The organism is Mesorhizobium sp. WSM4809, from assembly GCF_055811655.1.
Genome location: NZ_JBVVQW010000003.1, coordinates 1 through 54494 on the forward strand (window position 1 = coordinate 1; position 54494 = coordinate 54494).

Annotated in this window: 62 protein-coding genes; 49 read left to right on the forward strand and 13 right to left on the reverse strand. The window is 61.9% G+C overall.

Going from position 1 to position 54494, the window contains the following annotated elements; translation table 11 throughout:
• From AC0L24_RS07965 to rplQ, 28 genes are all read left to right on the forward strand, one after another.
• Positions 1-84: EF-Tu C-terminal domain-related protein (locus AC0L24_RS07965; protein WP_455749504.1), on the forward strand; the 84-nt coding region annotated here is incomplete at its 5' end.
• Positions 85-153: 69 nt separating this feature from the next.
• The gene (rpsJ, locus tag AC0L24_RS07970; RefSeq protein WP_010909272.1) at positions 154-462 is read left to right on the forward strand and encodes a 30S ribosomal protein S10; all 309 of its coding nucleotides are present in this window, start codon (positions 154-156) and stop codon (positions 460-462) included.
• A 61-nt stretch (positions 463-523) separates the two neighbouring features.
• The gene (rplC, locus tag AC0L24_RS07975; RefSeq protein ID WP_013531422.1) at positions 524-1252 is read left to right on the forward strand and encodes a 50S ribosomal protein L3; all 729 of its coding nucleotides are present in this window, start codon (positions 524-526) and stop codon (positions 1250-1252) included.
• Positions 1252-1872, forward strand: a complete 621-nt coding sequence (gene rplD / locus AC0L24_RS07980; protein WP_013531423.1) for a 50S ribosomal protein L4 — start codon at positions 1252-1254, stop codon at positions 1870-1872. The genes rplC and rplD overlap by 1 nt, the downstream gene beginning before the upstream one ends.
• Entirely contained in the window at positions 1869-2162 is a 294-nt protein-coding gene (locus AC0L24_RS07985) for a 50S ribosomal protein L23 (protein WP_013531424.1), read from the forward strand. The genes rplD and AC0L24_RS07985 overlap by 4 nt, the downstream gene beginning before the upstream one ends.
• Positions 2163-2184: 22 nt before the next feature.
• Entirely contained in the window at positions 2185-3018 is an 834-nt protein-coding gene (gene rplB, locus AC0L24_RS07990; protein WP_024505067.1) for a 50S ribosomal protein L2, read from the forward strand.
• A gap of 16 nt (positions 3019-3034) precedes the next feature.
• Positions 3035-3313: a 30S ribosomal protein S19 gene (gene rpsS, locus AC0L24_RS07995; protein ID WP_006205463.1), complete on the forward strand. Its 279-nt coding sequence runs from the start codon at positions 3035-3037 to the stop codon at positions 3311-3313.
• Between the two features lie 2 nt (positions 3314-3315).
• Entirely contained in the window at positions 3316-3705 is a 390-nt protein-coding gene (gene rplV / locus AC0L24_RS08000) for a 50S ribosomal protein L22 (RefSeq protein ID WP_006205462.1), read from the forward strand.
• A complete protein-coding gene (gene rpsC / locus AC0L24_RS08005; RefSeq protein ID WP_013531426.1) occupies positions 3705-4430 on the forward strand; it encodes a 30S ribosomal protein S3 in 726 nt (241 codons plus the stop codon). The genes rplV and rpsC overlap by 1 nt, the downstream gene beginning before the upstream one ends.
• 27 nt (positions 4431-4457) lie before the next feature.
• Entirely contained in the window at positions 4458-4871 is a 414-nt protein-coding gene (gene rplP / locus AC0L24_RS08010; protein WP_013531427.1) for a 50S ribosomal protein L16, read from the forward strand.
• 13 nt (positions 4872-4884) lie between these two features.
• Complete coding sequence (rpmC, locus tag AC0L24_RS08015; RefSeq protein WP_006205459.1) at positions 4885-5085, forward strand: 50S ribosomal protein L29; 201 nt, start codon at positions 4885-4887, stop codon at positions 5083-5085.
• A gap of 11 nt (positions 5086-5096) precedes the next feature.
• The gene (gene rpsQ / locus AC0L24_RS08020; protein ID WP_010909280.1) at positions 5097-5336 is read left to right on the forward strand and encodes a 30S ribosomal protein S17; all 240 of its coding nucleotides are present in this window, start codon (positions 5097-5099) and stop codon (positions 5334-5336) included.
• Between the two features lie 83 nt (positions 5337-5419).
• Entirely contained in the window at positions 5420-5788 is a 369-nt protein-coding gene (rplN, locus tag AC0L24_RS08025; RefSeq protein ID WP_006205457.1) for a 50S ribosomal protein L14, read from the forward strand.
• A gap of 12 nt (positions 5789-5800) precedes the next feature.
• Positions 5801-6115, forward strand: a complete 315-nt coding sequence (rplX, locus tag AC0L24_RS08030) for a 50S ribosomal protein L24 (RefSeq protein ID WP_013531428.1) — start codon at positions 5801-5803, stop codon at positions 6113-6115.
• Positions 6108-6686, forward strand: a complete 579-nt coding sequence (rplE, locus tag AC0L24_RS08035) for a 50S ribosomal protein L5 (RefSeq protein ID WP_127270613.1) — start codon at positions 6108-6110, stop codon at positions 6684-6686. Before rplX ends, rplE begins: the two co-directional genes overlap by 8 nt.
• A gap of 27 nt (positions 6687-6713) precedes the next feature.
• The gene (gene rpsN, locus AC0L24_RS08040) at positions 6714-7019 is read left to right on the forward strand and encodes a 30S ribosomal protein S14 (protein WP_013895695.1); all 306 of its coding nucleotides are present in this window, start codon (positions 6714-6716) and stop codon (positions 7017-7019) included.
• A 12-nt stretch (positions 7020-7031) separates the two neighbouring features.
• Positions 7032-7430: a 30S ribosomal protein S8 gene (rpsH, locus tag AC0L24_RS08045; RefSeq protein ID WP_013531431.1), complete on the forward strand. Its 399-nt coding sequence runs from the start codon at positions 7032-7034 to the stop codon at positions 7428-7430.
• 89 nt (positions 7431-7519) lie between these two features.
• On the forward strand, positions 7520-8053 hold the full coding sequence (gene rplF, locus AC0L24_RS08050; protein ID WP_127810386.1) for a 50S ribosomal protein L6: 534 nt from the start codon (positions 7520-7522) through the stop codon (positions 8051-8053).
• Positions 8054-8177: 124 nt separating this feature from the next.
• Positions 8178-8537 (forward strand): 50S ribosomal protein L18, encoded by a 360-nt coding sequence (gene rplR / locus AC0L24_RS08055; RefSeq protein WP_027038735.1) that lies wholly within the window; start codon positions 8178-8180, stop codon positions 8535-8537.
• Positions 8538-8685: 148 nt separating this feature from the next.
• Positions 8686-9249, forward strand: a complete 564-nt coding sequence (gene rpsE, locus AC0L24_RS08060; protein ID WP_127810387.1) for a 30S ribosomal protein S5 — start codon at positions 8686-8688, stop codon at positions 9247-9249.
• Between the two features lie 24 nt (positions 9250-9273).
• A complete protein-coding gene (gene rpmD, locus AC0L24_RS08065) occupies positions 9274-9471 on the forward strand; it encodes a 50S ribosomal protein L30 (protein ID WP_006205449.1) in 198 nt (65 codons plus the stop codon).
• A gap of 22 nt (positions 9472-9493) precedes the next feature.
• The gene (gene rplO, locus AC0L24_RS08070) at positions 9494-9970 is read left to right on the forward strand and encodes a 50S ribosomal protein L15 (RefSeq protein WP_013531434.1); all 477 of its coding nucleotides are present in this window, start codon (positions 9494-9496) and stop codon (positions 9968-9970) included.
• Between the two features lie 192 nt (positions 9971-10162).
• Positions 10163-11503 carry a preprotein translocase subunit SecY gene (gene secY / locus AC0L24_RS08075; RefSeq protein ID WP_027038734.1) on the forward strand — a complete coding sequence of 447 codons (1341 nt, stop codon included), beginning with the start codon at positions 10163-10165 and terminating at the stop codon, positions 11501-11503.
• A complete protein-coding gene (locus AC0L24_RS08080; protein WP_013531436.1) occupies positions 11500-12096 on the forward strand; it encodes an adenylate kinase in 597 nt (198 codons plus the stop codon). Before secY ends, AC0L24_RS08080 begins: the two co-directional genes overlap by 4 nt.
• 210 nt (positions 12097-12306) lie before the next feature.
• Positions 12307-12675 carry a 30S ribosomal protein S13 gene (gene rpsM / locus AC0L24_RS08085; RefSeq protein ID WP_013531437.1) on the forward strand — a complete coding sequence of 123 codons (369 nt, stop codon included), beginning with the start codon at positions 12307-12309 and terminating at the stop codon, positions 12673-12675.
• Positions 12676-12836: 161 nt separating this feature from the next.
• On the forward strand, positions 12837-13226 hold the full coding sequence (rpsK, locus tag AC0L24_RS08090; protein ID WP_006205444.1) for a 30S ribosomal protein S11: 390 nt from the start codon (positions 12837-12839) through the stop codon (positions 13224-13226).
• A gap of 102 nt (positions 13227-13328) precedes the next feature.
• Positions 13329-14339, forward strand: coding sequence for a DNA-directed RNA polymerase subunit alpha (locus tag AC0L24_RS08095; RefSeq protein WP_023812081.1), 1011 nt, complete (start codon positions 13329-13331; stop codon positions 14337-14339).
• A gap of 104 nt (positions 14340-14443) precedes the next feature.
• A complete protein-coding gene (gene rplQ, locus AC0L24_RS08100) occupies positions 14444-14875 on the forward strand; it encodes a 50S ribosomal protein L17 (RefSeq protein ID WP_013531439.1) in 432 nt (143 codons plus the stop codon).
• Between the two features lie 22 nt (positions 14876-14897).
• Here the strand turns inward: rplQ and AC0L24_RS08105 are convergent, their stop codons facing one another.
• Positions 14898-15602: a hypothetical protein gene (locus AC0L24_RS08105; RefSeq protein ID WP_127396165.1), complete on the reverse strand. Its 705-nt coding sequence runs from the start codon at positions 15600-15602 to the stop codon at positions 14898-14900.
• An 84-nt stretch (positions 15603-15686) separates the two neighbouring features.
• On the opposite strand from AC0L24_RS08105, the gene AC0L24_RS08110 reads away from it, so the two are divergent.
• The 8 genes from AC0L24_RS08110 to AC0L24_RS08145 all read left to right on the forward strand — a co-directional run bounded on the left by AC0L24_RS08110 (position 15687) and on the right by AC0L24_RS08145 (position 24819).
• Entirely contained in the window at positions 15687-17174 is a 1488-nt protein-coding gene (locus AC0L24_RS08110; RefSeq protein ID WP_473563633.1) for a DegQ family serine endoprotease, read from the forward strand.
• A 48-nt stretch (positions 17175-17222) separates the two neighbouring features.
• Positions 17223-18530, forward strand: coding sequence for a replication-associated recombination protein A (locus AC0L24_RS08115; RefSeq protein WP_127810389.1), 1308 nt, complete (start codon positions 17223-17225; stop codon positions 18528-18530).
• Between the two features lie 171 nt (positions 18531-18701).
• On the forward strand, positions 18702-19532 hold the full coding sequence (locus tag AC0L24_RS08120) for an aspartyl/asparaginyl beta-hydroxylase domain-containing protein (protein ID WP_127396447.1): 831 nt from the start codon (positions 18702-18704) through the stop codon (positions 19530-19532).
• A gap of 66 nt (positions 19533-19598) precedes the next feature.
• On the forward strand, positions 19599-19973 hold the full coding sequence (crcB, locus tag AC0L24_RS08125; RefSeq protein ID WP_127810390.1) for a fluoride efflux transporter CrcB: 375 nt from the start codon (positions 19599-19601) through the stop codon (positions 19971-19973).
• A gap of 62 nt (positions 19974-20035) precedes the next feature.
• Positions 20036-21016, forward strand: a complete 981-nt coding sequence (locus AC0L24_RS08130; RefSeq protein ID WP_127271590.1) for an RluA family pseudouridine synthase — start codon at positions 20036-20038, stop codon at positions 21014-21016.
• Between the two features lie 47 nt (positions 21017-21063).
• Positions 21064-21936: a DMT family transporter gene (locus AC0L24_RS08135; protein WP_164873986.1), complete on the forward strand. Its 873-nt coding sequence runs from the start codon at positions 21064-21066 to the stop codon at positions 21934-21936.
• A gap of 12 nt (positions 21937-21948) precedes the next feature.
• Positions 21949-22737 (forward strand): ATP12 family chaperone protein, encoded by a 789-nt coding sequence (locus tag AC0L24_RS08140; RefSeq protein ID WP_292135537.1) that lies wholly within the window; start codon positions 21949-21951, stop codon positions 22735-22737.
• A 192-nt stretch (positions 22738-22929) separates the two neighbouring features.
• Complete coding sequence (locus AC0L24_RS08145) at positions 22930-24819, forward strand: MFS transporter (protein ID WP_127396443.1); 1890 nt, start codon at positions 22930-22932, stop codon at positions 24817-24819.
• A gap of 96 nt (positions 24820-24915) precedes the next feature.
• Here AC0L24_RS08145 and AC0L24_RS08150 read toward each other — a convergent pair whose 3' ends face one another.
• Positions 24916-25113, reverse strand: coding sequence for a DUF2735 domain-containing protein (locus AC0L24_RS08150; protein ID WP_127396442.1), 198 nt, complete (start codon positions 25111-25113; stop codon positions 24916-24918).
• Between the two features lie 316 nt (positions 25114-25429).
• Here AC0L24_RS08150 and AC0L24_RS08155 point away from each other — a divergent pair, with 316 nt between their 5' ends.
• Positions 25430-26470 (forward strand): glutamine synthetase beta-grasp domain-containing protein, encoded by a 1041-nt coding sequence (locus AC0L24_RS08155; protein WP_127260164.1) that lies wholly within the window; start codon positions 25430-25432, stop codon positions 26468-26470.
• 703 nt (positions 26471-27173) lie between these two features.
• Here the strand turns inward: AC0L24_RS08155 and glnA are convergent.
• The gene (gene glnA, locus AC0L24_RS08160; protein WP_027038720.1) at positions 27174-28583 is read right to left on the reverse strand and encodes a type I glutamate--ammonia ligase; all 1410 of its coding nucleotides are present in this window, start codon (positions 28581-28583) and stop codon (positions 27174-27176) included.
• A gap of 65 nt (positions 28584-28648) precedes the next feature.
• Positions 28649-28987 carry a P-II family nitrogen regulator gene (locus AC0L24_RS08165; RefSeq protein WP_006205430.1) on the reverse strand — a complete coding sequence of 113 codons (339 nt, stop codon included), beginning with the start codon at positions 28985-28987 and terminating at the stop codon, positions 28649-28651.
• 358 nt (positions 28988-29345) lie between these two features.
• Here AC0L24_RS08165 and AC0L24_RS08170 point away from each other — a divergent pair, with 358 nt between their 5' ends.
• Positions 29346-30890, forward strand: coding sequence for an NAD(P)H-hydrate dehydratase (locus AC0L24_RS08170; protein WP_473563634.1), 1545 nt, complete (start codon positions 29346-29348; stop codon positions 30888-30890).
• Positions 30887-32890, forward strand: a complete 2004-nt coding sequence (locus tag AC0L24_RS08175; RefSeq protein WP_128364717.1) for a hypothetical protein — start codon at positions 30887-30889, stop codon at positions 32888-32890. Before AC0L24_RS08170 ends, AC0L24_RS08175 begins: the two co-directional genes overlap by 4 nt.
• 32 nt (positions 32891-32922) lie before the next feature.
• Here AC0L24_RS08175 and AC0L24_RS08180 read toward each other — a convergent pair whose 3' ends face one another.
• Complete coding sequence (locus AC0L24_RS08180; RefSeq protein ID WP_127810395.1) at positions 32923-33993, reverse strand: M48 family metallopeptidase; 1071 nt, start codon at positions 33991-33993, stop codon at positions 32923-32925.
• Between the two features lie 7 nt (positions 33994-34000).
• Positions 34001-35533, reverse strand: a complete 1533-nt coding sequence (locus tag AC0L24_RS08185) for an acyl-CoA carboxylase subunit beta (protein ID WP_128363678.1) — start codon at positions 35531-35533, stop codon at positions 34001-34003.
• A 408-nt stretch (positions 35534-35941) separates the two neighbouring features.
• On the opposite strand from AC0L24_RS08185, the gene AC0L24_RS08190 reads away from it, so the two are divergent.
• Positions 35942-37363, forward strand: coding sequence for a DEAD/DEAH box helicase (locus tag AC0L24_RS08190; protein ID WP_127810397.1), 1422 nt, complete (start codon positions 35942-35944; stop codon positions 37361-37363).
• A gap of 100 nt (positions 37364-37463) precedes the next feature.
• Here AC0L24_RS08190 and AC0L24_RS08195 read toward each other — a convergent pair whose 3' ends face one another.
• The gene (locus AC0L24_RS08195) at positions 37464-38438 is read right to left on the reverse strand and encodes an alpha/beta hydrolase (protein ID WP_127810398.1); all 975 of its coding nucleotides are present in this window, start codon (positions 38436-38438) and stop codon (positions 37464-37466) included.
• A gap of 78 nt (positions 38439-38516) precedes the next feature.
• Complete coding sequence (locus tag AC0L24_RS08200; protein ID WP_023812065.1) at positions 38517-39338, reverse strand: SDR family oxidoreductase; 822 nt, start codon at positions 39336-39338, stop codon at positions 38517-38519.
• Between the two features lie 328 nt (positions 39339-39666).
• On the opposite strand from AC0L24_RS08200, the gene AC0L24_RS08205 reads away from it, so the two are divergent.
• From AC0L24_RS08205 to AC0L24_RS08230, 6 genes are all read left to right on the forward strand, one after another.
• Positions 39667-40701, forward strand: a complete 1035-nt coding sequence (locus tag AC0L24_RS08205; RefSeq protein ID WP_127810399.1) for a cysteine synthase A — start codon at positions 39667-39669, stop codon at positions 40699-40701.
• Positions 40701-41444: an alanyl-tRNA editing protein gene (locus AC0L24_RS08210; RefSeq protein WP_128363679.1), complete on the forward strand. Its 744-nt coding sequence runs from the start codon at positions 40701-40703 to the stop codon at positions 41442-41444. The genes AC0L24_RS08205 and AC0L24_RS08210 overlap by 1 nt, the downstream gene beginning before the upstream one ends.
• A gap of 39 nt (positions 41445-41483) precedes the next feature.
• Positions 41484-42350, forward strand: coding sequence for a 3-mercaptopyruvate sulfurtransferase (gene sseA / locus AC0L24_RS08215; RefSeq protein WP_127810401.1), 867 nt, complete (start codon positions 41484-41486; stop codon positions 42348-42350).
• A gap of 5 nt (positions 42351-42355) precedes the next feature.
• Positions 42356-42919: a GNAT family N-acetyltransferase gene (locus AC0L24_RS08220; RefSeq protein WP_127272758.1), complete on the forward strand. Its 564-nt coding sequence runs from the start codon at positions 42356-42358 to the stop codon at positions 42917-42919.
• A gap of 111 nt (positions 42920-43030) precedes the next feature.
• Entirely contained in the window at positions 43031-43588 is a 558-nt protein-coding gene (locus AC0L24_RS08225) for an OmpA family protein (RefSeq protein ID WP_127810402.1), read from the forward strand.
• A gap of 155 nt (positions 43589-43743) precedes the next feature.
• Complete coding sequence (locus AC0L24_RS08230; protein ID WP_127273685.1) at positions 43744-44211, forward strand: DUF1203 domain-containing protein; 468 nt, start codon at positions 43744-43746, stop codon at positions 44209-44211.
• A gap of 234 nt (positions 44212-44445) precedes the next feature.
• Here the strand turns inward: AC0L24_RS08230 and AC0L24_RS08235 are convergent, their stop codons facing one another.
• A complete protein-coding gene (locus tag AC0L24_RS08235) occupies positions 44446-45753 on the reverse strand; it encodes an outer membrane protein (RefSeq protein WP_473563635.1) in 1308 nt (435 codons plus the stop codon).
• Positions 45754-45959: 206 nt separating this feature from the next.
• Positions 45960-47075 (reverse strand): alanine dehydrogenase, encoded by a 1116-nt coding sequence (ald, locus tag AC0L24_RS08240; RefSeq protein WP_473563636.1) that lies wholly within the window; start codon positions 47073-47075, stop codon positions 45960-45962.
• Between the two features lie 155 nt (positions 47076-47230).
• Here ald and AC0L24_RS08245 point away from each other — a divergent pair, with 155 nt between their 5' ends.
• Positions 47231-47704, forward strand: coding sequence for an Lrp/AsnC family transcriptional regulator (locus tag AC0L24_RS08245; protein WP_127269076.1), 474 nt, complete (start codon positions 47231-47233; stop codon positions 47702-47704).
• 145 nt (positions 47705-47849) lie between these two features.
• On the opposite strand, the gene AC0L24_RS08250 is transcribed toward AC0L24_RS08245, so the two are convergent.
• Entirely contained in the window at positions 47850-48503 is a 654-nt protein-coding gene (locus AC0L24_RS08250; protein ID WP_127810404.1) for a 5-formyltetrahydrofolate cyclo-ligase, read from the reverse strand.
• A 163-nt stretch (positions 48504-48666) separates the two neighbouring features.
• Between AC0L24_RS08250 and AC0L24_RS08255 the strand changes: the two genes are divergently transcribed.
• Positions 48667-49932, forward strand: a complete 1266-nt coding sequence (locus AC0L24_RS08255) for an NAD(P)/FAD-dependent oxidoreductase (RefSeq protein WP_127810405.1) — start codon at positions 48667-48669, stop codon at positions 49930-49932.
• A gap of 146 nt (positions 49933-50078) precedes the next feature.
• Positions 50079-52055 (forward strand): bifunctional 2',3'-cyclic-nucleotide 2'-phosphodiesterase/3'-nucleotidase, encoded by a 1977-nt coding sequence (locus AC0L24_RS08260; protein WP_127810406.1) that lies wholly within the window; start codon positions 50079-50081, stop codon positions 52053-52055.
• A gap of 33 nt (positions 52056-52088) precedes the next feature.
• Here the strand turns inward: AC0L24_RS08260 and AC0L24_RS08265 are convergent, their stop codons facing one another.
• Both AC0L24_RS08265 and AC0L24_RS08270 read right to left on the reverse strand, forming a co-directional pair.
• On the reverse strand, positions 52089-53087 hold the full coding sequence (locus tag AC0L24_RS08265; protein ID WP_473563637.1) for a glycerophosphodiester phosphodiesterase family protein: 999 nt from the start codon (positions 53085-53087) through the stop codon (positions 52089-52091).
• Positions 53088-53208: 121 nt separating this feature from the next.
• Positions 53209-54465, reverse strand: coding sequence for an SAM-dependent methyltransferase (locus AC0L24_RS08270; protein WP_127811396.1), 1257 nt, complete (start codon positions 54463-54465; stop codon positions 53209-53211).
• Positions 54466-54494: the final 29 nt, after the last annotated feature.

Below are 54494 nucleotides of genomic sequence, written 5' to 3' on the forward strand. Positions count from 1 at the left end.
GCCATGGAAGAGAAGCTGCGCTTCGCTATCCGTGAAGGCGGCCGCACCGTCGGTGCCGGCATCGTCGTCACCATCAAAGAGTAATTTGGACTTAAACCGATCTGTCGCGGGCGCGGGAGTTGCCCGCGCCGCGCCAGAACAAGGAAGTGACGCATGAACGGACAGAATATCCGCATCCGCCTTAAGGCGTTTGACCACCGCGTGCTCGACGCCTCGACGAAGGAAATCGTGTCGACGGCCAAGCGTACCGGCGCAAACGTCCGCGGCCCCATTCCGCTGCCGACGCGGATCGAAAAGTTCACGGTCAACCGGTCGCCTCACGTCGACAAGAAGAGCCGCGAGCAGTTCGAGATGCGCACGCACAAGCGTCTGCTCGACATCGTCGATCCGACCCCGCAGACGGTCGATGCTTTGATGAAGCTCGATCTGGCCGCCGGCGTCGACGTCGAGATCAAGCTCTAAGGGAATGAGAGCGCGGTAAGGGGCGGTGCCCCTGGCCCGGAACTCTAAAGGAATTGAACCGATGCGTTCAGGTGTGATTGCAAAGAAGGTGGGAATGACCCGCATCTACAACGATGCCGGGGAACATGTTCCCGTCACCGTTCTCCTGATGGAGAACTGCCAGGTCGTGGCCCAGCGCACGCAAGAGAAGAATGGCTACACCGCCGTTCAGCTCGGCGTTGGCCTTGCCAAGGTGAAGAACACGTCGAAGGCGATGCGCGGCCATTTCGCGACCGCTTCCGTCGAGCCGAAGGCGAAGGTCGCCGAGTTCCGCGTCTCCGCCGACAACATGATCGATGTCGGCGCCGAGATCACCGTCGAGCACTTCGTCGCCGGCCAGAAGGTCGATGTGACGGGCACGACGATCGGCAAGGGCTTTCAGGGCGTCATCAAGCGCCACCACATGGGCGGTGGCCGTGCAACGCACGGTAACTCGGTTTCGCACCGTACGCACGGTTCGACCGGCCAGCGTCAGGACCCGGGCAAGGTGTTCAAGGGCAAGCATATGGCTGGCCACATGGGCGACACCCGCGTCACCACGCAGAATGTCGAGATCGTATCGACCGACGCCGACCGCGGCCTGATCCTGATCCGCGGTGCGGTTCCCGGATCGAAGGGCGCCTGGATCCTGGTCCGCGATGCGGCCAAGGTGGCACTGCCGGCCAATGCGCCGAAGCCTGCCGCGATCCGCGCCGTTGCTGCCGAAAGTGGCGCCAAGAACGAGGCTCCGGCCACAGAGGGAGCGGAATAATGGATCTCAAGATCACAACGCTGGGCGGCAAGGACGCCGGCAAGGTGGAACTCTCCGACGAGATTTTCGGCCTTGATCCGCGCGAAGACATCCTGCAGCGCGTCGTGCGCTGGCAGCTTGCCAAGAAGCAGCAGGGCACGCACAAGACCAAGGGTCGCGCCGAGATCGCGCGCACCGGCGCCAAGATGTACAAGCAGAAGGGTACGGGCCGCGCCCGTCACCATTCGGCACGCGCTCCGCAGTTCCGCGGCGGCGGCAAGGCCCACGGCCCGGTCGTTCGCAGCCACGAGCACGAACTGCCGAAGAAGGTTCGTGCTCTCGGCCTCAAGCATGCTCTCTCGGCCAAGGCCAAGAGCGCGTCGATCATCATCATCGACGAGCTGAAGCTGACCGAGGCCAAGACGAAGGCGCTGATCGCGAATTTCGCGACGCTGGGCCTGACCAACGCTTTGCTGATCGGCGGCGCCGAGCTTGACAAGAACTTCAAGCTGGCGGCGACGAACATCCCCAACATCGACGTGCTGCCCATCCAGGGCATCAACGTCTACGACATTCTGCGCCGCGGCACGCTGGTCCTTTCGAAGGCCGCCGTCGAGGCTCTCGAGGAGCGTTTTAAATGACCGACCTTCGTCATTACGACGTGATCGTCTCGCCGGCGATCACCGAAAAGTCGACCATGGCCTCCGAGCAGAACAAGGTCGTCTTCAACGTCGCCAAGAAGGCGTCGAAGCCGGAAATCAAGGCCGCCGTCGAAGCGCTGTTCGGCGTCAAGGTGATGGCCGTGAACACGCTTGTCCGCAAGGGCAAGATCAAGCGCTTCCGTGGCACGGTTGGCCGCCAGAGCGACGTCAAGAAGGCGGTTGTGACGCTGGCCGATGGTCAGTCGATCGACGTCGCGACGGGTCTCTGAGCAAGGCCGCGAGGACAGAACAATGGCACTGAAAAAATTCAACCCGGTAACGCCCAGCACCCGTCAGCTGGTCATCGTCGACCGCTCGGGTCTTTACAAGGGCAAGCCCGTCAAGGGTCTGACCGAAGGCCTGACCAAGTCGGGCGGCCGCAACAATCACGGTCGCATCACCGCCCGCTTCATCGGCGGTGGTCACAAGCGTTCGTACCGCATCATCGACTTCAAGCGCCGCAAGTTCGACGTCGTCGGCACGGTCGAGCGCATTGAATACGATCCGAACCGCACCGCCTTCATCGCGCTGATCAAGTATGACGATGGCGAGCTGTCCTACATCATCGCTCCGCAGCGTCTGGCTCCCGGCGACAAGATCGTCTCCGGTGAATCGGTAGATGTGAAGCCGGGCAATGCGATGCCGCTGGCTTCGATGCCGGTCGGCACCATCGTCCACAACATCGAGCTGAAGCCGGGCAAGGGCGCTCAGGTCGCCCGTTCGGCAGGTGGTTACGGTCAGCTGGTCGGTCGTGACCAGGGCATGGCGATCCTGCGCCTCAATTCGGGCGAGCAGCGTGTCGTTCACGGCTCCTGCATGGCCACTGTCGGCGCCGTGTCCAATCCGGACCACGGCAACATCAATGACGGCAAGGCCGGTCGCACGGTTTGGCGTGGCAAGCGCCCGCACAATCGCGGCGTGACCATGAACCCGGTCGACCATCCGCACGGCGGCGGCGAAGGCCGCACTTCGGGTGGCCGCCATCCGGTTTCGCCCTGGGGCAAGCCGACCAAGGGCAAGAAGACGCGGTCCAACAAGGCGACCGACAAGTTCATCCTGCGCTCGCGCCATCAGCGCAAGAGCTAAGAAGAGGTAACGCCAAGTGACTCGTTCGATTTGGAAAGGCCCCTTCATTGACGGCTACCTTCTCAAGAAGGTGGACAAGGTTCGTGAAGGTGGTCGCAATGAGGTGATCAAGATGTGGAGCCGTCGCTCCACCATCCTGCCGCAGTTCGTCGGCTTCACCTTCGGTGTCTACAACGGCCAGAAGCATGTTCCCGTCTCGGTGAACGAGGACATGGTCGGTCACAAGTTCGGTGAATTCGCTCCGACCCGGACCTATTACGGTCACGGCGCGGATAAGAAGGCGAAGAGGAAATAATCATGGGCAAGGCCAAAGCTCCGCGCAGGCTTGCTGATAACGAAGCGCGCGCCGTATTGCGCACGATCCGTATCAGCCCGCAGAAGCTGAACCTCGTTGCCGCGCTGATCCGCGGCAAGAAGGTCGCGACAGCGCTTTCCGATCTCGAATTCTCGGCCAAGCGGATTTCCGGCACGGTCAAGAAGACGCTGGAATCGGCAATCGCCAACGCGGAAAACAACCACGACCTGGATGTCGATGCGCTGATCGTGGCGGAAGCCTATGTCGGCAAGTCGATCGTCATGAAGCGGTTCCATGCCCGTGGCCGCGGTCGCGCCAGCCGTATCGAGAAGCCGTTCTCGCACCTCACGATCGTCGTTCGTGAAGTCGAAGAAAAAGGGGAGGCCGCATAATGGGCCAGAAAGTCAATCCGATCGGTCTTCGCCTCGGCATCAACCGCACCTGGGATTCGCGCTGGTTCGCGAACACCGGCGAGTACGGCAAGCTGCTGCATGAGGACATCAAGATCCGCAAGTATCTCGAGAAGGAGCTCAAGCAGGCTGCCATCTCGAAGGTCGTGATCGAGCGTCCGCACAAGAAGTGCCGCGTCACCATCCACGCCGCGCGCCCGGGTCTGATCATCGGCAAGAAGGGCGCCGACATCGAGAAGCTTCGCAAGAAGCTGATGGAGATGACGAAGTCCGAGACGCACCTCAACATCGTTGAAGTGCGCAAGCCGGAAATCGACGCGACCCTGGTCGCCCAGTCGATCGCCCAGCAGCTCGAGCGTCGTATCGCGTTCCGCCGCGCCATGAAGCGTGCCGTTCAGTCGGCGATGCGCCTCGGGGCCGAAGGCATCCGCATCAACTGCGCCGGCCGCCTCGGCGGCGCCGAGATCGCGCGCATGGAATGGTATCGCGAAGGCCGCGTGCCGCTGCATACTCTGCGTGCGGACGTCGACTACGGTACGGCCGAAGCGCACACGGCTTATGGCATCTGCGGCGTCAAGGTCTGGGTGTTCAAGGGCGAAATCCTTGAGCATGACCCGATGGCTTCGGAGCGTCGGGCCAGCGAAAGCGACGCAGCGCATGGCGGTGGTGGTGATCGCGAACGCGGTCGTCGTCGCGAAAACGCCTGAGACATTTAGGAATTTGGAGTTAGAACGATGCTGCAGCCAAAGCGCACAAAGTTCCGCAAGCAGTTCAAGGGCCGTATCCATGGTACCGCAAAGGGCGGCACCAACCTGGATTTCGGTGGTTTCGGGCTGAAGGCGCTTGAGCCGAACCGCGTCACCGCACGTGAGATCGAGGCGGCCCGCCGCGCGATCACGCGTGAAATGAAGCGCGCTGGTCGCGTCTGGATCCGTATTTTCCCGGACGTGCCGGTCACTTCGAAGCCGACCGAAGTCCGCATGGGTAAGGGCAAGGGTGCGGTCGACTACTGGGCGGCGCGCGTCAAGCCGGGCCGTATCATGTTCGAGATCGACGGCGTCAATGAAGAAACCGCCCGTGAGGCACTGCGTCTCGGCGCGGCCAAGCTCTCGGTCAAGACGCGCTTCGTGCAGCGCATCGCAGAATAAGGACGGGCTGATCATGAAAGCCGAAGACATCCGGACCAAGACCCAGGACCAGCTGACCGACGACCTGGCCAGCCTGAAGAAGGAGCAGTTCAACCTGCGCTTCCAGAAGGCCACCGGCCAGCTCGAGAAGACCGCGCGCGTGAGACAGGTCCGTAAGGATATTGCGCGTATCAAGACCATCGCTGCGGAAAAGTCCGCGGCTAAGAAGGCTTAAGGACGAAAACCATGCCAAAGCGCATTCTGCAGGGCACCGTCGTCAGCGACAAGAACGAGAAGACGGTTGTCGTCAAGGTCGAACGGCGCTTCACGCATCCCGTGATGAAGAAGACCGTGCGCATGACCAAGAAGTACAAGGCGCACGACGAGAACAACGCCCACAAGGTTGGCGATCAGGTGTTCATCCAGGAATCGAAGCCGATTTCCAAGGACAAGCGCTGGATCGTCGTGTCTTCGGACCAAGCCTGACCTCGGGCGTAAACAACGAATTTTGGACAGACCGGGGAGGGGCTTTGAGCCCATCCCGTTAGAAGAGAAGAAGGCGGCCAGTCATGATTCAGATGCAAACAAACCTCGACGTCGCGGATAATTCCGGCGCCCGTCGTGTCATGTGCATCAAGGTGCTGGGCGGCTCGAAGCGGAAATACGCTTCCGTGGGCGACATCATCGTGGTGTCGATCAAGGAAGCCATTCCGCGCGGCCGCGTAAAGAAGGGCGATGTGATGAAGGCGGTCGTGGTTCGCACGGCCAAGGACATCCGCCGCCCGGACGGCAGCGTGATCCGTTTCGACAAGAACGCGGCCGTTCTCGTCGACAACAAGAAAGAGCCGATCGGCACGCGTATCTTCGGACCGGTTCCGCGCGAACTCCGCGCCAAGAACCACATGAAGATCATCTCGCTCGCGCCTGAAGTGCTGTAAGGAGCCGGACCAATGCAAAAGATTAGAAAAGGCGACAAGGTCGTCGTGCTGGCCGGCAAGGACAAGGGCCGTTCGGGCGAAGTCCTCTCGGTGCAGCCGAAGGAAGACACCGCGCTGGTGCGCGGCGTCAACATGATCCGTCGTCACCAGAAGCAGTCCCAGTCCCAAGAGGGCGGGATCATCACCAAGGAAGCGCCGATCCAGCTGTCGAACATCGCGCTGGCCGACCCCAAGGATGGCAAGCCGACCCGCGTCGGTTTCATCTTCCAGAAGGACGGCAAGAAGGTGCGCGTCGCCAAGCGCTCGGGAGAAGTCATCAATGGCTAAGGCTCAATCCAAGCAGGCGACCGCGAACAACACGCCGCGCCTCAAGCAGGTCTACAACGAGACCATCCGCAAGGCGTTGCAGGAACAGTTCGGCTACGACAACGAGATGCAGGTTCCGCGCATCGACAAGATCGTGCTGAACATGGGCGTTGGCGAAGCGACCGCCGATTCCAAGAAGCCTTCGATCGCGGCCGAAGACCTGGCGATGATCGCCGGCCAGAAGGCCGTCGTCACCCGCGCCCGCAACTCGATTGCCGGCTTCAAGGTCCGCGAGAAGATGCCGATCGGCGCCAAGGTCACGCTGCGCAAGGAACGCATGTACGAGTTCCTCGACCGTCTCGTGAATATCGCACTGCCACGCGTCCGCGACTTCCGCGGGCTCAATCCGAAGAGCTTCGATGGCCGTGGCAACTACGCCATGGGCATCAAGGAACACATCGTGTTCCCGGAGATCAACTACGACAAGGTTGATCAGATCTGGGGCATGGACGTCATCGTTTGTACGACTGCGAAGACGGACGACGAAGCCAGGGCATTGCTCAAGGCTTTCAACTTCCCCTTCCGCCAGTAACGGCAGCGAGAAAAGGAAAAATCTGAAATGGCAAAGACCAGCTCAGTCGAGAAGAACAACAGGCGCCGCAAGCTTGCCGACCAGTACGGTCCCAAGCGCGCTGCCCTGAAGGCGATCATCATGGATCAGTCCAAGCCGATGGAAGAGCGTTTCCGCGCTCAGCTCAAGCTTGCCGCCATGCCGCGCAACTCGGCCAAGATCCGCATCCGCAACCGCTGCGAAGTCACCGGCCGTCCGCGCGCCTACTATCGCAAGCTCAAAGTATCGCGCATCGCGCTTCGTGATCTCGGCAATAACGGCCAGATCCCGGGCCTGGTCAAGTCGAGCTGGTAAGGAGGACATAACATGTCATTGAGCGATCCTCTCGGCGATATGCTGACCCGCATCCGCAACGCGTACGGCCGCAAGAAGTCGAGCGTTTCGACGCCGGCTTCGCGTCTGCGCACCCGCGTCCTCGACGTGCTGAAGGCTGAAGGCTATATCCGCGATTACAGCCAGACCGACTTCGACAACGGCAAGTCCGAAATCGAGATCGAGCTGAAGTATTTCGACGGCGCGCCGGTCGTGCGCGAAATCGCCCGCGTCTCGAAGCCAGGCCGCCGCGTCTATGTTTCGGCCAAGTCGATTCCGCAGGTCGCCAACGGCCTCGGCATCGCCATCCTTTCGACACCGAAGGGCGTGATGGCCGACCATGAAGCACGTGAACAGAACGTCGGCGGTGAGATTCTCTGCCAGATCTTCTGATCTGGCAGTTGACCGCAAAGTGGAATCCGGTCTCCGGATCGTTCCCGAAGACAGAGACCTGAAACAAGAGAAGTGACGAGGACAACAAAATGTCTCGTATTGGAAAGAAACCCGTTTCGCTGCCGCAGGGCGTGACCGCGACCGTCAACGGCCAGACCGTGACGGCGAAGGGCCCCAAGGGTGAGCTGAAGTTCGTGGTGAACGACGAAGTGCTGGTCAAGATGGAAGGCAGCGAGATCGCTGTCCTGCCGCGCGACCAGACCAAGACCGCCCGCTCCAAGTGGGGCATGTCGCGCACGCAGATCGTCAACATCCTGCAGGGCGTCAAGGACGGTTTCGAGAAGAAGCTCGAGATCACCGGCGTCGGCTATCGCGCGGCACTTCAGGGCAAGAACCTGCAGCTGGCGCTTGGCTTCAGCCATGACGTCGTCTATGAGACGCCGGCCGGCATCACCATTACCGTGCCGAAGCCGACCGAAATCACCGTGGCCGGCATCGACAAGCAGCAAGTCGGCCAGGTTGCGGCCGAGATCCGCGAGTATCGCGGTCCCGAGCCCTACAAGGGCAAGGGCGTCCGCTATGCCGGCGAGAAGATCGTCCGCAAGGAAGGCAAGAAGAAGTAGCGGGCCTGGCCTCGAGAAGTTGAGGCCAAGCCAAGAAGTGTAACGCCGCGGGGAGCGGTCGCGGGAGGCGCTTTCGCCTACCGCATATGGCGGCCCCCGTTTTTTGAAGGCAAGGAAGACCATCATGGGTACCAAGGAATCCACGCAGCGCCGCGCGCAGCGCGTCCGTCGTCAGATCAAGAAGGTCGCCGGCGAGCGTCCGCGTCTGTCGGTCCACCGCACGTCGAAGAACATCTACGTGCAGGTCATCGACGACGCCAAGGGCCACACCATCGCTGCCGCTTCGACGCTCGAGAAGGACCTCAAGGGTTCGCTCAAGACCGGCGCCGACACCGCCGCCGCCGCCGCGATCGGCAAGCTGATCGCCGAGCGCGCCACCAAGGCCGGCGTCAAGGAAGTCGTCTTCGACCGCGGTGCCTACATCTATCACGGCCGCGTCAAGGCGCTCGCCGAGGCTGCCCGCGAAGGTGGCTTGAGCTTCTAAGCATAGTCCCGAAAAGTTGCAGACTTTTCGGATAGGGATTATGCGAAGGAATTGATTTCGCCCCCGGTGACCGTTTCCCGATTTATTCGGGGCGAGGCACCGGATCTTATCAGCAACCGTGCTTCCGGAAAAAAACAAGGAACAGGATATGGCACAGGAACGTAGGGATGGCGGCCGCGGCCGCGATCGTGAAGAACGCGATGACGGCATGGTGGACAAGCTCGTCCACATCAACCGCGTCGCCAAGGTCGTCAAGGGCGGCCGTCGCTTCGGTTTTGCAGCACTCGTCGTCGTCGGCGACCAGAAGGGCCGCGTCGGCTTTGGTCACGGCAAGGCGCGCGAAGTGCCGGAAGCCATCCGCAAGGCAACTGAATCGGCCAAGCGCGACATGATCTTCGTGCCGCTGCGCTCGGGCCGTACGCTGCATCACGACGTCGAAGGACGCTGGGGTGCTGGACGCGTGCTGCTGCGCGCCGCCAAGCAAGGTACCGGCATCATCGCCGGTGGCCCGATGCGCGCTGTCTTCGAGACGCTCGGCATGCATGACGTGGTCGCCAAGTCGATGGGTTCGTCGAACCCCTACAACATGGTTCGCGCCACCTTCGACGCGCTGAAGAGCCAGATGCATCCCAAGGATGTGGCTGCTGCTCGCGGCATCAAGTATTCGACCCTTCAGGCCCGCCGCGGCAACGCCGTTGCGGCTGAAGAATAGTCGATCTGACCAGGGATTTTGACCATGGCCAAGAAAGCAACCAAGACCATCACCGTTGAGCAGATCGGTTCGCCGATCCGCCGTCCGAAGGAGCAGCGCGCGACGCTGGTCGGCCTCGGCCTCAACAAGATGCACAAGCAGCGCACGCTGGAAGATACGCCCTCCGTGCGCGGCATGATCGCTGCCGTCCAGCATCTCGTCCGCGTCGTGGACGAGGGCTGAGCCAGAGCGCAGGAGAACTCAGATGAAACTCAACGATCTGCGTGACAAGGACGGCGCGACGCACTCCAAGAAGCGTCTCGGCCGTGGTATCGGCTCCGGCTCCGGCAAGACCGGCGGTCGCGGCGTCAAGGGCCAGAAGGCGCGCTCCGGCGTCGCCATCAACGGCTTCGAGGGCGGCCAGATGCCGCTCTACCGGCGCCTGCCGAAGCGTGGCTTCAACAACATCTTCGCCAAGAGCTTCACCGTCGTGTCGCTGGCCCGCATCCAGGTGGCCATCGACGCCAAGAAGCTCGACGCCAAGGCGACCGTGACGGCTGAATCGCTGGTTGCCGCCGGCGTCATCCGCCGCGTCAAGGACGGCGTGCGCATCCTCTCGGACGGCGAGATCAAGGCGAAGCTCGCCTTTGACGTTGCCGGCGCCTCCAAGGCCGCTATCGAAAAGATCGAAAAGGCCGGCGGTTCGGTCAAGCTGCCGCAGGAAAAGGCAGCTGCCGAGTAACGGCAATTTGAAGCGCGATCGGCAGGAGTGGGATCCGTTTTTGCTCACGATTGCGCTTTGATCTGCTCAACGAGGCGGCCGCGTCAACGCGGCCGCTTGCATGTTTAGAGCCCGGAGCTTATCTCGTGAGCTTCGGTGAAACGCGCCGCCTGACCTCAGGGCCATCAAGCGTTACCAAGCGGAGAATCAGGCATGGCTTCGGCTGCTGAACAATTAGCCTCGAATCTGAATTTCTCGGCCTTCGCCAAGGCGGAGGATTTGAAGAAGCGCATCTGGTTCACGATCGGCGCGCTGCTTGTTTATCGCCTCGGCACCTACATCCCGCTTCCCGGTATCAATCCCGACGCCTTCGCCCAGGCCTTCTCTTCGCAGAGCAAGGGCGTGCTTGGCATGTTCAACATGTTCGCCGGCGGCGCCGTGCAGCGCATGGCGATCTTTGCGCTCGGCATCATGCCTTACATCTCCGCCTCCATCATCATGCAGCTGATGACTTCGGTCATCCCGTCGCTGGAAGCGCTGAAGAAGGAAGGCGAACAGGGCCGCAAGGTCATCAACCAATACACGCGCTACGGCACGGTGCTGCTTGCGCTGGTTCAGGCCTATGGCATTTCTGTCGGTCTGGAAGGCGGCAACGGCATCGTCAGCGATCCCGGCATGTTCTTCCGCATCTCGACCGTCGTCACGCTGGTCGGCGGCACCATGTTCCTGATGTGGCTGGGCGAGCAGATCACCGCGCGCGGCATCGGCAACGGCATTTCGCTGATCATCTTCTCCGGCATCGTCGCCGGCCTGCCGCACGCCATCTCCGGCACGCTGGAGCTTGGCCGCACCGGCGCGCTGTCGACCGGCCTGATCCTGGCGATCATCGTGCTGGCCGTCGTCGTCATCGCGCTCATCGTGTTCTTCGAGCGAGCCCAGCGCCGCTTGCTGATCCAGTACCCGAAGCGCCAGGTCGGCAACCGCATGTTCCAGGGCGATACCTCGCATCTGCCGCTGAAGCTCAACACGTCGGGTGTCATTCCGCCGATCTTCGCCTCGTCGCTGCTGTTGCTGCCGGCCACCGTCGCGGGCTTCTCGCAGACGGCCAACATGCCGGCCTGGGCCAGCACCATCCTGGCCGCGCTCGGCCATGGCCAGCCGCTCTACATGGCATTCTATGCGGCGATGATCGCGTTCTTCGCCTTCTTCTACACTGCGATTGTCTTCAACCCGAAGGACACCGCCGACCAGCTCAAGAAGCATTCGGGCTTCATCCCGGGCTATCGTCCGGGCGAGCGCACCGCCGATTACATCGATTACGTTCTCACCCGCATCACCGTCGTCGGCGCCATCTATCTGGTGCTGGTGTGCCTGTTGCCGGAGTTCCTGATCTCGGCGACTGGCGTACCATTCTACCTTGGTGGCACATCGCTTCTGATCGTGGTCAGTGTCACGCTCGATACGGTTGCGCAGATTCAGGGGCACCTGATTGCGCACCAGTATGAAGGCCTGATCAAGAAGTCGAAGCTGCGCGGGGGGAAGAAAGCCAGATGAGGTTGATATTGCTTGGGCCGCCAGGAGCGGGCAAGGGGACGCAAGCACAAAGACTGGTAGAAAAACACGGCATACCCCAGCTCTCGACGGGCGACATGCTGCGTGCTGCCGTCCAGGCAGGCACCGAAGTCGGCAAGCGCGCCAAGGCGGTGATGGATGCCGGTGAACTGGTGTCCGACGCGATCGTCAACGCGATCGTCGCCGAGCGTATCGATCAGCCCGACTGCGCCAAGGGGTTCATCCTCGACGGTTATCCGCGGACCCTGGTGCAGGCGGATGCGGTCGAGCAGATGCTGTCGGATCGCTCCCAGGGCCTCGACGCCGTCATTGAGCTCGTGGTCGACGACAAGGCCCTGGTTGGCCGGATCGTCAAGCGCGCCGACGAGGCGCAGGCCGCCGGCCTTCCCGTTCGCAAGGACGACAACCCGACCGTGTTCGAAGAGCGCCTGAGGGAATACTACAAGAAGACGTCGCCGCTGATTGGCTACTACTATGCCAAGGGCAAGCTCCGCAGTGTCGACGGCATGGCCGATATCGACGCCGTGACGGAACAGATCGAAGCGGTGCTCAAGGACGCAGTGCGGGGAAATTAACGATTGCACTTGACGGAGGCGGTTCGCTGCGGTATGGCGGCCCGTCTTCCTATCAGGCATGAGCTTTGCTTGTCCGCAAGGGCAAGGCAGCCGCATTGAACTGGAAACTCCCGCATGGGCCGGCCTCCACCGGACGCGGGGCAACTTAAGACAGCGCCGTGCCCGCCTCGTTTTTGAGGATTGGCCGGCCCACATGGAGAAGGGAAGAACATGGCTCGTATAGCCGGCGTCAACATTCCGACCAACAAGCGCGTTGTCATTGCGCTTCAATACATTCACGGCATTGGCAAGCGGTTCGCCCAGGAGATCGTCGACAAGGTCGGCATCCCGGCCGAGCGCCGCGTCAACCAGCTGACCGACGCGGAAGTGCTGCAGATCCGCGAAACCATCGACCGCGATTACCAGGTTGAAGGCGACCTGCGCCGCGAAGTCTCGATGAACATCAAGCGGCTCATGGACCTCGGCTGCTACCGCGGCCTGCGTCACCGCCGCTCGCTGCCGGTCCGCGGCCAGCGCACGCATACCAATGCGCGCACCCGCAAGGGCCCGGCCAAGTCGATCGCCGGCAAGAAGAAGTAATTTTTTAGGGGAATAAGGGAGTAGGGGAGTAAGGCAGTAGGGAATGCCCGCCAGTCGGGTCGCACTTTTCCCTACTCCCTTACTGCCCTATTCCCCTACTCCCTTACGAAGGTGGAGCCGCTGGCATTACGGCGGTGTAGAGATCAACTGAAAGGACTATCATGGCCAAGGAAGCCGCTCGTGTTCGCCGTCGCGAACGCAAGAACATCTCGTCGGGCGTTGCCCACGTCAATTCGACCTTCAACAACACGATGATCACCATCACCGACGCGCAGGGCAATTCGATTGCCTGGTCGTCGGCCGGTGCCCAGGGCTTCAAGGGTTCGCGCAAGTCGACCCCGTTCGCTGCCCAGATGGCTGCCGAGGATGTTGCCAAGAAGGCCCAGGAACACGGCATGCGCATGCTCGAAGTCGAGGTCTGCGGACCCGGCTCCGGTCGTGAATCGGCACTGCGCGCCCTGCAGGCGGCCGGCTTCACCATCACCTCGATCCGTGATGTGACGCCGATCCCGCACAATGGCTGCCGCCCGCGCAAGAAGCGTCGCGTCTAAGCATTTACCGAACGCCGCGCGAGCGCCTTTGGGCGCTCCTCCGCGGCATTCCAGGTCGCCCGCCACGATTGGATGGTGGCGGGTCAACGGAAGGAAAGCATCATGATCCAGAAAAATTGGCAGGAACTGATCAAGCCGAACAAGATCGAGTTCTCGTCGAAGAAGAAGACGCTGACCACGCTGGTCGCCGAGCCTCTCGAGCGTGGCTTTGGCCTGACGCTGGGCAACGCGCTGCGCCGCGTGCTTCTGTCTTCGCTGCGCGGTGCGGCTGTTACCGCCGTGCAGATCGACGGCGTTCTGCATGAATTCTCGTCCATCGCCGGCGTGCGCGAGGACGTGACCGACATCGTCTTGAATATCAAGGAAATCGCCATCCGCATGGAAGGCGATGGTCCCAAGCGCATGGTCGTTCGCAAGCAGGGACCGGGTGCTGTTCTTGCCGGCGACATCCAGACGGTTGGCGACGTCGAGATCCTCAACCCCGACCACGTCATCTGCACGCTGGACGAAGGCGCTGAAATCCGCATGGAATTCACCGTCGACACCGGCAAGGGTTACGTGCCGGCCGACCGCAACCGCGCCGAAGACGCGCCGATCGGCTTGATCCCGGTCGACAGCCTTTATTCGCCGGTCAAGAAGGTCTCCTACAAGGTCGAGAACACCCGCGAGGGCCAAGTTCTCGACTATGACAAGCTGACCATGACGATCGACACCGACGGTTCGATCACCGGCGAGGACGCGGTGGCTTTCGCCGCCCGCATCCTGCAGGACCAGCTCGGCCTGTTCGTCAACTTCGACGAGCCGCAGAAGGAAGTCGCCGCCGAGGCCGTCACCGAGCTCGCCTTCAACCCGGCGCTGCTCAAGAAGGTCGACGAACTCGAGCTTTCGGTGCGTTCGGCCAACTGCCTGAAGAACGACAACATCGTCTATATCGGCGACCTGATCCAGAAGACCGAAGCCGAGATGCTGCGCACCCCGAACTTCGGCCGCAAGTCGCTGAACGAGATCAAGGAAGTCCTGGCGGCGATGGGCCTGCACCTCGGCATGGAAGTGCCGGACTGGCCGCCGGAAAACATCGAAGACCTCGCTAAGCGTTACGAAGACCAATATTGAGCATGAATTCCAAGGATGGGCGGCGTGGGCCGCTCGATCCGACGGTCATGCGGAAAACCATCAGAGGCCACGGCCTCTTGAACAACTGAAGAAGGAAAAGAGCCATGCGCCACGGTTTCAAAGGCCGTCGCTTCGCACGAAGCATTAGCCATCGCAAGTCGATGTTCGCCAACCTCGCCGTGTCGCTGCTCGAGCACGAGCAGATCGTCACGACCTTGCCGAAGGCGAAGGACCTGCGTCCGATCGTCGAGAAGCTGGTGACGCTCGGCAAGCGCGGCGACCTGCATGCCCGCCGCCAGGTCATTGCCCAGATCGGCAATGAAGGCGTCGTCAAGCGTCTGTTCGACACCATCGCGCCGCGCTACGCCAACCGCAATGGCGGCTATCTGCGCATCATGAAGGCGGGCTTCCGTCACGGTGACAACGCCGCCATGGCCGTCATCGAGTTCGTCGATCGCGACGTTTCGGCCAAAGGCGCCGGCGACCGCGCTCGCATCGAAGCCGAAAGCGCTGACGCGGACGCCGCAGCCGCATAAGGCTCGGTTTTCCCAAATGAGTTCAAAGGGGCCTGCGGGCCCCTTTTTTGTTTGCCGATGTTTGCTGTCCATCGGCCAGCGCCAGGTACTGGCTTCCGCTCAACAGCTTCCAATCGAATGCACCCGGTACCTCTTCAGTCTTCGGGTAAGGATATGAATAGATACTGTCGAGGACGGCTCGAGAATCGATTTTCGCCATCGCTTGCGACGGGGAGGAGGCCTTCAAATAGGTTTCGGCATCTTGGTTGCCGATGAAGTCGGCAGCCACATGAAAATTTATCTGAATCGGTCCGGCGCAGATGTTCATCCCGATGTCATGGCCGGATGCCGCGTAGAAAACCTTGGCCTGATCTGGAGTCCAAAGGCCGGCACCCAGGAACTCTGATGGCTTTGTCTTTCCGCTGAACCCGTCCAGGGAGAGTGCAAAGCGAGTGGTGAGAGCCTCCAAATCGCCTTTGAGGTAACTGGCCTGCTCAATTTGAAACCAGTTCATCTGGCGAGGCGGCGTGATATCAAAGGAAATTTCGAGCTTTCCGAACGTCCAGTAATCTGGATCGACATGCTCAGGCATGCCGAGCACTTCGACAATCTCGGCCATTGTCATGTCGGGGGAGATCGGCCCCAAGCTACCGGTCTTCAAAAAGTCACGGAAAGACAGGAGTTGTTTTTTCATCAGGGCCACGAGGTTTTCGGTTTCAAGGTCAGCTGTAGCTGTTTTGCTGCCCAAAATAGTCGGATTTCAGCGGCTTAGCCTTTCATTTTGCACAATCGTCGGGACAATGCCCCCGAACTTGCCTTGGAGGATTCGCGAATGCGCGCCAGAAGACTGCCCCTTGTTCTGCTTTTCGCCATCATGGCGTTTGCGGCCGCACCGGTGGTCAGGCAGGCATTGGCCGAGGAGACGAAGACCGATCCCGGCCTGTCCGATGTGCTGACCGACCTGCTGCATGGCGTGGAAGGCGAAAACGCCACGGCTGGTCCCGACAAGCGCGTACCCTTCGGCCGCGAGGAGGTGCAATTGTCGTTTGCGCCGCTGGTCAAGCAGACAGCCCCGGCCGTGGTCAACGTCTATGCCTCGCAGACGGCCAAGGTCACGTCGCCTTTCGACGGCGATCCGTTCTTCGAGGAATTCTTCGGTCGCTCGCAGCCGCGTGCACAGTCTTCGCTCGGCTCCGGCGTGCTGGTCGATCCGACCGGCGTCGTGGTCACCAATTACCACGTCATCAAGGATGCCGACCGGGTCAAGGTGGCGACCGCTGATGGGCGTGAGTTCGACAGCAAGGTGCTGCTCAAGGACGAGACACTCGACCTCGCCGTGCTCAAGATCACCTCGGACAAGCCGTTTCCGGTTATCGCCATCGGCGATTCCGACGCGCTTGAGGTCGGCGACCTGTTGCTGGCCATCGGCAACCCCTTCGGCGTCGGCCAGACCACCACCAGCGGCATCGTCTCGGCACTGGCCCGCAGCCATATCGGCGTCTCCGATTCCAGCTTCTTCATCCAGACCGACGCCGCCATCAATCCTGGCAATTCCGGCGGCGCGCTGATCAACATGGGCGGCCAGCTGGTCGGCATCAACACCGCCATCTACAGCCGCAGCGGCGGTTCGATCGGCATCGGCTTCGCCATTCCCTCGAATATGGTCCGCGCTTTTGCCGACGCGGCCAAGGCCGGGCTCGACTTCTTCGAGCGGCCCTATATCGGCGCCGAGTTCGAAGCGGTGACGCCGCAGATCGCCGAATCGCTCGGCATGGAGAAGCCGACCGGTGCGCTGGTCTCGTCGGTCGAAGCGACCGGTCCGGCCGGCAAGGCAGGACTCAAGCCCGGCGACGTGGTGCTGCAACTCAATGGCAAGCCGGTCGAGAGCATCGAGGCGCTGGACTACCGGATGGCGACGCTGTCGATCGGCACCACCGCCAATTTCGCGGTTTTGACCAAGGGCCAGCAGGCGGCGATGGATATTGCGCTGGAGCGTGCTCCGGAAGGCATGAAAGCTGCCGAGGTGACGCTGCATGGCCGCAGCCCGTTTTCGGGCGCCAAGGTCGCGGAGCTGTCGCCCCGGCTCGCGCAGCGGCTTGGCCTGCGCACGGACATCAAGGGCGTCACCGTGGTCGACATCAACCGCGATTCTCCGGCCGCCGATTTCGGCTTCCAGCCGGGCGACATCGTGCGCGAGGTGAACGGCACCACCATCAATACCGCGGCGACCCTGGAGTTGGCGGCCAGGACGGATACGCGCTGGTGGCGCTTTACCGTCGAGCGTGGCGGGCAGATAATGCGTCAGGTGTTGCGTTATTAGGGCTGGGTTCCGTGCATTCGGGCTCATGCTCCAACGAAAAAGAAGTGCATGGCCGATCTGTTCAGCGTCGATGAACCGGAAAAGACCCCGCCCGGGCGGCCGCTGGCCGACAGGCTGCGGCCGAGAAACCTTGGCGAGGTCGTCGGCCAGGAGCATCTGACCGGCCCTGACGGCGCGCTGACCCGGTTGATCGGTTCCGGCTCGCTCGGCTCGATGATCTTCTGGGGGCCGCCCGGCACCGGCAAGACCACCGTGGCGCGCCTGCTTGCCGGCGAAACCAGCCTGGCCTTCGAGCAGATATCGGCTGTCTTTTCCGGCGTCGCCGACCTGAAAAAGGTGTTCGAAGCGGCCAAATTGCGCCGCACCAATGGCCGCCAGACCTTGCTGTTCGTCGACGAGATCCATCGCTTCAACCGTGCCCAGCAAGACAGCTTTCTCCCGGTCATGGAGGACGGGACAGTCGTGCTGGTTGGCGCCACGACCGAAAACCCGTCCTTCGAACTGAATGCCGCTTTGTTGTCACGCGCGCGCGTTCTGGTCTTCCATTCGCTTGGCGAGGAGAGCATCTCCAAGCTGATGGTGCGGGCGGAGGAGACCGAGGGCAGGGCGCTGCCGCTCGACGACGAGGCGCGGACCATGCTCATCCGCATGAGCGATGGCGACGGCCGGGCCTCGCTGACGCTCGCGGAAGAAGTCTGGCGGGCAGCCAAACCCGGCGAGGTCTTCGATCCCCAGGGACTGCAGCGCATCGTCCAGCGCCGCGCGCCGATCTACGACAAGGGCCAGGACGGCCATTACAATCTGATCTCGGCGCTGCACAAATCGGTACGCGGTTCAGACCCTGACGCGGCTCTCTACTATCTCGCACGCATGTTCGATGCCGGCGAGGATCCGCTCTATCTAGGCCGCCGGCTGGTGCGCATGGCGATGGAAGACATCGGCCTTGCCGACCCGCAGGCGCTTGTCGTCGCCAATGCCGCCAAGGATGCCTATGATTATCTTGGCTCGCCCGAGGGCGAGTTGGCGTTTGCCGAGGCCACCGTCTATCTCGCCACCGCGCCCAAATCCAACGCCGTCTACAATGCTTTCAAGGCTGCCACGCGGGCCGCGAAGGAACACGGCTCGCTGCTGCCGCCCAAGCACATCCTCAACGCACCGACAAAGCTGATGAAAGAGGAGGATTACGGCGCCGGCTATCGTTACGACCATGACGAGCCGGATGCCTTTTCGGGGCAGGATTATTTTCCCGAGAAGATGGGCCGCCAGACCTTCTATGATCCGCCCGAGCGCGGCTTCGAGCGCGACATCAGGAAGCGGCTCGACTATTGGGCGAAGCTGCGCAAGGAGCGGGAGTAGCAGGCTTGCGTGAGGCCGTTGACCAGATCCACCAGGCAGCCAGCCGGCCACGATAGCAGGGCCGTTGTGTGGTAACCCAAAAAACCTTATCAAGGCGCACGACCGGGCGGTGGTCGTTGCCGTGATTTGGGCACTTCATTCGCAACAGGATCGCGCTCCGCGCGTGGAAAAATGACAAAAACCCTTCGCAAGTCCCTTCGCAAATTCGCCATTGCCATCCCGCTTCTCGCCCTTGGCTTCTATTTCATTCCCATCCTGACGACGATCTTCATCATCTGCGGCCTGATCGACGTGCTGCGCAACGACCGCAAGGATCTGTCGCTGTTCTCAGGCTATTTTCTCGGCAACGGCCTGTTCACCTGGCTGCTTTCGCCGTTCAATCTGCTGGTCGACCTCTTGTGCTACAGAAATCCAGGTGTCTGGAAGCTGGAGCAGTTTCCCGCCGACTATCAGCGCGAGGTCAACGAGGTCCTGGACATCTTCAAGGCGCGCAAGGATGAGATCATTGCCGATATCGACGCCAATTTCGGCGCCGGCCGGCGCGGCATGTATGTCTACCAGTGGTACGGCAAGCACAGGATCGACAACGTCGCCGAGTTCAACAAGGATTTCAAATACATCAAGACCATAGCCGTTTCCGTCTTCAGCAAGCGCGAATCGACCTCCTGGCATTTCGGCCCGCTGCGGCTCAGCCTGCGCATTCTCTACAATCTGATCCCGGTTAAGTCGGAGATTTTCGTCGAGTGCGGCAACGTCAAGAATTATTGGTACGACAATCCGCTGTTCATCTTCGACGACACGCTGCTGCATCGCTCGGTCAACGAGTATGACGGACGCCGCTACTGCGTGTTCATGGACATCATCCGGCCGTCTCCGGTTCCCAGACTGATCGCGGGCATGCTCTCAATCGTCTCGGTCAGCGTCGAGCGCATCAATTCCATGTTCTACAAGAACTGGAAGATGATCGGTTCGACCAAGCCGAAGAATGCCGAGACGACCTGAGCAGGCAATCGCTCAATGCAGCTGGCGGCATCGGCTGAATTTGAATAGCCCGGGGAAGTACCGAAGATGTTCAATCTGCTTCTCGTCGTCGTCGGTGGCGGCATCGGCGCCGGAATTCGTCACCTTGCCAACATCGGCGCGCTGCGTTTTGTCGGCCCCAGCTATCCCTGGGGCACGATGGCCATCAACATCATTGGCTCCTTCGCCATGGGGCTGTTCATCGCCTCCATGATGCGCCGTGGCGGATCGAACGAGGTCAGGCTGTTCGTTGCTACCGGCATTCTCGGCGGCTTCACCACCTTCTCCGCCTTTTCGCTCGATTTCGCGACGCTGTGGGAGCGGGGAGCCACGCTGCCTGCGCTGGGTTATGCCCTTGCCAGCGTCATTGGCGCCATTATCGCCCTGTTTCTGGGACTTTGGCTCGCAAGAAGCCTGCCTTAGTGCTATTGCCGCGCCAAGAACAGGCCGAGCTTCGCTCGGGAAACGGATAAGCGACAAAAAACATGGCAGGCGTTGAACAGATCACGGTGGAGGCCGGCGAGGCGGGCATGCGGCTCGACCGCTGGTTCAAGACCCATTTCCCGGGCCTTGGTTTCGGCCATTTGCAGAAGCTTCTGCGCTCCGGCCAGATCCGTGTCGATGGCGGTCGGGTCAAGGCCGACACCCGTGTCGAGCCCGGCCAGATGGTTCGCGTCCCACCGCTCGAGGTCGACAAGAAGGGCGAGAGTGCGCTGACCGGCCACTCGATCCGCAACCAGGGTGATGCCGATGTCCTGTCGAAAATGCTGATCCATGAAGATCCCAAGGTTTTCGTCTTCAACAAGCCGGCGGGCCTTGCGGTGCAGGGCGGCTCGGGCGTCACCCGCAATGTCGACGACATGCTGGAGGCCTGGCGCAGCCAGAAGGGCGAGAAGCCCAGACTGGTTCACAGGCTCGACCGCGACACTTCGGGTGTTCTGGTCGTCGCCCGCACCCGGCTGGCCGCCATGAAGCTCTCGGAAGCGTTTCGCGCCCGCGAGACCAAGAAGACCTATTGGGCGCTGGTCAAGGGCGTGCCGCCCAAGCGCGAGGACAAGATCTCAACCTGGCTGATCAAGGAGCCGACGCCGGACGGTGACCGCGTGCGGGTCGCTGCGCATGGCGAAAAGGGCGCCGATCACGCCGTCTCCTACTACCGCATCATCGAGCAGGCTGCGCAGACGATGACCTGGCTTGAAATGGAGCCCTATACGGGCCGCACCCACCAGCTTCGTGTCCACGCCGCCTACATCGGCTGCCCGATCCTGGGCGATCCGAAATATTTCGAGGCCGACACCAACTGGGACTTTCCAGGGGGCATTCAAAACCGCCTGCATCTGCACGCCCGCCGCATCATCATTCCGCATCCCGACAAGGGCGTCATCGATGTCACCGCGCCAATGCCGCCGCACATGCGCCAGAGCTGGAACCTGATCGGCTTCGACGACGCCAGCGCGGAGGACTGATCGTGAGCGGCGCCAGTGACGCGCTCGACCGGCGCGACACGGTCGACATGGCCGCCGCCGCCATCATGGTCGGGCTGACCTTTTCCTGGGGGTTGAATTACGTCGCCGCCAAGATCTCCTACGCTGGCTATGACCCGGTCTTCCTGTCGATCGCGCGCTCGATCATCGGCGGCCTATGTGTCTTTGCCTGGTGCCGGTGGCGCGGCATCGCGCTTTTCACGCGCGACGGGACCTTGCTCGCCGGCATCGTGGTTGGCGCGCTTTTCGGCATCGAGTTCCTTTGCCTTTATGTCGGCCTGGAGCATACGACCGTTGCCCGCAACACGCTGCTGGTCAACACGATGCCGTTCTGGATGCTGCTCGGCGGCCATTTCCTGCTCGGTGAGCAGATCACATTGAGGAAATTCCTTGGCCTGCTGCTGGCCTTTGCCGGCCTTGTCGCGGTGTTTTCCGACAAGCTTGGCGGCGGCGGAGACATGCTGTTCGGCGATCTGCTGAGCCTTGGCTCCGGATTCTTTTGGGCTTTGACCAACATCCTCATCAAGCGCTCGAAGCTGGTCGAGGCGAGCGCCGAGAAGCTTCTGCTTTACCAGCTCGCCGGGGCAGCGATCGTCGGGGTCTTGGTGCTGCCTCTCGCCGGCCCGCCCGTTCGCGACCCAACCGTGCTGCCGACCTTGGCGCTGCTCTTCCAGGCTGTCTACATCGTCGCCTTCACCTATGTGCTGTGGTTCTGGCTGTTGCGGCGCTATCCGGCGTCAGGCCTGTCCAGTTTCACTTTCCTGTCGCCGGTTTTCGGCGTGCTGTGCGGCGCCATGTTCTTGAATGAGCCGCTGACCATGCGCATTTTCCTGGCACTTGGCCTGATTGCCGCCGGCCTGATCATCGTCAACCGGCCGGTGCGCAAGCTGACGCCGGTGTAAGAGAGACCTTCTATGCGTGATATCCTGAACGACCTTGAAGCCGGCAAATATCTTTCCGACCCGGATCCTGTGCGCCGCGCCCAGATCCAGATGAAGACGCCTCTGCCGAAACGCTTCTACAAGACCGTCTCGGTCGCGCCGGTGGAGGAGGGGTTTGCCGTGTATCTCGACGGCAAGCCGGTGCGCACGCCCGGCAAGGCGCTGCTGGCGGTGCCTACCGAAGCGGCAGCCGCGCTCGTCGCCGACGAGTTCGCCGCCCAAAGCGAGACCATCAATCCGGTGACGATGCCGGTGATGCGCCTCGTCAACACCGCCATCGACGGCGTCGCCAGCGACCCGCAGGCGGTGCTGGAGGACATTCTGCGCTTTGCCTCGTCCGATCTGCTCTGTTACCGCGCCGACGCGCCGCAAGGGCTGGTGGAGCGGCAAAACCAGCATTGGGATCCGGTGATCGACTGGGCGAGGGCACTCGGAGCCCGCTTCAATCTGGCCGAGGGCATCATCCATGTCGAGCAGCCGCGTGAGACCATCGCGGTGCTGGGCAGCCATCTTGCCCAGCGAACGGAGCCGCTGCGGCTCGCCGCCATCCATGTGATGACGTCGCTCACAGGTTCGGCGCTGCTGGCGCTGGCTGTCGATTTCGGTGAACTCGATGCCGATTCTGCCTGGGCCGCTGCCCATGTCGACGAGGACTGGCAGATCGAGCATTGGGGGCAGGATGCGGAGGCCGTAGCCCGCCGCGCGGCTCGCAAGCACGACATGATGGCTGCTGTCGGCCTGCTGCAAGCGCTCAAGGGCTAAGGGGTTTTCCCAGCTCGCCCGGTTTCATCCCGCAGTGCACCTAATACCAAAGTCATAATCCCAAAGACGCGCTGCCTTTGGCGGGCGCTTTCTGTCATTTTTCTCGAATGGCTGTCGTTGAGTCCGTGCTCGGAGGAGAGCGCGGACGGTGTCGCGCAGCATCGAGAACGGGTCTCACGGGAGGATAACGAAATGGCAATAACATCGACCGCCGGCGGAGCAAGCCGCGGCATGACGCGGGAGGAGAAGAAAGTCATCTTCGCTTCCTCGCTCGGCACCGTTTTCGAATGGTATGATTTCTATCTCTACGGCTCGCTGGCAGTGTTCATTGGTTCGACCTTTTTCAGTCCAGCCATCCCGGAAGCGACCCGCAATATCTTCGCGCTGCTGGCTTTCGCCGCAGGCTTCCTGGTGCGCCCGTTCGGCGCATTGCTGTTCGGCCGCATCGGCGATCTTGTCGGCCGTAAATATACCTTCCTCGTCACCATGACGATCATGGGCCTGTCGACCTTCCTGGTCGGCTTGCTGCCTGGCTATGCGACCTTGGGCATCGCAGCTCCGGTGATCCTGATCATCCTGCGCATGCTGCAGGGCCTGGCACTGGGTGGCGAATATGGCGGCGCGGCCACTTACGTCGCCGAACATGCGCCGGACAACCGGCGCGGCTACTACACCTCGTGGATCCAGACCACGGCGACGCTCGGCCTGTTCCTGTCGCTGGTTGTGATCCTGATCGTACAGGCTTCATTGAGTAAGGAAAACTATGCTGCCTGGGGTTGGCGTATTCCGTTCATCGTGTCTTTCCTGCTGCTCGGCATCTCGATCTGGATTCGGCTTTCGCTTTCCGAATCTCCGACCTTCCAGCGCATGAAGGATGAGGGCAAGGGCTCCAAGGCGCCGCTGACGGAAGCCTTCGGCCAATGGAAGAACGCCAAGATCGCACTGCTGGCGCTGCTCGGCCTCACCGCCGGTCAGGCCGTGGTCTGGTACAATGGCCAGTTTTACGCGCTGTTCTTCCTGACCAACGTGCTCAAGGTCGACGCGCAGTCGGTCAACATCATGATCGCGATCGCCCTGGCGGTCGGCTCGATCTTCTTCGTCGTCTTCGGCTGGCTCTCCGACAAGATCGGCCGCAAGCCGATCATCATGGCGGGCCTTGCCTTAGCGATTGTATGCACCTTCCCGCTGTTCAAGGCACTGACCTGGGCTGCCAATCCGGCGCTTGCCACAGCCCAGCAGAACACGCGGGCGACGGTGACGGCGGCACCTGGAGATTGCAAGTTCCAGTTCAATCCGGTGGGTACCGCGAAGTTCACGACATCCTGCGATATCGCGACCTCGTTCCTGACCAAGAACTCGGTTCCCTATGACGTCGTGTCGACGGCCGCCGCCGGCACACCCGCATCTGTCAAGATCGGCAACGAGACGGTCGAGTCCTATGACGCCATCGCCGCCGGCGATCAGGCCAAGACCAAGGAAGCCGCCTTCATCAAGGCCGTCAACATGTCGCTGCAGGACGGCGGCTATCCACTGAAGCGCGCGGCAGCCAAGGTTGCGGACCAGAAGCTCGATGCGTTTGTTGCCGCCAACCCGGAACTGAAGCTGGACGCCGCTGCCATCCGTGCCGGTGAGAAGGCGACGGTGCCGATCGACCAGGCAGTCAAGGACAAGCTGCTGACCACCGACGAGGCGGCGGGCGCACCCGAAGTCACCGTCTACAACATTCCGGGTGGTGGCGCGTTCGCGATGTTCGCCGATCCTGCAGCAGTGAACTGGCCAATGACGATCGGCATCCTGTTCATCCTGGTGCTGTTCGTGACCATGGTCTATGGGCCGATCGCGGCGATCCTGGTCGAGATGTTCCCGACCCGCATTCGCTACACCGGCATGTCGTTGCCCTATCACATCGGCAATGGCTGGTTCGGCGGCCTGCTGCCGGCAACCGTGTTCGCGCTCAGCGCCTACAAGGGCGACATCTACTATGGCCTTTGGTATCCGGTGGTGATCGCGGCGATAACGCTGGTCATCGGCATGATCTTCGTCAAGGATACGCTCGGCACCGACCTGCACGCCAAGGAGTAGGCAGGCCCGGTGTTCAAAAGAAAGCCCGGCGCGAGCAATCGCGCCGGGCTTTCTCTTTTCAGGTCAATTCGTTGGCGAGGGCTGCTGCCCTTTGTGTCAGCTCTTGCGGCCCCGGGTCTCATCCTCGATGGCTGCCTCATGGTACCAGCCGTCGCCGAAGTCTGCGCGGGCACCACGCAGCGAGGCAAGCTCTGCCGCAAACTTAGCCTTGCCGCTCAAATTTGAGGCAGTGGCGCGCGCTGCCGCCGGGAACATCAAAATCTTGGCCGACGGTCGTGTGGAAATGATTTCCATTGCCGGGTTCCTTTCTTCTGCCGAACCTTTTCGATTCAACTTGATCCGAAGATAAGGTCTGCAATCAAGTTAGGCAATATGCCTATGAAAAGATCAGCAATTGCATACTATTTGTGCAAAGAACGACTGTGATTGATCGGAACGCATCGCTTAGGCGGATCACCGATTTCGAGTGGGTACCGGGTCAATTTTGCCGCACCCTTCACACCAAGAATGGCACACGAATTGCATTTTAAGAATGCGGCAGGCCGGCTGCTGACGGCAGACGCATGTCGACGCCGTTCAGTGTTCGGTGATCAAGCAACGAGAGGCTAGAATGACGAAATACAAGCTCGAGTATATCTGGCTCGATGGATATACCCCGGTCCCCAACCTTCGCGGCAAGACGCAGATCAAGGAATTCGCCGAATTCCCTGATCTCGAGCAGTTGCCGCTGTGGGGCTTCGATGGTTCCTCGACCCAGCAGGCCGAAGGGCACAGCTCTGATTGCGTGCTGAAGCCGGTTGCGGTCTATCCGGATCCCGCCCGCACCAACGGCGTGCTGGTCATGTGCGAAGTCATGATGCCCGATGGCGTCACGCCGCATGCCTCCAACAAGCGCGCCACCATCCTCGATGACGAGGGCGCCTGGTTCGGCTTCGAGCAGGAATATTTCTTCTACAAGGACGGCCGGCCGCTCGGCTTCCCCGAGAGCGGCTATCCCGCACCCCAGGGTCCGTACTACACCGGCGTCGGCTATTCCAATGTCGGCTCCGTCGCGCGCCAGATCGTCGAGGAGCATCTCGACCTCTGCCTCGCCGCCGGCATCAACCACGAAGGCATCAACGCCGAAGTGGCCAAGGGCCAGTGGGAATTCCAGATTTTCGGCAAGGGCTCCAAGAAAGCCGCCGACCAGATGTGGATGGCCCGCTATTTGATGCAGCGCCTGACCGAGAAGTACGGCATCGACATTGAATACCATTGCAAGCCGCTCGGCGACACCGACTGGAACGGCTCGGGCATGCACGCCAATTTCTCGACCGCCTATATGCGCGAAGTCGGCGGCAAGGCCTATTTCGAAGCGCTGATGGCTGCCTTCGACAAGAACCTGATGGATCACATCGCCGTCTACGGCCCGGACAACGACAAGCGTTTGACCGGCAAGCACGAGACCGCGCCGTGGAACCGGTTCAGCTATGGCATTGCCGACCGTGGCGCCTCGATCCGCGTGCCGCATTCCTTCATCAAGAGCGACTACAAGGGTTATCTGGAAGACCGCCGTCCGAACTCGCAGGGCGACCCCTACCAGATCGCCTCGCAGATCCTGAAGACGATCGCCTCGGTTCCGGCAAGCGCTCAGGTTTCGGCCGCCGCGTAAGCGTTTCGGGCTGCATGACAAGATGACCCCGGCGTTTCGCGCCGGGGTTCTTTTTTGGCCGTTACCCGGCTGACGGCATTCCTGGTAAAACATACCCAGAAAAAGTCAGGGAATTCACGCGGTCGCAAATCGCCCGGAAGTTCTGGCCGCAGCCATGTGAGCCTCCGGCGATCACTCCCTATAAAGCCCGGAAAAGCGCCTTTTCCAGCCCTTATCTGGGGCAATGGACCTTCCATAAGCATCTGTTCATACAGCAGAATCGGTCATTCGCGGCCCGGCTTGCAGCGTTGACAGATCACGCTACGGCATGCGTATTCGCAGGCCTTGGGGTTACGTCACGCAATGCTGTTCGGACGGGCGGGGTTTTCTGAACGGCGGCATTGGCGTGGGCGCCGGACGAGCGGTCACTGTAGCCTGAGACAGTGCTCCGCTCGCTCCTGGCTCCAACGTTGGCGACCGACCGGCCGCCTTGATCTTCACTGGACATCGCCGAGTAGTGATTGAAGTCACCGGACCGACGCTCAAGCCGGCCGCTCCTATGGACCAGTAGGTCCAAATCCGGCTGTCCATGCGCGGCTGCCGCGCAGGCGAGACATGCCGATCGGCTGGCAATTCCTATTGGAGCGCAGCAAAAAGCCCTTGAAAGAGGGAAGTCTTTCAAGGGCTTGGTTATTATGGAGTATCTTAGTCTGAGATTGAAGCCTCAGACGGAGTAGTACATGTCGTATTCGACCGGATGCGGGGTCATTTCGAAGCGCATCACTTCGGCCATTTTCAACTCGATGTAGCTGTCGATCTGGTCGTCGTCGAAGACGCCGCCAGCCTTCAGGAAGCCGCGGTCCTTGTCGAGGCTTTGCAGGGCTTCGCGCAGCGAGCCGCAGACGGTCGGGATCTTCTTCAGTTCCTTCGGCGGCAGGTCGTAGAGATCCTTGTCCATCGGCTGGCCGGGATGGATCTTGTTCTTGATACCGTCGAGGCCGGCCATCAGCAGCGCGGAGAAGGCGAGGTAGGGGTTCGCGCCCGGATCGGGGAAGCGGACCTCGACGCGCTTGGCCTTCGGCGACGAGCCGAACGGGATACGGCAGGACGCCGAGCGGTTGCGCGCCGAATAGGCGAGCAGAACCGGCGCTTCGTAACCCGGCACCAGGCGCTTGTAGGAATTGGTCAGCGGGTTGGTGAAGGCGTTGATCGCCTTGGCATGCTTGATGACGCCGCCGATGAAGAACAGGCAGCTTTCCGACAGACCGGCATATTCATTGCCGGCGAAGGTCGGCTTGCCGTTCTTCCAGATCGACATGTGGACGTGCATGCCCGAGCCGTTGTCGCCGAAGATCGGCTTCGGCATGAAGGTCGCCGTCTTGCCGTAGGCATTGGCGACCTGGTGCACGACATATTTGTAGATCAGCATCTTGTCGGCGTTACGTACCAGTGCGTCGAACTTGATGCCGAGTTCGTGCTGGGCCGCCGCCACCTCATGGTGGTGCTTTTCGACCCGCACGCCCATCTCGGCGAGCACGGTCAGCATTTCCGAGCGCATGTCCTGCGCGCTGTCGATCGGCGGCACCGGGAAGTAGCCGCCCTTGACGCGCGGACGGTGGCCGAGATTGCCGGTCTCGTAGTCGGTGTCGTCGTTCGACGGCAGTTCCGTGGAGTCGAGCTTGAAACCGGTGTTGTAGGGATCGGCCTTGTACTTCACGTCGTCGAAGACGAAAAATTCGGCTTCCGGGCCGACATAGATGGTGTCGCCGATGCCTTCGGCCTTCATGTAAGCCTCGGCCTTCTTGGCCGTGCCACGCGGATCGCGGTTGTAGGATTCACCCGAAACCGGATCGAGGATGTCGCACAGGATGACCATGGTCGACTGGGCGAAGAACGGATCCATGTGGACCGTTTCCGGGTCGGGCATCAGCACCATATCGGACTCGTTGATGGCCTTCCAGCCGGCAATCGACGAGCCGTCGAACATCACGCCATCGGCGAACATGTCTTCCTCGACCTCGATGACATCCATCGTCACGTGTTGCAGCTTGCCCTTCGGGTCTGTGAAGCGCAGGTCGACGAATTTCACGTCGTTGTCCTTGATCTGCTTCATGATGTCTTTGGCTGTCGTCATGTCGTGTATCCCTGTGTGATGACTTTTTTTGTTGATGACGTTTTCAGGAGGATGGGGCGGTCAGGTCAGACCGCGTCCATGCCCGTTTCGCCGGTGCGTATCCGCACGACTTCCTCGATGTTGGAGACGAAGATCTTGCCGTCACCGATGCGGCCCGTCTGGGCCGCCTTGCGGATGGCCTCGATCGCGCCTTCGACCGCGTCGTCGCCGAGCACGACCTCGATCTTCACCTTGGGCAGGAAATCGACGACATATTCGGCGCCGCGATAGAGTTCCGTATGGCCCTTCTGACGACCGAAGCCTTTTGCTTCGGTGACAGTGATGCCTTGCAGTCCGGCTTCCTGAAGCGCTTCCTTCACTTCGTCCAGCTTGAATGGCTTGATGATCGCTTCGATCTTTTTCATGTAAAAAGTGGCCTCCACTGCCAAAAAAACGGGTTGTGACCCCCCGCTTGCGCCTCCATCAAGCACGAACTGTGCCAATTCAGCGGATTCTAAGCGGTCTCATAAGATTTCAAAGCCGCGCCGCACCGGGATGCAAATTCGCGTCATTCGCTGCACCGGAAGCGGCATGGGCTGCCAGAGCCTACACAGCGCCAGCACCCGCGTCCGCACAAAAATCAGGCATATCGCCTATCCCGCAGGCAATTTTCTGCCCGCGATGCCTTGGTGCCGACGTTATGGCTGCAGATCTCGGCAACTCCCCCTTGTTTGCTTAGGATCGAAATTGGACAATGCTTGATAGCATGCGGATCGGCAATCCATGAGCAACGAACTTCTTTCCCCGGCCGAAATGAGCGAGGCTGATCGGCTGACGATCGCGGCCGGTCCGGCCGATGGAATCAGCCTGATGCGGCGCGCGGGCGAAGCGGTCGCGACCGAGGTGCTCAAGCGCTATCCCTCGGCAAAGCACATCCATGTGCTCTGCGGGCCCGGCAACAATGGCGGCGATGGCTATGTCGTCGCACGCCTCCTGGCCGGCAGCGGCGTCGGCACAACGATCTGGTCATCCGGAGCGCCGAGGCCGGAAAGCGATGCGGCGCTCGCCGCCGCGGAATCCCTGGTCAAGTCCCGGCCGCTGTCTGATTTCGACGCCGAGTTCGGCTCGATCGTGATCGACGGGCTCTATGGGGCAGGGCTGTCCAAGCCGCTGTCCGGCGATGCCGCGAAAGCCGCCGATACCGTGACAGCCCTGCGCCTGCCCGTGGTCGCGATCGACCTGCCGTCGGGCGTCTCGGGAGCCAGCGGCGAAATATTGAGCAGGGCGTTTCGCGCCGAGGTCACCGTCACCTTCGCGCGGAAAAAGCCCGGCCACTTGCTGCTGCCGGGGCGCGGGCAATGCGGTGAAATCGTGCTCGCCGATATCGGCATCGATGACGGCATCATCGCCCAGCTCGCTGTCTCAACCTTCGAAAATATGCCGGACCTGTGGTTGCGGGAATTTCCGGTGCCGGCGGTTGACGCGCATAAATACAAGCGCGGCCATGTCGGCGTCTTTTCCGGCGGTCCCAGTGCTACCGGCGCGGCGCGGCTGTCGGCGATGGCCGCCGCGAGAAGCGGGGCAGGGGCGGTCACCGTGCTATCGCCTGGCAATGCCATGCAGGTGAACGCGACACACCTCACCTCGATCATGCTGCGAGAGGCGGGGTCACTCGAGGAGGTGCAGGAATTTCTGACGGCGCGCCATCCCGAGGCGCTGGTGTTTGGACCGGGACTCGGGCCAAAGCCCAAGGTCGGCGATTTCGCCCTGCAACTGATCAAGACCTTGGCGGAGGGTGCACGCGCATCGCAAACTGCAAACCACGGAGGAGCGATCGTGCTTGATGCCGATGCCATCACCTCTCTGGCCCATCAGCCGCAGGCGCTGTTCGAAGCCGCCCGTCAGCCAAACGCTCCAGCGTTGGTCATCACGCCGCACGAGGGTGAATTCGGCCGCTTGTTCCCAGATATCGCCGGGGACAAAACCATGTCGAAATTGGACAAGGCGCGAGCGGCTGCCGCGCGGGCCAACGCAACGATCGTCTACAAGGGCGCCGACACGGTCGTAGCTGCGCCTGATGGCAAGGCAGCCATCAATTCCAATGGTGCGCCGTGGCTGGCCACAGCCGGGTCAGGCGACGTGCTGTCGGGCATCATCGCCGGTCTGCTCGCACAAGGCATGCCGCCCTTCGAGGGCACCTGCGCGGCGGTGTGGCTACACGCTGAAGCCGGCAGCCGGTTCGGACCCGGCCTGATCGCCGAGGATCTGCCGCTGGCGCTGCTGCCGGTGTTGCGTGAACTCTTCGACGCGCGCACGGCTGTTCTATGAAACGCGCCCTGGCTCCGTTGCTTGCCACCCTCATCGCTGTCTTCATGGCGTCGACGGCGCGCGCCGAAGGCCCTGTAACCGTCGTCGACAATCCGGCGGTGCTCGCCGCGCTCGATGCCGGGGGTTTCGGCTTCGCCGATGTTTTGGGGGTTGACGGCGAGGACGGTCTAAAGACGCTCTACGGCGAGGCGCCCGCCTATCACGCCATCGTCGACATCGTTGCCTCCGATGTTGCAGCGCTCCGCGCCGAGATGAAGGATGGCGGGCGGCCGCTCCACGAGGTGACAGACGGCAATGTCGGCCGCATCATGGATATGCGCTGGCTGAAGACCGATGCCGCGCGCTTCCGGCTGGTCGGCGTCGTCAACCGGCTCGACCGTCGCGATTTCACGCTGCTGCAAGGCGACAGGAGCTGCGGCGAGGTGCGCTTCATCTACCGCCTGGCCTACAGTTTTCGCAAGAACGGCAAGCTGCAGGCATCGCGCCTGCCGTTCAATTTCAATGCCGTCTACAGCGCCGCTCCCGATGCCGATGGCGGCTGCGTCGGCACTGCCGGACGCTGGGCGCCACAGCTTGACGAGAGCGTCGATGCCGGCTGGCTGACCGGCGGGCCGCTGGAGAAGGCCGGGCTGACCTTCAAGCAGCTGGAGCTCAACGCGCAGGTGGTGCGCTTCCCGTCCGGCCAGGAAACCGAGTTCGGCGGGCAGGCGGCCTATCTCATGCGGGTATTCGGCATCGATGGCGCTGCTATCAGCGAGAAGCCGCTGGAGAACACGCCCGACACCGCACGGCTCTCGCAGGACGCGGCGCTGAAAGCACGGCTTGCCGCCTATGTCGGCGCCAATTTGCCGGCGGTTGACGAAGGCGTCTATGAAATCCCCGACGAGTTCCTGGCCAGAAAGATCATATCATGGTCGACCTTCGGCAGCGCGCGGCAAGCCAATCATCCGTTTACGCAATTATTCCAGCCCAAGGAATTCGCATCGCTCGATTATTCCGCGTTGAAACTGCTGCGCACGCCGGAAGCGCTGGTCGAGCGGCTGGACAATGGCGCCTGCCAGGGTTGCCATCAGGCCGGTTCGACCGCCGGTTTCCATTTCATCGGGCTAGACGACAAGACAACATCGCCGCTGAACCGCATCGAGGTCGGGATTTCGCCGCATCTTCATGCCGAGATCCCGCGGCGCCAGGCGTGGCTCGCCGCCACGGCCGAAGGCAAGCAGCCGAACCGCTTCCGTCCGCTCTCCTTTGCGCCGCCGGCGGTCTGGACGAACGCCGACGCGGTCGACTATGCGCCGGCCGAGATGGCCATGCCGTGCCTGATGCCGGAAGATGCGACCCGCTTCGGCGCGACCTGGCAATGCGACGGCGGCACCGTCTGCACGCCGCTGGCCACCGCTTCAGGCGTGCACACGAAACTGGCGCAATGCCTGCTGCCCAAGGACAGCGAAAAAATGTTTTCCGGCCACCCCTGCCTGACCGGCTCGATCGCCAGCAACGCGGCGCAGCCTTTCAACGACCGCTATAGCAAATCGGGCCAATTCGCGGCCTTCGCCCCGGACATTTCCCGTACCGCCTACACCTGCCGTCCGCCGAAGATCGGCGTGCCTGGCGGCATCGCCTATCGCGGCTGCGACGACAAGGACCGCGACTTCGCGGCCTTCAAGGCCGGCAAGCCGATGCCGAACGAGATCTGCGGGCTGGTCGGCGGCAAGAAATTCGACATCTGCGTGGCCACCAACAATTTCGACCAATGCCTTGGCGGCGCCGTCAATCGCGGCAACCGGCCGGCCTGTTCGGCCGATCATTTCTGCCGCGAGGACTATATGTGCCAGTCGCTGCCGCCTGACACGCCGGGCATCGGCAAGGTGAAAGGCATCGGCTTCTGCTCGCCGACTTACTTTATCTTCCAGATGCGCATCGACAACCACGCAACGCCATGGGGCAGCCCCGTGCGAGCCACCATGGGAGCGGGGTTTAGTGCGGCGGAAGAGGAGTGAGCTACAGCTTTGGCAGCAATTCCGGGCGGCACCTACCGATCCAGATAGGTGGCGATTTTCGACGTCCACTCGCTATCGAAATGATGGACCCGCTCCGCAACAATTTCACTGCTCAGCAGGCTCGACAGGGCAGAAATCGAAACCGGTTCTATTGTGGGAGCCGAGTTGTATCCAAGCGCAGCCAGACGTTCCGACCATGGTGGATGGTCCGCGTTTTCGTCATCTGGGGCATCCCAGGCCCTTTGGGCATATTCTTGCAGGATGGGGCGGTTCGATAGCTCATTGGAAGCCATCAGAACCCGATCAAGCGGCGGACGAGGCGGGACCATCGTGCCAAGCAGTTCACGCTTGAGAGGAGTGTAAACCCTGTCATTGAAAAATGCATCGGCAGCGGCGATCAAGAGCAGCGCGCGCGCTGCTTCGTGAGAATCGCCTGACCTTGCCGCATGGCGATCGGCATCGATTTCCGCTCGTCGCGACAATCGTATCTCTTCGCGTTCCAGTGATTGAGAGAGCGGACCCAGCAGCAAGTAGAACAGGCTTCCGGAAACGGTTTTTCCTGGGGGAGCGTAGTCGAAGACCAAATCGAAACTTTTGTCGAGTTCGGCGAGATTGAGCCCGCCGTTCGTATCCTTGTTTTTCAAATGTGCGTCTTCGTGAGCCAGAATCGTGGCGAATGCTTTGTCGTCGGTCACCGCGAGCAATGGAATGCCTACGGTCAAGACCGCCCGACGGCCGAGCAGACCGAGAAATGGACGCTCTTCCCCTATGCTGGCGTTGAGGCTGTCGCTCAGAACGATCGTGGTTCGGCTGGCGCGATGTTTGCCAGCGATGCTTTCCCACACGGCCCATAGCTGGGGAGCCGAATCCTGAGAGATGCCTTGCACCGGGCTGGGGCGAAAGCCGGCAAACAGTGCCCCGATCAACAGCACAAAAGCCAGCATCGCGGCCGGTATGGCGATGACACCACCTGCTATTACCATGAGCGGATGCCGGTCAAGCAACAACAGCCACAGAAGCACCGGGCAGAAAAGCGGGAGAGCGAAAAGCAGGATGGCGAACCTGCCAAAGCGCGTTCCCATATAGAGGACCAAGCGCGACATCGATGCCTCACAGCGGGATGTTGTCGTGCTTCTTCCAGGGGTTCTGCATATCCTTGTTGCGCAGCATGCGCAGCGCGCGCGCGATGCGGCGGCGGGTCGAATGCGGCATGATCACCTCATCGACATAGCCGCGCTCGGCGGCGACGAAGGGCGACAGGAAGCGATCTTCGTAAGCCTTTGTATGGGCTGCGATCTTTTCGGCGTCACCGATGTCCTTGCGATAAATGATCTCGACCGCGCCCCTGGCGCCCATCACCGCGATCTGCGCCGTCGGCCAGGCATAGTTCATGTCGCCGCGCAGATGCTTTGACGCCATCACGTCATAGGCGCCGCCATAGGCTTTGCGGGTGATGACGGTGATCTTCGGCACGGTGGCCTCGGCATAGGCGAACAGGAGTTTCGCGCCATGCTTGATCAGCCCGCCATATTCCTGCGCGGTGCCGGGCAGGAAACCGGGGACATCGACGAAGGTGACGATCGGTATCGAGAAACAGTCGCAGAAGCGCACGAAGCGCGCCGCTTTGCGGCTGGCATCCGAATCGAGCACGCCGGCCAGCACCATCGGCTGGTTGGCGACGAAGCCGACGGTGCGACCCTCGACACGCCCGAACCCGGTGACGATGTTCTTGGCGAAGTTCTGCTGGATCTCGAAGAAGTCGCCTTCGTCGGCAACTTTCATGATCAGTTCCTTGATGTCGTAGGGCTTGTTGGCATTGTCGGGAATCAGCCGGTCGAGCGACAAATCATGGTCGGTGACCGACTGGTAGCATTCGATCTCGGGAAGCTCCGATGTGTTGGAAGCCGGCAGCAGGTCGACCAGCCGGCGCATCTGCAACAGCGCCTCGACATCATTGTCATAGGCGCCGTCGGCGATCGAGGATTTCGTCGTGTGGACGGAGGCGCCGCCCAGGCTCTCGGCGGTCACCGTCTCGTTGGTCACGGTCTTCACCACATCCGGTCCGGTGACGAACATGTAGGAAGTGTCGCGCACCATGAAGATGAAGTCGGTCATGGCAGGCGAATAGACGTCGCCGCCGGCGCATGGGCCCATGATGACGGAAATCTGCGGAATGACGCCGGACGCCAGCACGTTGCGCTGAAAGATCTCGGCATAGCCGCCGAGTGCCGCGACGCCCTCCTGGATGCGCGCGCCGCCAGCATCGTAGAGGCCGATGATCGGCGCCCGGTTGCGCAGCGCCATCTCCTGCACCTTGATGACCTTCTCGGCATGCGCTTCCGACAGCGAGCCGCCGAACACGGTAAAATCCTTGGCGAAGAGGTAGACCGGGCGGCCGTTGACCGTGCCCCAGCCGGTGACGACGCCGTCGCCGGCGATCTTTGTGTTCTCCATGCCGAAGTCGGTCGAGCGGTGCTCGACATACATGTCGAATTCCTCGAACGAGCCCTCGTCGAGAAACACCTCGATGCGTTCGCGCGCGGTGAGCTTACCCTTCTTGTGCTGGGCATCGATGCGGACCTGGCCGCCACCCATGCGGGCGATCTCGCGGCGGCGCTCGAGTTCCTTGAGAACGTCTTTCATCGATTACCTCCCAAGCCAGTGGCATTTCGTGGTAATCGTGCCGGCAAGCGAGCGCAAGCGCCGCTTGCGCCACGGGTTTTGTTGCGCTGCAGCATGACGCCCCTTGCATTTGGCGGCGAACTCAGCCATATGCAGCCCATAGGCGCTTGGGCCGGGAACGAATCCGGCCTTCTCGACAAATGAGACTGGTTGCGTCTGTTTTCCCTCTTTCCGGTATATCGGCCCTTTTTCCGGTAAATCACAAAGCGGCGAAAAAGCCCCGTGGCATGATGCCTGCGGGCACGACAGCGCAGCCGAGTGGACGAATACGTCCGCCCGCCTTGTCGTTCATCACAGATTTTTCGACGGCAGGTTGCGCCCTGCCGCCATCGATGTTTGCGGCCAGAAGCCGCGTGAAAGAAGATTATTTTGACCAACGAAAACACTTTGCCCGGTAGCACTGCGGAACTCACCGGTTTCGCGGCACTGGGTATTACGGGCGCGCTGCTCAAGGCCACCCACAACGCCGGCTTCGCCGAGCCGAAGCCGATCCAGGCACAGGCGATCCCGCCTCAGATGGAAGGCCGTGACATTTTCGGCATCGCCCAGACCGGCTCCGGCAAGACCGCGGCCTTCGCGCTGCCGATCTTGTCGAAGATCATTGCGCTTGGCACCAAGCGCCGGCCGAAGACGGCGCGTGCGCTTATCCTGGCGCCGACGCGCGAACTCGCCGTGCAGATCGAAGACACGATCAAGATCCTCGCCAAGGGCGCGCATGTCTCGACCGCGCTCGTGCTCGGCGGCGTGTCCCGCTTCAGCCAGGTGAAGAAGGTTGCTCCCGGCGTCGACATCCTGATCGCCACGCCCGGCCGGTTGACCGACCTTGTGCGTGAGGGCGACCTCGTGCTTGCCGACACCAAATGGCTGGTGCTGGACGAAGGCGACCGCATGCTCGACATGGGCTTCATCAACGACGTCAAGCGTATCGCCAAGGCGACGGCGCCCGACCGTCAGACGGTGCTGTTCTCGGCGACCATGCCCAATGAAATCGCCGAACTGGCCAAGGGCCTGCTGAAGAACCCGATCCGCGTTGAAGTCGCGCCGCAAAGCACGGCGGCGGCCGAGATCGTGCAGGGCGTGGTCTTTGCCCGCACCAAGCAGAAGCGCCAGGTTCTGTCGACGATGCTCGCCGACGAGGCGATGAAGTCCGTCATCATCTTCTCGCGCACCAAGCATGGTGCCGACAGGGTGACCAAGGACCTCGAGCGTGACGGCTTCAAGGCCGCCGTCATCCACGGCAACAAGTCGCAGAATGCCCGCCAGAAAGCGCTGAACGATTTCCGCGACGGCTCGGTGCGCATTCTGGTGGCGACCGACATTGCGGCGCGCGGCATCGACGTCCCCGGCATCAGCCATGTCGTGAATTTCGACCTGCCTGATGAAGCCGAGAGCTACGTCCACCGCATCGGACGTACCGGCCGCAACGGCATGGACGGCATCGCGATCACGCTTTGCGATCCTTCCGAGAACAGCAAGCTGCGCCAGGTCGAGCGCATCATCCGCACCAAGCTGCCGATCGTTGCCGACCATCTCGGCAGCCCGGATCCGGTGCGCAATCCGGCTGAAAAGAACGAGCGCTTCGAGCCGGCCAATGATCGCAACGACCGCAATGGCCGTCGCGACGGCAGGCGGCCCGGTGGCGAGAACAAGGGCAACGGCTTTGGCAAGAAGCGCTTCGGCGACAAGCCTGCCTTCGCAGGCGAGCGCAAGCCGGAAGGCGCCAAGCCGGCCTTCAAAGGCAACAACAAGCGCCGCTTCGGCGGCAAGCGTCCGGCAGCGCGGGCTGCGTAAGTAGCCAGCGTTGTAGTCAGTCAAGCTCAGGCTGGCTGATTGCCGGGACAGACAAGGAAAGGGCGGCTGAAGCGATGCTTCGGTCGCCCTTTCCGTTTGCCTACTTCACCACCGCTTCGATCCAGACGGCGATCCTTTGCGCCAGAAACGCCGTGGTCGACGGCGACAGCGCGTCGCCGGCAATGACGTGATTGTCCGGGTCGCCGGTGTCATCGACCGGAACCAGTTCATGCGGCGCGCCCCAGCGCCCGGCAATCTCGCGGGTGCGGTCGGCCCGCACCACTTTGTCCGAATCAGAAAAGATGAACAAAGCAGGGATGGTCGCCTTCTCCACCGGCGCGCCATAGGCAAGCTCGGTCAGCGCCTGCATCGGCAAGGTTGCTTCGATCGGATAGCGGGTGGTCCAGAATTCTTCATTCAGCGCGTTGCGCGGCACGAAGCTGTGTTCCTTGCCGGCGACCAGCCTGGCAATTTGTTTGCCCCACGGCATGGTCAGGATCTCGGCGCCCGAAGCCTTGACGCCGAAGTTCGGCGAGATGAACGCAATCGCCGCCACCTCGTCCGATACACCGGGCTGCGTTGCCGCCCAGACCGCCAGCGAGCCGCCGGTCGACGTCGAGATGACGATCACCTTGTCGCCGATCGCCCGGCCGATGGCGAGCGCTTCCTCATAGTCGTTGATCCAGGCGTTGATGCTGCCTTGCGTCATCGCCGCGCCATCCTGCCCGTGACCGGTGAGCCGGGTGTAGAAGAGATTGGCATCAAGCTGTTCCGCCACTTCGTCGGGCAGCGGGCGGACCTCGCCCTTCGATGCGGAAAAGCCGTGGATGTAGACGATCGACAGCGGCGTCCTGGCATGCACCAACGGATCGGCCCAGACGATCTCTTTTTCCAGCCCGTCACGGATTCCGGGGATGGCGGCTTCCGCCTTTGCCACATAGGCCTGCGGATCGTCAGCGATGAGCGAGGGATCGAAACGGATCGTGGTGTCGACGCGAACGCGCGGGCCGAGCACGAAGGCCAGTGCGAGAATGGCGATGAGGCCCAGCACAGCAAGCACGATCCGTCGCCCCATCGCAGACTCCACGCAGCACTTGTCTCAACCATGACCAAGGCGGCCCGAAACGGTGGGCCTGCTAATTTCGCCGGCGGCCTATTCGATCGGGGGCTTGCGGTCGTAATGCAGCGGCCGCGCCTTCCAACTGGTCATCAGGCTGATAAACCCTCTGCACAGCGGCCTCGGCAGCAGGCCGAGCAGTTTCAGGGGCCAGCTGGTCCGGCGCGGGAAATGGACTTCGAAGCCGCCGGACTTGATGCCCCGCGCCATGCGGCGCGATGCGCGGCTGACCGGCATCAGTCCCGGCATGGGCAGCATGTTCTTCTCGGTCAGCGGGGTGTCGATGAAGCCGGGATTGAACACCTGGATACGCACGTTCATCTTGTCGAAATCATACTTCAGCGACTCGGCCAGGATGTTGATCGCCGCCTTGGTGCCGCCATAGGCGGCCGTTGTCGGCCAGCCGAAATAGGATGTCACCGAGCCGACCAGCACGACATGGCCGCGCGCCCGCACACGCATGCGTTCGACCGCGGGCACGAGGCCGTTGATGATGCCGAAATAATTGACCTCGAAGGACCGGCGAAAGTCGTTGACGACAAGATTCTCCCCCGGCGTCGAAATGTAGTTCCCTGCATTGAAGATGGCGAGCACGATGGGACCGAGCTCCTTCTCGATCGCGGCGACGGTTCTTGCCATGCGCGGCTCGTCGGTGACATCGCAGGGAAAGGCCGTGACACTGCCCGGCATCTGCGCGGTCTCGACGACGAGCGTGTCGATCGGATCGTCGTCAAGCGCCGTCACCGCGACCGCATAGCCCTGGGAAGCAAGATCCCTGGCCAGCGCACGGCCGATGCCGCTTGAGCCGCCCGTGATCCAGGCGACGCCGTGCTTCGGGTTAGCCCGGTAGAGTGTCATGCTGCGCCCTGTCGACTTGTTGGTGCTTTGCTCTAGAGCGGTTCACCGTTTCACGGAAACGGCGAACTGCTCTATCTCCTTGTTTCTACGCAATTCCGGACGGAAAACCGTTTCACACTTTTCCTGGAATTGCTCTAGCGGTGAAGAAATCGAATGAAAAGCCGCTTTTCAACGTCAGCCGGAAATGAACAGTGGCGCAAGAGGCCAGCCTCGGGAAGCGCCGACGCAACAACAGCACTGCAAATGCGACTGGACCAGACAAATTCTTGCCTTGAAACCGCAGCTTCGGGTTTCTAGGGTTTCGGCGCACCTACACAAGGAATCCTGAATGCCCCGTTCTGTGATCGACGCGATCGGCAACACTCCTCTGATCCGCCTCAACAAAGCTTCGGAACAAACCGGTTGCGAGATCCTGGGCAAGGCCGAATTCATGAATCCGGGCCAGTCGGTCAAGGATCGCGCGGGCCTGTTCATCATCCGCGACGCCGAGAAGCGCGGGCTGCTGAAGCCCGGCGGCGTGATCGTCGAGGGAACGGCGGGCAATACCGGCATCGGGCTGACGCTGGTCGCCAAGGCGCTCGGCTACCGGACCGTCATCGTCATTCCCGAGACGCAGAGCCAGGAAAAGAAGGACACGATCAAGCTGCTCGGCGCTGAGCTGATCGAGGTGCCGGCCGTGCCCTACAGGAATCCCAACAACTACGTGAAACTGTCGGGGCGGCTGGCCGAGCAACTGGCAAAGACAGAACCGAACGGCGCCATCTGGGCCAACCAGTTCGACAATGTCGCCAACCGTGACGGCCATATCCGCACCACCGCGGAGGAGATCTGGAGCCAGACCGGCGGCAAGGTCGACGGTTTCGTGTCGGCGGTCGGTTCTGGCGGCACGCTGGCCGGCGTCGCCTCCGGACTGAAGGCCAAAAGCCGGGATGTGAAGATCGCGCTCGCCGATCCGCTGGGGGCCGCGCTCTATTCTTTCTACACCAGCGGCGAGCTGAAGTCCGAAGGCAGCTCGATCACCGAAGGCATCGGGCAGGGGCGCATAACCGCCAATCTCGAAGGGTTCACGCCGGATTTTTCATTCCAGATCCCCGATGAGGATGCGCTGCCGATCGTCTTCGACCTGATCCAGGAAGAGGGCCTTTGCGTCGGCGGCTCGACCGGCATCAACATAGCCGGCGCGATCCGTCTGGCCAGGGAACTAGGTCCCGGCCACACCATCGTGACCATTCTTTGTGATTATGGCACGCGCTATCAATCAAAACTGTTCAACCCGGAATTCCTGCGCGAAAAGCAGCTGCCGGTGCCAGGCTGGATGGAACTGAAGAGCACAATTCCGGTGCCGTTCGAAAAGGTCGCGTGATGGCAAACAGGACGGACGCCCTGTTTCGCGACGATGCCTATCTGCGGACGGCGGACGCAACGGTCGTTGCCGTCAACGATCGCGGCGGTATCATCCTCGACCGGACGATCTTCTACGCCACTTCGGGCGGCCAACCGGGCGATACCGGGTATCTCGAACGTGGCGACGGCAGCCGTATCATCATTGCCGCCACCCTCACCGGTGAGACCAAGGACGAGATCATACACGTGCCGGCGCCGGAGCAGGCGGTTCCGCAGCCCGGCGAGGCGCTGAGGCTGGCGATCGACTGGGAGCGGCGGCATCTCCTGATGCGCATGCACGCGGCTTGCCACCTGCTTACCGTCGTCTGCCCGTTCCCGATCACCGGTGCCTCGGTTTCCGAGGACGACAGCCGTGTCGACTTCGACGCTCCGGATGCCGGCTTCACCAAGGAGGACGTCACCGCCGGGCTGATGGACCTGGTGCGGGCCGATCATCCGATCTTTGTCAGGCTGATCAGTGACGAAGACCTGGCCGCCAATCCCGGCCTGGTGAAATCCAAGAACGTTCGGCCGCCGGTGGGCACAGGCAAGATCCGCCTGGTCTGTATCGGCGACAACGCATCGGTGGACAGCCAGCCCTGCGGCGGCACCCATGTGAAAAGCACCGCCGAAGTCGGCGAAATCCACATCGGCAAGATCGAGAAGAAGGGCCGCGAGAACCGGCGCTTCCGCATCCGCTTTGGGCCGATGCCGGCAAACTGAACAGGACAGTGATCGCCAAAAAGCGAGCAGGAGAACAAAATGGCCGAGGACAGCCCCTTCACCGTCGACGCAGACTGGCTGCAGCAACGTCTCGGCGAGCCGGGCCTGACGATCATCGACGCATCCTGGTATCTCCCGGCGCAGAAGCGCGATGCGCGCGGCGAGTATGAGTCGGCCCACATCCCGGGCGCACGATTTCTCGATCAGGATGCCGTTTCGGGCCCGGATTCGCCCCTGCCGCATACCTTGCCGTCGCCGCAGCATTTTGCCCAGTATGTCGGCGCCATGGGCGTTTCGGCCGATGACACCATCGTCGTCTACGACGGCCCGGGTTTCTTCTCCGCACCCCGGGCGTGGTGGATGTTCCGGGTGATGGGCGTCTTTCAGACCTATATTCTGGAGGGCGGCTTCGATGGCTGGAAAGCCGCCGGCAGGCCGGTGACGGCCGAACCGACCAAGATCGCGCCAAGCGTGTTTCATGCCGATTTCGACGCCGGGCGCGTCGCTGGCCTCGCCGACATGCGCGGGATCGTCGACACCAGGGCGAGCCAGATCGCCGACGCCCGTGGACCGGGCCGCTTCACCGGCACTGAACCTGAGCCGCGCGCGGGTATCCGCTCCGGCCATATGCCCGGCGCGCGCAATCTGCCCTATTCGGCGCTGTCGGAAAATGGCGAGCTGCTGTCGAAGGACCGCCTGCGCAAGGTGATCGAGGAGGCCGGCATCGATCTGGCGAAACCTGTCGTCACTTCATGCGGTTCCGGTATTACCGCGGCGGTGGTGACGCTGGCGCTGGAAACGCTTGGCCATACGAACAACAGGCTTTACGACGGCTCCTGGACGGAGTGGGGCGGGCTTTCCGACACGCCCGTGGCGACCGGCCCCGTTGTGACCGGCAAGGAATGAAGACGATGGAAAACGGCGCGCTGGAAGACATCGAAGTCACGGTGACGTTCCTCGAGATGCATGTGCCTCCGGCCTATTCGCCGCCTGTGCCGTATAACCGTCAGGTCGCGCTGCTGAAGACCAAGGACATTCCGCTGCATTTCTACCGCTATCTGATGGACCGGGTGGGGCGCAAATGGCACTGGGTCAATGTGCTGAGGCTGGATGACGACGAGCTTTCCGCCGGCATCCATCGTGAGGATCGCGACATCAGGGTGCTTTACCTCGACGGCGCGCCCGCCGGCTTCTTCGATCTCAAGCCGCATCTGCCGGAAGAAGTCGAGCTCGCCTATTTCGGCATGATGGAACATGCCACCGGGCAAGGCATCGGCCGCTGGTTCCTGGGCTCCGCGATCGCCGCCGCATGGTCGCATGGGCCGAAGCGGGTGACGGTGCAGACCTGCACGCTCGATCATCCGGCGGCTCTGCCGCTCTACCAGAAGCTCGGCTTTGCACCGGTGGCGCAAAAGAGGGAAATCGTCCATCCGCTGCCTTTCACCGAGCGTGCGGCCAGCGTCATGCGGCCCTAGCCGGAAGCTGACACCAGCTCTAATCTGAACCCGCCGTTCATCGGCCCTTCAGGCTGTTTTTGGCATGTTGCCGGCACCATCAATGCGGCCAAGGCCGAAGGAGACGAAGACATGCTGACCCGCCGTACACTTGCCGCCGCGCTGATCGCGGCAATTGCCATGCCAAGCCTGGCCGCAGCCCAGGCGACAACGCCTTCGGCCGCGACGATCGAGCGGAAGCTCGAGGCGGCGCCGCGGGTGAAATTGCGGCCGGACGAGCGCGTCACCATCCGCGAATTCAAGCGGCGCCCGGATTTGCGCCGCATGGCCCGCTCGATCGATATCCAGTCGATCAACTTCGCCTTCGGTTCGGCGGCTATTGCCAACTCGCAATACGACAAGATCGAGACCATTGCCGACGCGCTGCGGCGCATCCTGCGCCGCGATCGCGGCGCCCGGGTGCTGATCGAGGGCCACACCGACGCCGTCGGCTCCTTCCAGTCGAATCAGGCTCTGTCCGAACAGCGCGCCGCTTCGCTCAAGCGCACATTGGTGCGCGAATTCGGCGTGCCGGGTCATGCTCTCGAGACAGTCGGCTATGGCGAAGAGTTTTTGCTGGTGCAGACGCAGAACGAAAACTGGCAGAATCGCCGGGTGACACTGCGCCGCTTCGACGATTTCATCCGTTGAGCCGCAGCTCTGAATTTTAGTTAGCCGGCGCCTTCGACGGGACTTGATGAGAGCCGGTCGCCGACGGGCGACCGGCTCTTCGATATCTGGCAGGAATCGGGTGGCGGCGAGAGTTCAAAGGGATAATTTCCGGTAGACCACACCGGAGATTTTCCATGACCATCCAGTTCAAAGCTTTGCCGACCGAAGGTGTCAGGACGCTGCAGCGCGGCGGGATCGATGCTTATGGTCAAATGCCCGAGCGAAAGATCTCCGACGGTGACGGCATGCCTTGCCGGCATTGCTTGAAGAACATCGCCGCCGGCGATGCCTATCTTGTTCTGGCGTACCGGCCATTCCCGCAGCTTCAGCCCTATGCTGAAACGGGGCCGATCTTCCTGCATGGCGAGGAATGCGACCGCGCTGCCGAGAGCGAGGCGCTGCCCGAGATTCTCGAAAGCCCCGACTACATCGTGCGCGGCTATGGCAGGGATGATCGCATCGTCTATGGCAGCGGCGGCGTCATCCCGACCACGGCAATTGCTGCACGGGCCGAGACGCTGTTCGAACGCGACGAGATCGCCTACGTCCATGTCCGTTCGGCGCGCAACAATTGCTACCAGTGCCGCATCGAGCGCGCTTGAGGCTGAGACTAGCCGCTGGAAACAGTTGTCGTACTGCCGTCGCATATGCGCGATAGAAAGCCATTGTCGATCGATTTGCCGACCGCGGATGAACCGGCGGTAAATCTCGACATCGAGGAAGCGGGGCTTTGGCTCCGCTTTTTTGTTGCCTGCGTTTGGCGCGGAAAGATTCGAGCAATAAAAAAAGCCCGCCGGCATGGCCGACGGGCTGCAACTGTTTGGCTGGAGGGCCTTTTAGTTGAACTTGTACTTCGCGCCGAGACGCACGGTGTGGAAAGAGGAAGTCGAGGTAAGGGTGTCGTCGGGTGCGCCGAATTCCGAAGAAAAGTCCTTCTCGGCGAACTGCGAATAGCGATATTCGAGGCCAACGGTGACATTGCTGGACAGAGCCGTTTCAAGGCCGCCACCAACCGAGAAACCGCTGGAACCCCAGTCGAGAATGTCGCCGATCGGGTCGGAAGCGTTCAGATCGAAATGCTGCCAGCTGTAGCCGGCAAGCGCATAGGCAAGGGTCGATTCGTTCATCTTCATGCCGACGCGGCCCAACACATCGAACCCATAGTCTGTATCGACGTTGATCGATCCGCCGCCGAGCTCCAGTTCGGAAGTCATGCCGGAGTAGCGTGCATCGACCATGACGCCTGCGACCCAGCTGCCGAAGTCATGATCGTAGCCGACGTTCAGTTCACCAAAGGCACCTTCGCCACCGAGACCATTGAATTCCAGGCCGCCGAGCGGCGGAACGTTGATTTGGTGCACGGACGCACCGGCACCACCAGCGCCGCCGATATAGAATCCGGTCCAGTTGTAGGCTGGCGTCTCGAATGCAGCGCCGCCGCCGTTCTGGGCACCGAACCGGTAATTGGCTGCGATCTGGAAAGTATGGCGCGAGGTGTCAAGATTCAGGAGACCGTCCGGAACCCCGACAATGCCAGCCTCGGAAAGAAGATCGTCCTTGGTCCCGAAGCCCGTATAGCGATACTCAGTCTTGATCGTCCAATTGCTGTTGATGGCCGTTTCGATGCCACCTCCGACAAAATACCCGCTCTGATCCCAATCAAAGTCGAAGCCGGCGTTCGTATCGAGCTTGTACTTCTGCCAGGAATAGCCACCCAGCACGTAGCCCAGAGTGTTCGGCGTCAAGAGGTAGCCGAGACGCAGGCCAGCGTCGAAACCGTAGGTTTCCTTGATCGAAGCGTCGAACCCCGTAATGTCCAGCGTGGTCTTGATGTTGCCCACGTGAGCGTCCAGCAGACCGCCGATGAGGAACCGGGGCGAGACCATATAGTCATAGCCAACCGTCAGCTCACCATAGACGCCTTCGCCACCAATGCCGTTCAGCGAGATTGGAATAAAATCGCTGCCGAGCTCGTGTACGTTGGCACCGGCACCGACGCCAAAACCAACGTAGAGGCCGCTCCAGTTAAAGCCGGCAGCTTCTTCTACCGGCTGGACGACATCTGCTGCATGAGCAGCAGACATCAAAGCCACAGCAGAACCAGCACCAAGAAGAAAAGATTTCGCGGATGTGCGAATGAACATATGCCCGTACCCCAATGAGTAAACCCGGAATGTCTCTAGCAGGGAGTCGGCCGGTACGGGAATGACAAATATGCAACAATGATGAGCAAAGTGCCGTTGCGTCACATCTTTCGACGCCATGCTTTGCCTGAAAAACAGGCTCGCAAGAAAAAACCCGCCGGCATGGAACCGGCGGGCTGGATTGAAAGGAGCTGTTTTCGCGAAAATCAGGCGGCGAGAACGGCTTTCGGCTCGACCAGTTCGTAGCCGAGCGCCTCGGCGACTGCCCGGTTGGTGATCTTGCCCTTGTGGACATTGAGGCCGTTGCGCAGGTGATGATCGTCGACCAGCGCCTTCAGGCCCTTGTCGGCGAGCTGCAGGCCGTAGTGAAGCGTCGCGTTGTTGAGCGCGTGGGCCGAAGTGACCGGCACGGCACCAGGCATGTTGGCGACGCAATAGTGGATGACGCCGTCGACCTCATAGGTCGGCTCGGCATGAGTGGTGGCGTGCGAGGTCTCGAAGCAGCCGCCCTGGTCGATGGCGACGTCGACCAGCACCGAGCCTTTCTTCATGCCCGACAGCATTTCGCGCGAAACCAGTTTTGGCGCCGCGGCACCCGGGATCAGCACCGCGCCGACGACGATGTCGGCTGAAAAACACTCTTCTTCCAGCGCCTCGACAGTCGAGTAACGGGTGTGGACGCGGCCGGCGAAGAGGTCGTCGAGCTGGCGCAGGCGCGGGATCGAGCGGTCGATGATGGTGACGTCGGCGCCAAGGCCGGCCGCCATCCTGGCCGCGTGCAGGCCGACGACGCCACCGCCGAGCACGGTGACCTTACCGGGCAGCACGCCGGGCACGCCGCCGAGTAGCACGCCGCGGCCGCCATTGGCCTTCTGCAGCGCCGTGGCGCCGGCCTGGATCGACAGGCGTCCGGCAACTTCCGACATCGGCGCCAGCAACGGCAGGCCGCCACGGTCGTCGGTCACGGTCTCGTAGGCGATTGCCGTCACGCCGGACGCAAGCAGGCCCTTGGTCTGCTCCGGATCCGGAGCAAGGTGAAGGTAGGTGTACAGGATCTGGCCTTCGCGAAGCTGCGCCCATTCGCTGGGCTGCGGCTCCTTGACCTTGACGATCATGTCCGACCTGGCGAACACCTCGGCGGCCGTCTTGGCAATCGTGGCGCCGGCGGCGCGATAGGCGTTGTCATCGGCGGCGATGCCGGCACCGGCCCCGGTCTCAACCAGCACTTCGTGGCCATGGGCGACATATTCGCGGACCGAGCCGGGGGTGAGGCCGACGCGGTATTCGTGGTTCTTGATTTCCTTGGGGCAGCCGACGCGCATTTTCTTCTCCTGATCCGGCCCTTTGGGCTCGTTCCCTGTATGGATGGAGTGAACCACGAATCGTTGCGCAGGTGTTTGCGAATGCGCTTGCGCCAACCGGCAGGTTTCGATAATCGTTGCGCGAAATAGCTGGATATTCGCAGGATTCACGAAAAATGCGGCTCGACAGGATTGATATCGCCATTCTCGAGGCTTTGCAGAAGGATGGCAGGATACCCAATGCGGCACTGGCCGAGAAGGTCGGCCTGTCGCAGTCGGCCTGTTCGCGCCGGCTCGACAATCTGGAGAAATCCGGAACCATCCGCGGCTATCATGCCCGGCTTTCCAATGCAGCACTCGGCCACCAGATGACGGCGATCGTGCACATATCGCTGTCGGGACAGTTCGAGAAGACGCTCTCGGATTTCGAGGCGGCGATCAAACGCTGCCCGAACGTGCTGTCCTGTCACCTGATGTCGGGCGAGTACGACTACATCCTGCGGATCGCGGCGAAGGATCTCGTCGACTATGAGCGCATCCACAAGGAATGGCTGTCGGCGATGCCGCACGTGACCAAGATCAATTCGTCCTTTGCGCTACGCGAAATCGTCGACAGGACCGCCATGGGCATGAAGCCGGAAATGGCCTAGGCTGCGTTGATATTCAGGTGATGCCGGCCTGCAAATGGTAGCTCCATGCGCTTCCGGTGCTCGCGTACGAAAAGTACGCTCCGCTCCCGTTCTCGGAAGCGACCATTTTCGACTCGGCCTGACCTGAATCTCAGCACAGCCTGGACTAGCTGGCCTCCGTTACCACCCGATCCATCGGGATATCGTGCGGCTGCGGGTAGATGGTCGCGATGCGTTGCAGCTCGTAGCCGACGCCGATGACCAGCGGCTTGAACGGCATCGCTGCCAGCGTGCGGTCGAAGAAGCCGCCGCCATAACCCAGGCGGTAGTTCTGGGGATCGATGCCGACGATCGGCGAGATGACGATGTCCGGCAGCACCGGATCGCCCTCGGCCGGCATCGGGATGTTCCAGACACCTTTCTCCAGCCGGTCGCCCGCTTTGTAGGCGCGGAAGATCAGCGGCTGCCCCTTCTCGATGACGATGGGCAGGGCGGTGCGGCCGCCGCGTTCGTTTATGGACGCCATCCAAGGCCGCAAATCCGGCTCGCCGCGAAACGGCCAGTAAAGACTGACCATGCGCCCGGCGATCTCGCCAATGATCGCGTCGAGGCCATCGGCGATGCGTTGCGACATTACCGCTCGCGCGTCGGCCGAAACGGCGAGACGCGCAGCGATCAGCCGTTCGCGTTCGGCCTTGCGCCAGCGTCTCACATCGATCCAGTCGCTCGAAGGCGCACGGAATTCCGGATCGAGCTCGTGCATGAAACAGGGCGGCGAAGAATACTGCGCCGGAGCATCGTCGTCACGATCATTGGCCATGCCTCACCTCATCGCGTGTTCGATGACGCTATACCTCGCGATACGATACAACATGTGCATTCACGACATGGAACGACGAGTCTCGGGCACCGTCCATCTGTTGTTGCATTGCACAAAAATACCTACATCCAGGACAGGCAATCTTGCCATCGGGGTGAACGAAATGAATGAAGCCAGGCATCATGTCGTCGTTGTCGGCGCGGGTTTCGGCGGTCTCGAGTTCACCCGTGCACTTGCTGGCGCTCCCGTGCGCATCACCATGATCGACAAGCGCAACCATCACCTCTTCCAGCCGCTGCTCTACCAGGTGGCGACGACGGCGCTGGCCACCTCCGAGGTTGCCTGGCCGATCCGCCACCTCCTGCGCAAGCGCAAGGATGTGACGACGCTGCTCGCCAATGTCACCGGTGTCGACCGCGCCGGCAAGCGCGTGCTGCTCGATGACAGCAGCGCGGTCGCCTACGACACGCTGGTGCTCGCCACCGGGGCCCGCCACGCCTATTTCGGCCACGACGAATGGGAGCCTTTCGCCCCGGGCCTGAAGACGCTGGAGGACGCCACCAGCATTCGGCGGCGAATTCTGCTGGCCTTCGAGCAGGCCGAGCGGGAGACCGATCCGGCCAAACGCCGGGCGTTGCTGACCATTGCGATCGTCGGCGGCGGGCCGACCGGCGTCGAGCTTGCCGGCACCATCATCGAGCTGGCGCATGACACGCTGCGCGGCGAATTCCGCAACATCGACGCGCGGCAGACGCGTGTGGTGCTGATCGAGGCCGGCGACCGCATTCTGGCCAATTTCGCACCGAAACTTTCCGACTATGCCAGCAAAGCGCTCGAGCGGCTCGGTGTGACGGTCGAGCTTGGCCGGGCCGTCACGCGCTGCGACGCCGAAGGTGTTGTGTTTGGCGATAAGCAACTGGCAGCCCGAACGATCCTGTGGGCAGCCGGCGTTGCCGCTTCGCCGGCCGCTGAATGGCTGGGAGCGAAGGCGGACCGCGCGGGCAGGGTGCTGGTCGAGCCCGATCTGACTGTATCTGGCAGCCCGGAGATTTTCGTCATCGGCGACGCCGCCCTTGTGCTGCGGCCCGATGGCCGGCCGGTGCCCGGCGTCGCGCCTTCCGCCAAGCAGGAGGGCCGACATGTTGCGGCCACCATCAAGGCCAGGCTCGGCGGCGACACGACCGCGCGTCCTTTCCACTACAGGCATGCCGGCGATCTCGCCACGATCGGCAAGCGCGCCGCGGTGATCGATTTCGGCTGGCTCAAGCTGACCGGCCGGGCGGCCTGGTGGCTGTGGGGAGTGGCGCACATCTATTTCCTGATCGGTTTTCGCAACCGGCTTGCGGTTTCGCTGAGCTGGCTATGGATTTACGCGACAGGCCAGCGCAGCGCGCGGCTGATCACCCAAGGCGACGACGACAAGGGCTGATTTCCTCGCCCCGATCGTTCATCGGCACGTCATCCGTTGCTGATCGAGTGGCGGCTTCATGCGCGCGACTTGTTGAATGGACTTAAGCAGGTTTCAGAGCGAAGTTCGCTTCGGGGCAGGGCTTGTCAGTTGTCGAAGGAGAAAACATGTCGCAACTGCTCCATCCCATATCCCGCCGCGATCTCCTTGCGGGCGCCGCCGCAGGGGCACTGATCATGCTGCATCCGTTCTCCGCCCGCGCTCAAGCCAACCAGGCCCATCTCCGGATCATGGAGACCACCGACATCCATGTGAACGTGCTGCCTTACGATTACTACGCCGACAAAACGAACGACACGCTGGGCCTGTCGCGCACGGCGTCTCTCATCGATGCTGTGCGCAAGGAAGCCGTGAATTCGATGCTGATCGACAATGGCGACCTGCTGCAGGGCAATCCGATGGGCGACTACATCGCCTATGAGAAGGGGCTGAAGGACGGCGACCTGCATCCGATCATGAAAGGCATGAACCTGCTTGGCTACGAGTGCTCGACGCTGGGCAACCACGAGTTCAACTACGGCCTGTCGTTCCTGGATAAGGTGCTGGCCGGCGCCAATTTTCCCTTCGTCTGCGCCAATTTGATCCGCGGCACCGAGCTTGCCGCGAACCCGCGCGACGACAAGCTCTATCTCAAGCCCTATGTCATCCTCGACAAGAAGATCAAGGACGGTTCGGGCGCCGAGCAGCCGATCAGGGTCGGCATCATCGGCTTCGTGCCGCCGCAGATCATGGTCTGGGATCTCAAGAACCTCGAGGGCAACGTCAAGACGCGCGACATCGTCGAGGCGGCCAAGGCCTGGGTGCCGCAGATGAAGGAGGAGGGCGCCGACATCGTCCTTGCGCTCTCGCATTCCGGCATCGACGTGAAGCAGGGCGACATGATGGAGAACGCCTCGTTCTTCGTCGCCGGCGTCGACGGCATCGATGCGGTGTTCACCGGCCACCAGCATCTGGTGTTCCCCGGCAAGAAGGATTTCCAGTCGCTCGACGGTGTCGACACGCAAAAGGGCACGCTGCAGGGCAAACCCGCCGTCATGGGCGGTTTCTGGGGCTCGCATATGGGGCTGATCGACCTGATGCTGGAGCGTGACGGGTCGAAATGGAAGGTCGTTTCAGCCACCTCCGAAGCGCGGCCGATCTTCGAACGCCTCGACAACAAGAACAAGCCGACTGTCCCGGACGACAAGCGCATCATCGCGGCCCTCGAACAGGACCACCAGGCGACGCTGGCCTATGTGCGGCGTCCCGTCGGCAAGACCTCCGCGCCGCTTTATTCCTATTTCGCGCTGGTCGCCGACGATCCGTCGGTGCAGGTCGTCAGCCAGGCGCAGACCTGGTACCTCCGGGATATCCTCAAGAACACGCAATGGAAGGATGTGCCGCTGCTGTCGGCGGCCGCGCCGTTCAAGGCCGGCGGGCGCAACGGCGCCGACTACTATACCGACGTGCCGGCGGGCGACATCGCCATCAAGAACGTTGCCGACCTCTATCTCTATCCCAACACCGTGCGTGCCGTCGAAATCACCGGTGCGCAGGTTAAGGAATGGCTGGAAATGTCGGCCGGCATCTTCAACCGGATCGAGCCTGATAAGGCCGACCAGGCCCTCATCAACACTGATTTTCCGTCCTACAATTTCGACGTCATCGACGGCGTCACCTACAAGATCGATCTGTCGCAGCCGTCGAAATACGATGCCAAGGGCGGGCTGGCCAACGCTGGCGCCAATCGCATCGTCGACCTGAGTTTCGATGGGAAGCCAATTGATCGCAATCAGAAATTCGTCGTTGCGACCAACAATTACCGGGCTGGCGGCGGCGGCAATTTCCCCGACATCAATGCCTCGAAGATCATCTACGAGGCGCCGGACACCAATCGCGATGTCATCGTCCGCTATATCGTCAGCGAGGGCACGATCAATCCGTCGGCGGACGACAACTGGTCGTTCGCACCGCTGCCTGGAGCCAGCGCCGTCTTCGAAACCGGCCCCAGGGCCAAGGATTTCATCGCGCAGGTGAAATCGCTGAAGATCGAACCGGCGGGCGAGGGCGAGGCGGGCTTCGCGAAATACCGCATCCTGCTTTGAAGGGTAGCTTCGAGGCGGCTCGATCCAAGCCCCTTACGGCGTGGATTGATCCGAGCCGAAACGTTCCTTGATGTCAGGCATGACGAGATCCAGCGCATCCGTGGAAATGCCGCCGGAATAGCCGTCCGGCAGTTGCTTGATCAGTTCGGGATCGTCGAGCCCTTGCGAAAAGTCGCCGCCGGAATAAGGGCCGAGCAGATAGACGCGGCTGTCGACTCCTTGCATGCGATCGAGAAACCGGTTCGGCCACCCCCACATCCATTTCGCGACGTTGACGGGGATGAGCAAGGTGCCTTTGCGGCAGGCATCCGGAACGTAGCCGGTCCAGCCAATTGCGGCATAGCGCAGGATGCATTGCGTCAGCGATGCGCGGCTTAGCGTATGCATGTCCGGCAGCGCAGCCTTGACCGCGGCAATCGGCTTGTCGCCGCCATAGACCGAGAGATAACCGCGCTCGGCTGGTGCCAGCGTGGCAAGCCATGCGGCCAGCTTTTCGCCTTCGCCCGGATCGTTGCTCTTGACGTTGATGTTGAAGCGGCGGGCCGGGAAGTGCGTCAGAACCTCATCCAGGGATGGCATCATGCCGATACCTTTGCCGCGGAATGGAAAGGTCTTGCCGCCATCCGCCGTATAGCCATAGCCGACATCGAGGGCCTTCAACTCGGCCATGGAATGGCTGCGCGTTTCTCCCGTGCCTTCCGTGCGGCAATCCAGCGTCCAGTCATGGAAGACGGCGAACTTGCCGTCCGTCGTCGGGTGAACATCCAGTTCGAGCGCGTCGGCGCCCAGCGCAAAGGCGGCCTCCATCGAGGGAATTGTGTTTTCGAGGTAGCCATGGCGCGGCGGCAACATGTGACTGGCGGTACAAGTCTGTCCTGTCATGCCTGCGCGCAAATAGTCCTGGGCAAGGCCGCGATGGGCAAGCATCTCCGGCTTGCCGGCGGGGCGATTCGATAACAGCGAGGTGTTGTTGAGCCAGATGCCCACCGCAGCGACAACAATGACGCCGAAGAAGATCGTCCGTCTGCGCATCAGGTGATTTCCGATTCGTCCGTCCTGCGCGGCATTCTGCTTCGCGATCGGACTTTTTGACGGCGACGACGCGGCTATGTCGCGATCATGCTCGACATAGACCGTTCAAGAGCGTGTCGGCTTACGCCCTGTAGACCACCTGGCGCACGTCGATGTAGCTGGCGCGGAAGCCAGCCTCGCAATAGTGCAGGTAGAACTCCCAGAGCTTCTTGAAGCGGTCGTCGAAGCCGAGCGGGACGATCTTTTCCCATGACGCCCAGAACCGGTGGCGCCACTCGGCAAGCGTGCGCGCGTAGTCGTCCGGAAACACGCGCTCGCGCAGATGGGCAAGGCCATGATCCTTGCCGAGCGCCTTCAGAATCGACGGCGTCGGCAGCATGCCGCCCGGGAAGACGTAGCGCTGGATGAAATCCGGCCTTGCGCGATAGGTGTCGTAGGCGGCTTCGTTGATGGTGATGATCTGCAGGCCGGCGGTGCCGCCAGGCCTCAGACAGGCCTTCATCTTGCCGAAAAACACCGGCCAGTATTTCTCGCCGACCGCCTCGAACATCTCGATCGAGGCGATGCGGTCATAGGTGCCGGTCTCGTCGCGATAATCCTGCAGCTTGATGTCGACCTTGTCGGCAAGACCAGCCCTGGCGATGCGAGCCGTGGCAAAATCGTGCTGCTCGCGGCTGATCGTCAGCCCGGTCACGCGGCAGCCGATCTCGCGCGCCGCGAATTCGGCGAAGCCACCCCAGCCGCAACCGATTTCCAGCACATGGTCCTTCGGACCGATCCCTGTATCCTTCGCCAGAGCGCGATATTTGGCGGCCTGGGCGCCTTCCAGGTCGTTGGCACCGGTCGTGTAGAGCGCCGAGGAATAGGTCATGCTCGGATCGAGCCATTCCTTGTAGAAGGCGTTGCCGAGGTCGTAATGCGCCGAGATATTGCGTTTCGAACCGGTGCGCGTGTTCTGGTTGAACCAGTGGCGGATGCGCTGGACGGTGTTGATCAGCCAACTGGTGCCGCCCGCGATACGCTCGCCAATGACCGAATTGACCACGAACAGCTCCAGGAAGCTGGTCACATCAGGGCTTTCCCAATCGCCGTCCATATAGGATTCGGCAACACCGATCGTGCCGCCGGAAAAGGCGCGGCCGGGCAAGCGCCAATTCTTCAGCACCAGTTCGGCATCTGGGCCAGGTCCCTTGCCGCCGACGAGCACGGCACGGCCGTCCGGCAGCCTCACCCTGAGCGAACCGCGAGGCAGGTTCATCGCCGCCGACAGCACCATGCGCGCTTTCGCCGGCAGACCTTTGACGATCTCCGCGAAGTTGAATTCATCGAGCCTGACCGCGTCGCTCAATGCTACGCCAACATGTTCCTTTTGCGCCATCTCATGCCCCTGGATTTCCGCGGTGTCGG

Bases quoted from the DNA above. Each gene is read 5' to 3' on its own strand.
- rpsJ (WP_010909272.1), top strand. From the start codon at position 154: ATGAACGGACAGAATATCCGCATCCGCCTTAAGGCGTTTGACCACCGC.
- rplC (WP_013531422.1), top strand. From the start codon at position 524: ATGCGTTCAGGTGTGATTGCAAAGAAGGTGGGAATGACCCGCATCTAC.
- rplD (WP_013531423.1), top strand. From the start codon at position 1,252: ATGGATCTCAAGATCACAACGCTGGGCGGCAAGGACGCCGGCAAGGTG.
- AC0L24_RS07985 (WP_013531424.1), top strand. From the start codon at position 1,869: ATGACCGACCTTCGTCATTACGACGTGATCGTCTCGCCGGCGATCACC.
- rplB (WP_024505067.1), top strand. From the start codon at position 2,185: ATGGCACTGAAAAAATTCAACCCGGTAACGCCCAGCACCCGTCAGCTG.
- rplV (WP_006205462.1), top strand. From the start codon at position 3,316: ATGGGCAAGGCCAAAGCTCCGCGCAGGCTTGCTGATAACGAAGCGCGC.
- rpsC (WP_013531426.1), top strand. From the start codon at position 3,705: ATGGGCCAGAAAGTCAATCCGATCGGTCTTCGCCTCGGCATCAACCGC.
- rplP (WP_013531427.1), top strand. From the start codon at position 4,458: ATGCTGCAGCCAAAGCGCACAAAGTTCCGCAAGCAGTTCAAGGGCCGT.
- rpmC (WP_006205459.1), top strand. From the start codon at position 4,885: ATGAAAGCCGAAGACATCCGGACCAAGACCCAGGACCAGCTGACCGAC.
- rpsQ (WP_010909280.1), top strand. From the start codon at position 5,097: ATGCCAAAGCGCATTCTGCAGGGCACCGTCGTCAGCGACAAGAACGAG.
- rplN (WP_006205457.1), top strand. From the start codon at position 5,420: ATGATTCAGATGCAAACAAACCTCGACGTCGCGGATAATTCCGGCGCC.
- rplX (WP_013531428.1), top strand. From the start codon at position 5,801: ATGCAAAAGATTAGAAAAGGCGACAAGGTCGTCGTGCTGGCCGGCAAG.
- rplE (WP_127270613.1), top strand. From the start codon at position 6,108: ATGGCTAAGGCTCAATCCAAGCAGGCGACCGCGAACAACACGCCGCGC.
- rpsN (WP_013895695.1), top strand. From the start codon at position 6,714: ATGGCAAAGACCAGCTCAGTCGAGAAGAACAACAGGCGCCGCAAGCTT.
- rpsH (WP_013531431.1), top strand. From the start codon at position 7,032: ATGTCATTGAGCGATCCTCTCGGCGATATGCTGACCCGCATCCGCAAC.
- rplF (WP_127810386.1), top strand. From the start codon at position 7,520: ATGTCTCGTATTGGAAAGAAACCCGTTTCGCTGCCGCAGGGCGTGACC.
- rplR (WP_027038735.1), top strand. From the start codon at position 8,178: ATGGGTACCAAGGAATCCACGCAGCGCCGCGCGCAGCGCGTCCGTCGT.
- rpsE (WP_127810387.1), top strand. From the start codon at position 8,686: ATGGCACAGGAACGTAGGGATGGCGGCCGCGGCCGCGATCGTGAAGAA.
- rpmD (WP_006205449.1), top strand. From the start codon at position 9,274: ATGGCCAAGAAAGCAACCAAGACCATCACCGTTGAGCAGATCGGTTCG.
- rplO (WP_013531434.1), top strand. From the start codon at position 9,494: ATGAAACTCAACGATCTGCGTGACAAGGACGGCGCGACGCACTCCAAG.
- secY (WP_027038734.1), top strand. From the start codon at position 10,163: ATGGCTTCGGCTGCTGAACAATTAGCCTCGAATCTGAATTTCTCGGCC.
- AC0L24_RS08080 (WP_013531436.1), top strand. From the start codon at position 11,500: ATGAGGTTGATATTGCTTGGGCCGCCAGGAGCGGGCAAGGGGACGCAA.
- rpsM (WP_013531437.1), top strand. From the start codon at position 12,307: ATGGCTCGTATAGCCGGCGTCAACATTCCGACCAACAAGCGCGTTGTC.
- rpsK (WP_006205444.1), top strand. From the start codon at position 12,837: ATGGCCAAGGAAGCCGCTCGTGTTCGCCGTCGCGAACGCAAGAACATC.
- AC0L24_RS08095 (WP_023812081.1), top strand. From the start codon at position 13,329: ATGATCCAGAAAAATTGGCAGGAACTGATCAAGCCGAACAAGATCGAG.
- rplQ (WP_013531439.1), top strand. From the start codon at position 14,444: ATGCGCCACGGTTTCAAAGGCCGTCGCTTCGCACGAAGCATTAGCCAT.
- AC0L24_RS08110 (WP_473563633.1), top strand. From the start codon at position 15,687: ATGCGCGCCAGAAGACTGCCCCTTGTTCTGCTTTTCGCCATCATGGCG.
- AC0L24_RS08115 (WP_127810389.1), top strand. From the start codon at position 17,223: ATGGCCGATCTGTTCAGCGTCGATGAACCGGAAAAGACCCCGCCCGGG.
- AC0L24_RS08120 (WP_127396447.1), top strand. From the start codon at position 18,702: ATGACAAAAACCCTTCGCAAGTCCCTTCGCAAATTCGCCATTGCCATC.
- crcB (WP_127810390.1), top strand. From the start codon at position 19,599: ATGTTCAATCTGCTTCTCGTCGTCGTCGGTGGCGGCATCGGCGCCGGA.
- AC0L24_RS08130 (WP_127271590.1), top strand. From the start codon at position 20,036: ATGGCAGGCGTTGAACAGATCACGGTGGAGGCCGGCGAGGCGGGCATG.
- AC0L24_RS08135 (WP_164873986.1), top strand. From the start codon at position 21,064: ATGGCCGCCGCCGCCATCATGGTCGGGCTGACCTTTTCCTGGGGGTTG.
- AC0L24_RS08140 (WP_292135537.1), top strand. From the start codon at position 21,949: ATGCGTGATATCCTGAACGACCTTGAAGCCGGCAAATATCTTTCCGAC.
- AC0L24_RS08145 (WP_127396443.1), top strand. From the start codon at position 22,930: ATGGCAATAACATCGACCGCCGGCGGAGCAAGCCGCGGCATGACGCGG.
- AC0L24_RS08150 (WP_127396442.1), bottom strand. From the start codon at position 25,113: ATGGAAATCATTTCCACACGACCGTCGGCCAAGATTTTGATGTTCCCG.
- AC0L24_RS08155 (WP_127260164.1), top strand. From the start codon at position 25,430: ATGACGAAATACAAGCTCGAGTATATCTGGCTCGATGGATATACCCCG.
- glnA (WP_027038720.1), bottom strand. From the start codon at position 28,583: ATGACGACAGCCAAAGACATCATGAAGCAGATCAAGGACAACGACGTG.
- AC0L24_RS08165 (WP_006205430.1), bottom strand. From the start codon at position 28,987: ATGAAAAAGATCGAAGCGATCATCAAGCCATTCAAGCTGGACGAAGTG.
- AC0L24_RS08170 (WP_473563634.1), top strand. From the start codon at position 29,346: ATGAGCAACGAACTTCTTTCCCCGGCCGAAATGAGCGAGGCTGATCGG.
- AC0L24_RS08175 (WP_128364717.1), top strand. From the start codon at position 30,887: ATGAAACGCGCCCTGGCTCCGTTGCTTGCCACCCTCATCGCTGTCTTC.
- AC0L24_RS08180 (WP_127810395.1), bottom strand. From the start codon at position 33,993: ATGTCGCGCTTGGTCCTCTATATGGGAACGCGCTTTGGCAGGTTCGCC.
- AC0L24_RS08185 (WP_128363678.1), bottom strand. From the start codon at position 35,533: ATGAAAGACGTTCTCAAGGAACTCGAGCGCCGCCGCGAGATCGCCCGC.
- AC0L24_RS08195 (WP_127810398.1), bottom strand. From the start codon at position 38,438: ATGGGGCGACGGATCGTGCTTGCTGTGCTGGGCCTCATCGCCATTCTC.
- AC0L24_RS08200 (WP_023812065.1), bottom strand. From the start codon at position 39,338: ATGACACTCTACCGGGCTAACCCGAAGCACGGCGTCGCCTGGATCACG.
- AC0L24_RS08205 (WP_127810399.1), top strand. From the start codon at position 39,667: ATGCCCCGTTCTGTGATCGACGCGATCGGCAACACTCCTCTGATCCGC.
- AC0L24_RS08210 (WP_128363679.1), top strand. From the start codon at position 40,701: ATGGCAAACAGGACGGACGCCCTGTTTCGCGACGATGCCTATCTGCGG.
- sseA (WP_127810401.1), top strand. From the start codon at position 41,484: ATGGCCGAGGACAGCCCCTTCACCGTCGACGCAGACTGGCTGCAGCAA.
- AC0L24_RS08220 (WP_127272758.1), top strand. From the start codon at position 42,356: ATGGAAAACGGCGCGCTGGAAGACATCGAAGTCACGGTGACGTTCCTC.
- AC0L24_RS08225 (WP_127810402.1), top strand. From the start codon at position 43,031: ATGCTGACCCGCCGTACACTTGCCGCCGCGCTGATCGCGGCAATTGCC.
- AC0L24_RS08230 (WP_127273685.1), top strand. From the start codon at position 43,744: ATGACCATCCAGTTCAAAGCTTTGCCGACCGAAGGTGTCAGGACGCTG.
- AC0L24_RS08235 (WP_473563635.1), bottom strand. From the start codon at position 45,753: ATGTTCATTCGCACATCCGCGAAATCTTTTCTTCTTGGTGCTGGTTCT.
- ald (WP_473563636.1), bottom strand. From the start codon at position 47,075: ATGCGCGTCGGCTGCCCCAAGGAAATCAAGAACCACGAATACCGCGTC.
- AC0L24_RS08245 (WP_127269076.1), top strand. From the start codon at position 47,231: ATGCGGCTCGACAGGATTGATATCGCCATTCTCGAGGCTTTGCAGAAG.
- AC0L24_RS08250 (WP_127810404.1), bottom strand. From the start codon at position 48,503: ATGGCCAATGATCGTGACGACGATGCTCCGGCGCAGTATTCTTCGCCG.
- AC0L24_RS08255 (WP_127810405.1), top strand. From the start codon at position 48,667: ATGAATGAAGCCAGGCATCATGTCGTCGTTGTCGGCGCGGGTTTCGGC.
- AC0L24_RS08260 (WP_127810406.1), top strand. From the start codon at position 50,079: ATGTCGCAACTGCTCCATCCCATATCCCGCCGCGATCTCCTTGCGGGC.
- AC0L24_RS08265 (WP_473563637.1), bottom strand. From the start codon at position 53,087: ATGCGCAGACGGACGATCTTCTTCGGCGTCATTGTTGTCGCTGCGGTG.
- AC0L24_RS08270 (WP_127811396.1), bottom strand. From the start codon at position 54,465: ATGGCGCAAAAGGAACATGTTGGCGTAGCATTGAGCGACGCGGTCAGG.